Here is a 45471-nt window from a genome sequence, read left to right on the forward strand (position 1 = left end):
GAGGAGACTATATTGAAGATAGTTGTAATAGGTGGAGGTTGGTCTGGTTGTGCAGTACGTTTTAAACTCCACCTAAAAATACTAATGATACTTTCTTCTCACCATTATATCTAATTTCCTTTAATATTCGCTTTATAGCCTGTTGCTGCTTTTCTATGTTAAGTATATCAAAGTCAATTAGTAGTTCTACTATAAGCGTATAAAGAGTATCAGTATTAATTTTATCTAGATTTTGAAATATATTTTTTCTTTCAAGAACAAATAGATTATTGTTCAATTCAGTTATTTCATTAGAAATATCATTAATTTTATTTGTTACTATATTTATAGCTGGACCTTCAACTAGAATTAACTTATCAGTTAATTTTTCAATATCTTTATTTTTTTTCAATATATCTTTTTTTACATTTTTAATTAGGCTATCAAAGTCAATGTCAGTATTTTTAGTTACATAGTCATCTAGAAGTTTTTTATCTAATTTTATTTTTCTTAATGTACTAATAACCTTTTCTTCTACTAATTCAACTGGTAACCACATTGCATCACAATCAGTATTTTTATATTTTTTATCTGAGCACCTAAAATAGTATTTAACCTCACCATTTTTATTAGGGTTACCTGAAGATAAATACATATTTGAACCACATTGACATTTGACCATGTGACTTAAAAAGGAATTAGGTGAAATTCTAGGTCTAGCTTCAGTACCACGAGCTTTAAATATTCGGTTGGCTTTAATCCAAATCGCAGGAGCTATTGCAACATCATGCTTAGACGTTGATACAAACATATCCTTTGAATTCCACAATGCTTTACCATTGACTCTAGGTCTACGATTATAAGGCATAAACCCTTGGCCATTTAATTCTCCATACACCTTATAACCAATAGATTTTAAATAAGCTGCGCTTTCTTCAGTTGCAGCTAGGTGAACTGGATTAATCAATATATTAGATATAGTTCTATTAGGAAGTCCAATTTTTTTACTAATTTGACCAGGTGTGTGTCCCGCCGCTATCATGCTAAAAATTAGTTTAATGTCATCTACATACTCAGGTATTAACTGCAAATACGTTTCTTTTTTACCTACTTCATTTACTATACTAACGCTTCTATATCCAGTTGGAGGTGTACCTCCACTCCAACGTCCCATTTTACCGAGTTCTAACATATTATCTTTAACTCTTTGAGCTATGTTCATTCTTTCCATTTCAGCCATAGAACTTATCATAGACATCATCATTTTACCCGCTGGAGTAGAAGGGTCAAAGCCTTCTGTTACACTAACTAACTTTACATTATATGATTTTAACTCTTCAAACACTGTTAAAAAGTCTAGGGTATTTCTACTAATCCTGTCAATTTTATAGCAAGTTATAACATCGAATTGTTTATGTTTAGCTAGTTGCATCATTCGTTGAAAAGATGGCCTATTAATATTACCACCAGAGAAACCTTCATCTTCAAAAGTTTCAAAAGTACAATCATTATATTGTCTATTAAAATAATCTTTACACATGTTTATTTGGTTTTTAATAGATTCACCAGTGTCAGTTTCTTTAGACTTTCGCGAATATATAGCAATTTTCATAGTTATCACACTCCAATTAGTTGAGACAATGGTTCATATGGTACACCAATACACCTAGAAATTTGATCTAAAGTCATACCTTCTAATTCTATCTCATCAAATTCTATATTTAACATTTTAAAGGCAAAATAATTAGCTTGTTTTTCTAACTTGTTTGTATTTATAAAACATCGATTAAAGGCTGCTGAAAATATATCAACATGAAGTATAGCGTGACCTAATTCATGTAACAATACAAATCTCTCACATTCAACACTCAAATCACCTCTAATAAATATAACTTCATTACCCATTAAATTTCTAATATATAAACTATCATTACCTCTTAACAATATGTTTTTACAATCTAATTTTTCAATTTTTATATTTAATATATCACATAGTTCATAAGCATTATTAGTATCATAAATATCACATAATCCCCAAATTACATCATTTATCCAAGTGTACACATGATCACCCTCTATTTTTTATATTTAAGCCCCAGTAACTGTAGTTGATTTAGTAATTCATTTGCAAACTCTATTATTTCATCATTGGATAGTTTATCAGTATCAAAACCACCATATCCCATAATAGCTGGTTGTTTAAGTATAAATTGCATAGCTGCTTCAGGACTTTTAAATTCCCCAGTTTCATAAAGTTCAGTTTCTTCTTTTAAGTTGTCAGTATATGTTTCATCCCATTCAGTTAATACGCCAGGTGTAACTTTTTCTATTTTCATAATTTCATTAATAGTAACTTGAAGTGAAGTTGCTAATTTTTCTAATATGGCAACACTTGGATTTTTCTTTTCATCTCTTTCTAGAGCACTTATGTAACTAGCATTAACTCCACTTATACGTGATAGTTCATTAACTCCTATTTTTTTAGATTCTCTTATGTTTTTTATGTTCTGTCCGAACATAAAATCACTCCCTTTCATTAATTAGTATAACCAATAACTTATAAATGTATTCTATAAGAATATAATATATGCTAATAGAATATAAAGTCAATAGTAAATTGAAGAAAATTGAAGATATATGCTGTGAGAATATGGTAATTTGACGTAATCGTATGCCATGAGAATACGAAGGTTTGAAATATGCTGGTAGAACATGATATTATGTTCTCGCAGGACATGAGAGGGGGTTACTAAATGGGAAACAAGCTAAAGAGAAGAAGGAAAGAGTTAGATATAAGCATTTATGAGTTAGCTATTAAAACAGGATTATCTGCGACTTATATATCAAACTTAGAAAATGAACAAAAGACTAATCCTAGTAAATATACAATGGAAAAACTCGCTAAGCATCTAGAAATTACAGTAGTTGACTTGTTTTTTTAGTAGCAATAATTTTATAACCGCATACTATAAATAAGAGTACTAAAAAGGGTGAGTATATATGAGAAAAAAAAGAGATTTGGAAGTGGAAATAATAATAGGTCCAGATACATCTAGAATAGTAACCGAGGTGCTACTTGAACTAGTTGATGAGTATAAGGACAGACTAATGGCTAAAATTAGAGAAAATGAACTTGAAGAAAAACAGGCTTAATTGCCTTAAGTAGCAATAATGGACAAGTAGTATTAAAGCGGCTCCAGTGTGAGGGTAAACAAAATTAAGGTGGTATGACTATTGGTACTGAAGTTTTTAGACGAATTGAAACAAAATGTAACAAAAGATGAATTTAAAGAAGTGTTAGCAATTGCTACTCAAGCCATAATATTTAACAATATAGGATTTAAAAAATTAACGAAGGAAAAAGAAATAATAGATGTATGTAATAAGAGTTTATTATTGCTAAGAAAGATGAATTGAGGTAAGAATCATGAAAGATATAAAAATAAAAGGTAAAGTTTATAAAATGGACTTTGAGCAGTGTTACTACCAATTCGAACCACTTAGAGCTAAGGTGTTAAAACAATATTGGTTTATGCCTATAGAGAAAGAGGATCTATCTCAAGAGATATCACTTAACTTCTTTAGAGCATATGAAACCTATGATATAAATAGAGGTTTTGAATTTATGACTATAGCTTACAAAACTATTATAAATGCAATATGGAAATTAAATAATAAATTTCATACTGCAAAGAGACAATCATATGAGAGTGTAGTGTATTTAAATGCATTAGCTCAATCAGCTGATAATCCAAACGAATTAATGGACTTACTAATATATGAAGACAGTTTTGAAGATAATTTATGTACAAACCTTGATTTTGAAAAATTGATTAACCAGATTAATAGTGAAACAGAAGTTAAAATTATAAAGCTTTCAAGATGTGGATATACACAAAGGGAAATTGGGGAAATGTTGGGGTACAGTCAGGTGCAAATATCAAGATATAAAAGAGCATTTAAAGATATTGTTGATAGGGGAAGGGAGGTGAGTTAAATGAAGGAAGTTAAGTTACTACCGCATCAAGAGGAGTCGATAGCTGCCACTAAAGATTTTAATAGATGTGCGTATTACCTAGACATGGGACTTGGAAAAACATTCGTTGGGTCAGAAAAATTAAAAGCACTCGACACTGATGTAAATTTGATAATCTGCCAAAAATCAAAGTTACAAGATTGGTGTGAGCACTTTAAAACTTATTATCCTCAGTATAATACAATAATTTATGCTAAGTCAATAAAGAATATACCTGCTAAATCAGTAATTATTATAAATTATGATTTAGTTTGGAGGAGACCAGAATTATTGGAGTTAACTAATTTCACATTGATGTTAGATGAAAGTTCATGTATTAAAAATACTACATCTAATAGAACTAAATTCATTCTTAAAATGAAACCGGATAATGTAATTCTACTAAGTGGTACACCTACTGGTGGAAAATATGAGGAGCTTTATAGTCAATGTAAGCTGCTAGGTTGGAAGATTAGTAAGAAAGCATTTTGGGATACTTATATTGTTACTAGGGATATGAAAATTAATGGATTTAAGGTAACAATAGTAATTGGATATAAGAATGTAGACAGGTTAAAAGTTAAGCTTAGAGAGTATGGGTCCATATTTATGAAAACTGAGGAAGTTATAGACTTACCAGAGCAATTAGATAATGTAATTAAAATAGAAACAACTAAAGAGTACAAGAAATTTGTTAAGAATAGAGTAATTACTATAAACCTAAAAAGTAACTGTGAATTTAAAGATGATGGTGATTTTTATGGTGAAGATGTAACACCTCGAGTAGAGTTAGTTGGAGATACAAGCCTAACTAAAATGTTATATGAACGGCAATTAGCAAGTCAGTACAACAGTAATAAGTTAGTTGCACTTAAAGATTTACTTAACTCCAGTAATGATAGATTAATCATATTCTATAACTTTACTAAAGAGTTGGAGGAAATAGAAGATATGTGTATCAAGCTAAACAGACCAGTATCAGTAGTAAATGGTCAGAGGAAAGACTTAAAGTGCTATGAAAAGGATAATGATTCCATAACACTTATTCAATACCAAGCAGGTGCAATGGGACTTAATCTACAGAAAGCTAATAAAATAATATATTTAAGTTTACCATTATCCAGTGAGCTATTTGAGCAATCAAAGAAGAGAACTCATAGAATTGGACAAGCTAGAAGCTGTTTATATTACTACTTAATAACAGATAAGTCTATAGAAGAGAAGATTTATGAGGTATTAGGTCAAAGAAGAGATTTCACAAATGCATTATTTGAGGAGGAAATATAAATGAATGAATTAAAGTTAATATCACAAACCACACCAGCGGTAGTTACTTTTAACTATGCTGAGATAGATGCACAACTGGAAGAAGTATTGAAAAAATACACTGGCTTATTATTCACAGATGAAACTGTATCTGAATGTAAAAAAACTATGGCTGAACTAAAAAAAGGTAAAAAGTCACTCAATGACTTTAAAATAAACACTAAGAAATTACTAACTGAGGACATTTTAAAATTTGAAGAACAATGCAAATTACTTAGTGATAAATTTGATACTGTTATAAATCCGATAGGAAAACAGGCGGAGAATTTTGAAGTTAAAAGAAAAGAAGAAAAGAGATTAGCTATTCAAACACTCATAGAAAACTTAGGAGAGGAATTAGAAGATAAGTACTATGAGCAGCTAGTAATTACTGATTCAATGCTTAATAAAGGTACTACAATGAAATCTATCATCGCAGATATAACTAAGCAAGCTGAGGTGTTATTATCACAACAAAATATTGAAAAAGCCAACTTTGAGCTTATTAAAAGTAAAGTTGAACTCGCTAATTCTCAATATGGAGTTACTCTTCCAGTATCAATATATTTAAGAATGTTGGAATATAAAGAAATTACTGAGATAACTGGACTAATTGCAAGTGATGCTGAAAAGACTAAGATTGCTGCAGAGAAAGCGGAAGCTGAGAGAGTAGCAATAGAGCAAAGAAAGGCTGAAAGATTAGCAATTATGGAAGTTGAAAGAGTTGCTGCTGAAAAAAGGAAAGCTGAAAAAGCTAAAGTCATTTCAACTACTCCAGAGATACAACCAATTAAGCCAGTAAAAATAGTAACTAATTCAGAAGATGAAACTGTGATACCAAGTGACATTACTTCACCAAAAGCTGAGATATATAGTGATATTTATACAGTTTCAGGGACTGAAGAACAATTGGATGCACTTGATGATTTTCTTATTAGTAACAATTATGAATGGTCAATAAAGGAGGACTAAGTATGAAGATAAAAATTGATGTTGCTGATATACATCAAATTTTGAAAGTAAGTACTGATGAAAAAATATCAATAGTAGCTTATGAAAATATAGTCTATGTGATTGGTGATATTAAAAGTGGTAAGGATGATTTGAGTTTAGATCAAGTAATGTGCAAATGTGATTATCCATGGATAGAAGAGCCAGGTAAAACTTTAATTAGTAGGAATGTGCTTAAATCATTACCCACAAATGGAGATTTAACTATAACAGAAAATACATTAGAGTGTGGTAAAAGAAAAATAACTTATAAGTTGGATAATCAAGTTGCTGAACCAACTAAATATTTAAAAGATATATATACAGTGAATAAAAAAATATTTGATGACTTAATTGAAGTTGAATATGCACTTGCTAAAGATGAAACAAGACCTATTTTAACAGGAATGTTTATAAATAAGGATGAGTGTGTAGCATTAGATGGATTTAGAGTATCCATTAGGAAATCAGAAGGCCTAACTATTCCAGAGACTCTATTACCAAGTAAACTCATTAAGAGTTATAGGAAAGTAAAGAATAAAGCTAAAGAAGTTACAATACTAGAAACCGTAGATGATATAGCTCTTAAAGTTGGAAATATAGTGATATTAGTAGCTAAATTGCAAGGTGAGTACATTAAGTATAAAGATATAATACCGAATGAATTTAGTAAAAAAGCTGTCATTGATTCTACAGAGTTGTTGAGATTACTTAAATCGTATAACGATGTGAAATATGTAAAACTTAATTTTACTAAGGAAGAGTTGACTATAATATCAAAAAATGAAACTTTGACTATTGAAGATAAAATTGATTGTAAGTTTGAAGGGGAAGATTTAGAGATAGCATTTAATTGTAAATACTTAATTGAAACTATAAAACATTATGAAAATATGATATTTAAGTTTAACTCAAGTGTATCACCTTTAGTAATCACAGATGGAGTTAATAAAATAGATATGCTTTTACCAGTAAGAATTAAAAAGGATAACTAAGGAGGAAAAATCAATGGAATTAAAAATAGTAGAAGAGTATTCAAAGGAAATGACTAGAGAGGAATTTGACAAGTTTACGGAGGAAGAAGAGTTATGTCCAAGCTCATTAGGATTATCTAATTCAGAGGAAAGTAAAGGGTGCAACAATTGTAATAATTGTTGGGATGAAGTATTAATAGGAATTGAATTTATAAAACCATTACCAGCATTACCTAAAGAATCAGTGGCAATATTAGCAAGGTTAGCTGATATTGAGAAACGATATAAGGTGATGGAAGAAGAAAGGGATAATCTTAAATCACAATTGTTAGAAGCTATGGAAAAGCATTTAGTAACCAAGTGGGAAAATGATGATATGAGTATAAAATATGTAGCTCCAACCACGAAGAGTTCAATAGATAGTAAAAGCTTAAAGAAAGATATGCCATATATATTTGAGAAGTATAGTAAGACTTCTCATGTTAAGAGCTCAGTTCGATTTAAGTTGAAGGAGGTCAAGTAAAGATGGATACAGGATATACATTAGATATAAATAATTGTGAAGTTACTTATGCATCACCATTGGAAGACGGGTTTACGCCATTAGAGGAGGAAGCTTAGTGTAAGATAGAAAGAATGAAATAGCATTCATAATGGATTTAGTTCAAAAATTATGTGAAGAAAGTGAAATAGGACTTGTGGCTAAGAATGTTAAAGGACAATTAATGGTAGCAGTACAAGATGCTAGAGATGGGAAAGAGTATTACCTAATGAGGAAGTGATTGCAATGGCAGCTGAGAAGATTTTCGAGAATGAAATTAAAAAGTTTTTAAATTCACTATCTAACACATGGCACTTTAAATATTGGGCAGGTCCTTACAGCAAGAGTGGTATTCCGGATATCATAGCATGTGTAAATGGACACTTTGTAGCTATAGAAGTTAAAGCTGACAGTGGACACGCTAGTGAGTTGCAGAAACGTAATGTAAGGCTTATACAAGAGTCAAAAGGATATGCTTGTATAGTTTATCCCAAAGACTTTGAAAAGCTTAAGAAGGAGCTTAGAGAGTTATGCAAAAGCTAAGTAAATCTGAATTTATGAGTAAAGCAATTAATGACTTATACGAATTTAAAAGACTAGCGAAGGAAAAGTCAATGGGCGCCGACATTCATATGATACAGAATTTTCACAAAATACAAAGGAGGACAAGGTAATGGTAAAAGAAAAATGGCAAGAGGATATTTCCGAAATGATTAGTAACATCTTAGATTTTAAAGAAGTTATTAAAAATGCACAGGTGGACTTAGAAAGTGAAAAGGTGAGACTTATGGGTATGTTAAAGCAGCATAATCTTTCACAGTTTACTTGTGAAGCAGGAAAAGTAAATTTTGTTAGGTTCGAGAGAGAAGGACTTGTTAAAGATAACGTAGTTGACACTGTAGAAGGGGTAAATAAAGGTAGAATTACAAAAATAAATATGGGGGACTTAACTAAAGATATTAAGGTGTGCTTCATAAACGTAAGGGGGTTTATGTAAGTGGTTAAAGTTAAATTATTTGCGAGCGGTTCAACTATTGGAATGGAAAAATTAAATGACTTTCTATCAACTGTAAAATTAATAGATATTAAATATCAAATGACAGATGAAAATGATTGCTTTTTAGTTATATATGAAGACTTGAACAATCTAACAGAAATACCAACTTACAAATTAGTCGAAGAACTTAAGAAAAGAGAAGGAGTTAGAACTCATGAAATAGCTCCATATATAGCCGAATACAGTATTTCTATTAAATCTACAGAAACAGAAGTTGTAAGTTTATTAAGTAAAAATGATGGTGGAGCAATAATCTTGGAGGTGATTGACTAATGATTAATATAAGGAAAATCAACGATACACTTAATGTATCATTCGAATATGATGCTGACATAGTATCTAAGATTAAAACTATACCAGGTAGAAAATATAACCCTTCAAATAAATCATGGGATTTACAACTTCAATCTATTCATAAGCTTAAAGAGTTATTCAATGAGTTAAATATATCTGATGATGTGGATCAAGAGTATGTAGCACCTAAATATGATTTTAAAGCTGAGATAGATACTATAAGTAATCCAGACTTAAAAGTATTTACTAGATGGTGTTTAGAACAGTTACCTGATTACTTTTATGAAGTTGCAGCATCAAGTTCAGGTAAGTATCATCCAGGATATACACAAGGTGAGGGTGGACTCATAAGACATACTCAAGCTGCAGTAAGAATAGCAAATGAATTATTTAAATGTGAAACCATTCAAAAATTCACAGATGATGAAAAAGATATTATTAGAGTAAGTTTACTACTTCACGATGGAGTAAAACATGGAACCAACGGCTCATCACATACAGTAGCTACACACCCATTAGAAGTAGTTAAATACTTAGAGGATAGATACTTTGAGGTTGATGAAGAAACCCTTTCAGATGAGGTTATAGAGATTATGGAAGTGGATATGTGGTATCAAATTACTGAATGTATTAAATCACACATGGGTCAATGGAATACTGATTATAAGACTAAGGAAGAGATACTTCCAAAGCCAGAAACAGAGTTACAAAAGTTCACTCACTTATGTGATTACTTAGCCAGTCGTAAGATGCTAGAAGTTAACTTTAATGTGGAGGGATAGGTGATTATATGTCGCAATATTCACACTCTAAAGTTGAGTGCCACAATAGTTGCCATTATAAATACAAACTGAGATATGTAGACAAGTTTAGAACTATTCCAGACTACACAGCAGACAACGCTTTAATATGCGGTAATACCATGCACCAAGGAGCTGAAACAAATTTAGCGGATGCATTAAAGTTTTACTATTCTAACTACCCAATCATAAGTGATGATCATGTACATGAAGTAATGAAGTTCACTTATCTAATACCTAAAATACATGAAATACTAGATGGCATTAATGTTTATAAAAAAGAGTTTAGTATAAATACTTCAAGGTTTATTGGAATAGTAGATTTAATAACTAAAAATGATGATGGAACTGTAGATGTATTTGATTATAAGTACAGTAATGCAGTTGAAAAGTATTCAGAGTCACCACAGCTTCATTTATATAAGTATTTCTTGGAGCAGATGGGATTTAAGGTTAGAAAGTTAGGTTTTATATTTATTCCAAAGGTAGCTATAAAACAGAAAAAAGAAGAGTCTCTATATCAATTTAGATATAGACTCCAGGAAGAGTTAAAAATATCAAAAATTAGAATTATGGAAGTTCAATATGATGCAGCTAAGGTTATAGACTTCATGGATGACATTATAAAAATTAATGAGGATGAAGAGTATAAGAAATTACCAACACGATTATGTGATTGGTGTGATTATAAAAAATTATGTTTAGAGGAGAATGATGTAGATATGCAATTACCAAGTAACAAAAGAAGAGAAGTAGGTCAAATAAAAAAGAGAGTTATGTGGATATACGGAGCTCCATTCTGTGGGAAAACTACATTTGCAAATGACTTTCCGGAGCCATTAATGTTGAATACTGATGGAAATATCAAGTTTGTAGATGCCCCATATATTTCAATTAAGGATGAAATAAAGGTTGAAGGTAGGATTACTAATAAAACACTAGCGTGGCAGGTGTTTAAGGATACAGTAGCTGAACTTGAGAAGAAACAAAATGACTTTAAGACTATTATAGTTGACTTAGTAGAAGATACTTACGAGTACTGTAGATTATTTAAATATGATGAAATGGGTATTACGCATGAGAGTGATGATAGTTTTAGAGCTTGGGACAAAGTTAGAACTGAGTTCTTAAGTACACTAAAGAGGTTACTGAACCTTGATTATGAAAATATAATTTTGATATCTCATGTTGATACAAGTAAAGATATTACAAAGAAAGCTGGAGATAAGATTACAAAAATAGCACCTAACTTAAATGAAAAATGCGCAAATAAAGTAGCTGGAATGGTTGATATAGTAGCTAGAGTTATTGCGGAAGATGGGAACCATACTCTTAACTTTAAGACTTCAGAGGTTATCTTCGGTGGTGGTAGACTTCATGTTAAAACTGAAAAAATACCACTGGAACTTGAAAAATTAATGAAAGTTTATGATGAGGCAAATGTAGGTAAAAAAGATATTCCTAAAACTGAAGAAAAAACTTCAAGAAGATCTAAAAAAGCAGATGAACCTAAAGAGGAGTCCAAAGAAGGTTCAGTGGAAGACGTTAAAGTTGAGGAAACTAATTCAGTTGATGAAACTCAAAAGGAAGACAAGCCCAAAAGAAGTAGAAAATCAAAAGAAGAATCTACAGATATAGAAAAAACAGATGATACTCAAGCTGAAGATGAAGCAACTAATTCAGAAACAAAAGATACACCTCCGGTTGAGGATAAACCTAAGAGAAGAAGATCAAGAAAAGAAGACTAGTTAAATTAGGTTAGAGGGAGCCATAAATCCCTCAAATATTTAAATAACAAAGGAGAAATGTAATTATGGCAAAAGAAATATGGGATGAATTTGATGAGAAAATTGATACTGCGGGACTTAAGAAAGATGCAGAAGACGCAGCTAAAAATGGTGGTGGGGATTTTAAGGAAGTACCACTTGGAACTTATGAAGTTGAAGTTAATAAGCTTGAACTTAAGAAGTCTAAAAAAGGAGATCCAATGTTAAGTATTTGGTTCAAAATACTTACAGGAGAATACAAAGGTAGCTTAATATTCTATAACCAAGTTATGACACAAGGGTTTGGTATTCACAATGCTAATGAAATGCTTAGGAACTTAGATTCAGGTATAGATATAGAATTTGTAAACTTTAAGAAATATCATGGGATGTTACTAGATGTACTTGAAGCAGTAGAAGGTACATTAGAATATGCACTGGAGTATGGAGAGAATAACAAAGGGTTTAATACTTATAAAATAGCAGACGTATTTGACAAAGAGTAAAGACAACTGAGGGAGATTTTCTCCCTCTTTTAATACAAATTTTTGAGGTGAGAGTAATGGATAAGAAGTTAATTAGAATAGCTAAAGATGAAGTTAAAGAAATGACATTTGATGAAGTACTTAAAAAGTATAGAGGGTTAGTTGTAAATAAAATTAATAAATGGAAGTTTAAATATGAGTTCGATGATTTATATCAAATGGGATGTTTAGGGTTATGGGACGCTTATAAGTATCATGATTCGAACAATGGGTTTTGCTTTGGAACTTTAGCATTAAAAACAATTATCCATTATATATCATGGTATAGGCAAAATAATAACCTAGATAAAATAAATCGTCAAACATCAAAAATTACAGATGTATGTAGCTATGACAGTAAAGATGGATATGTTGATACATTTATGGATACAAGAGCTGATTATGATGAAATTGAATTGAAACTGATTATTAATGATGTAATTGTAAAGCTAAATAAACAAAATGAGTTTCTTAGAGCTCATGAAAGAAGAGCGTCGGAGAGAAATATTATTTTCTTAAAATTAGTGGCACAGGGAATAAGTCAAAGAGAAATAGCCGAAATATACAATCTTAGTATATCAACGGTACAAAGAGGTGTGTATAAAGAGTATTCAAGGATTAAGAAGTTTTTAAAAGCTAGTTCATATGAAGAACTAATGAGAGCTTGAAAGGAGAGTAACCATGGGAAGAACTGAAAGGAGAAAACAACAAAAGGTAATGAATAAAAAGTTATCTACAGATCAATTCAGTAAACTACAAAGTGAAGTTAATAAGGAATATATAGATAAAGAAGTTGATAGACAATGTAATTTCTTTAAGAATATATTCTCAGATTGTTTATTAGAAGCCTTTAAAAAGAATGGAGTAAGCAATCAAAAGGGCAAAGCTATATTAGATGATGTTGAGTCAATTATGATAAGGAAGGTGAATAAAGTTGAGTAACTTCAGAAGAGAATACTTAAATGCTGAGGAAAAGAATATATACATGATTTCTAAAGCTTTTATTCAAATGCTAAATGGAGAGAGAAATCTTCAAAACAAGATTACCAATGAGATTTGGCAAGAGTGGGAAAAACGTGGAATGATTACATCTTCCATGAAAAAGAATATCAAGATGGTGAAGACTTATCTTAATAAGTTTTGTTATGAGATAGAAGAAAATCTTAATGAAACTGAGAATAAGAAATTAAAAAAGCAACTTGAGAAATTTGATTATAAGCTTATTGATGATTATACAGTTTCAAAATTAATGAGGGATGTTAATAACAATATAAAATATGCAGTTATTGAAAGAGACAAGCTTAATGAGGTACTAGAGGACATTGCTGAAGTTAGATGTGTTGCTTGCACTATAGATTACAGAGAGTGTGCAATATTTAAAATGCTAGATGATATAAGTACTCCATATTGTGGAGAAGAGCCTAATTGTCCTTATGCTGCTAATTTAGAAAAGTTGAGCACTAAAGAAAAAGAGCATATAGATAAATTTAAGAAAAGACTTCACAAGCAGAATAAGTTTAGAAAGTAGGAGTTGATTAAAATTTTATTTTATGACTTTGAGGTATTTAAAGAAGATTGGTTAGTGGTTATTAAAGATACTGAAAATAGAACTACTCATACCATAGTCAATAGTCCAGAAGAATTAACACATTTTTATGAGAAAAATAAAAATAGTATTTGGGTTGGATACAACTCCAGGAGCTATGACCAATATATTTTAAAAGGAATATTACTAGGTATGAGTCCTCAAGAAATTAATACTCATATTATAGTTCACAATCAGGGTGGTTGGTCATTTAGTAGGTCATTTAATAAAGTAAAACTTTACAACTATGATATTATGACAGATAAATTCAAAGGCCTAAAGCAACTAGAGGGATTCATGGGTAATGACATTAGAGAAACTACAGTTAATTTTAATACTAATAGAAAGTTAACATCTAAGGAAATTGAAGAAGTTATATTTTATTGTAATCATGATGTAGAGCAGACTATGCATGTATTTATGAATAGGAAATCGGAGTTTGAAAGTCATATGAGTTTAATTAAGGCTTTTGATTTACCACTTAGCTACATCAATAAAACTAAGGCTCAGCTATCAGCGATTATTCTAGAAGCTAGTAGAGTTCACAATAGAGATGATGAGTTTGATATTACTATAGTAGATACGCTTAGACTAAATAAATATAGACACATATTAGAATGGTATAAGAATCCTATAAATAGAGATTATAAGAAATCATTAGATATTAATGTAGGGGAAGTTCCTCATACCTTTGGATGGGGAGGACTTCATGGAGCTAGAGCTCAATACCAAGGTGAAGGAATATTTATTAACTCAGACGTGGGAAGTTTTTATCCAGCATTAATGATTGAATATAATTTCTTGTCTAGGAATGTAAGAGTAGCCAGTAAATATAAAGAAATAAGAGATAGAAGATTAGAACTTAAAAAGAATAAAGATCCAATGCAGCTACCTTATAAGATTGTACTTAACTCAACTTATGGAGCAAGTAAAGACCAATATAATAATCTATATGACCCGCTACAAGCTAATAATGTATGTGTCAATGGACAATTACTCCTATTGGATTTAATAGAGCATGTGGAGTCACAGACAAGTTTTAAATTGATACAGAGTAATACTGATGGTATCATGTTTAAACTCAATGTTGAGTCAGATATACCAGTTTATGAGTCAATATGTAAAGAGTGGGAAGAGCGTTCACGAATGACTTTAGAGCATGACATTATAAAAAAGGTAGTTCAAAAGGATGTTAATAATTACATTATTGTCATGGATGGAGGAAAGGTTAAATCTAAAGGCGCTTATGTTAAAAAGTTAGATAAGCTAGATAATGATTTACCGATAGTTAACCAGGCGCTCATGGACTACTTTATAAAAGGTATACCGGTAGATGAAACTATAAATGAATCTAATAAGTTAATTGATTTTCAAAAGGTGGTTAAGGTATCTAGTAAATATAAAAAAGCCTTACATGGAGATAGGGTTATCAATGAAAAAATATTAAGAGTCTTTGCTTCTAAGAGTTACTTAGATAGAGGTGTGTATAAGGTGAATAGTAGAGATACACCAGAGAAGATAGCCGGTACTCCAGAAAGATGTTTTATTGATAATAGTGACATAACTAATAAGAGAATATCAAGGAAACTTGACCGTAGTTGGTATATAGATGTTGCGAAGAAAAGAATAGTTGACTTTGTGGGGGATGGAATAGAGCAAATGAGTTTCATGTAGGGTAGGTGAGGTAGTGAAAAAATCAGTATTATGGAAATATGACAGTGAACTAGGCTGGGCTTATATTATGTCAACTGCAAGTGTGGGTGTGAGATAGATTGGGAGCATGAGAAATAGTACAAATAAATGGCTACACGTGACTAATTTGGCATCTTTCGGCCACTATGGAGGTTGGAGGGCGTAATATTGAAACTGAACATACAAACAATGGTCTTTGAAAATTGAATAATACGGTATTTGAAAATATTAATATTTACCATTATGATACTACAGTGATGTTCAAATATGGATAATATGCTATAATTTCTATAGAATTAGATAGAGATCATATTTTATAATAACATAACAAATTAAATATTAGAGATAACACAGCAGTGAATAGTATATTTTAAAAAGGAGATTATATTTATGTCTGATACTATTGAGATTATTTATAATAAATATATCGCTGAAGAAAAACTAAAAAATGGTACAAAATATGAAAAACTTGTTGCGGTGGTATTTAAATTATTGAATCAAAATGATACAGTTATTCATGATTTGAAGTTAATAGGTAATGGTAAAACAGCTCAGCACCAAATAGATGTGACAATAAAGAAAAATGGTGAAGAGAAAAAAATACTTGTTGAATGTAAGGATTATAATAGCGTTATAGGTCAGGGGGTTGTAAGAGATTTTCATGGTGCAATACATCAGATAAGACCAGACGATGCGTTTGTAGTTACGACGATAGGTTATACAAAAGGAGCTATTGATTTTGCTACAGATGAAAATATTAAACTGTTCGTATTAAGAGAATTCCAAGATGAAGATTGGAAAGGAAAGATGAAGAAGTTTAATATTAACTTAAATATAACTTTTAGATCACCTCAAATTATTGGAATTATACCTTCTAATGAATGCGAGGTACAAAAGTTAAACCTAGTAAAGAAATTGCATAAAGGGGAATTATATAGTCCCAATAAAGAGAATACATTTTTTTATGATAGTTATGGAAACATAATTGGAAGCTTTCAACAAATAATTGTTCCAATATTTAAAACATTCACAGAGGAAATGAAAAAAAAGCCAGGAGCATACGAATTTGCTACACCAATGCATATTATTTTATTTGAAACATTGGTTTGTATAAAAGGTTTTAATTATGAATTTAAAAATGAAAATTTGAATGGAATAATTGATACTGGTGAAATGATAGCAACTCTTTTATTGAAGAGTTTAGATGGTTCTCTAAATCAAATTATATTTGACCAAGATTTGAAGAAATGGGCGTTTAATGAAAATGAAGTAGTATCAAAAAAATAAACTTTTAATACCGTATTATTCAATTTGAATATACGGTATTTTTATTTTGCAGTTCAATGAGATAGAGGAGTTGATTTTTATGAAAAATACACTAGGAGATTTAAATAATCACTTATTTGCTCAATTAGAGAGACTCAATGATGAAAATATAAAAGGTGAGGAACTTCAAGAAGAGATTATAAGGGCAAAAGCTATAACAACCGTTGCAGCACAAATCATATCAAATGGATCATTAGTCATTGAGGCTAAGAAGATGATGAATGATAGGGTGGATGTTGATGCTAGATTGCCGAAAATGTTGGAGGGGTAATGATGCCACACAAATACACAAGGGAACAATCTGAATTTATTACTGAGAATGTAATTGGAGTAAGCAATGCTAAATTAACAGAAATATTTAATAGCAGGTTTGAAACAAATTTAGAAAAAGTTCAAATTAAGAACTATAAAAATAGAAATCATTTAAGCAGCGGACTAGATGGAAGATTCACAAAAGGTCATGTTCCAGCTAATAAAGGAATTAAAGGGGTTATATACGAGGGTTCTAAAAAGACATGGTTTAAAAAAGGTAGTACACCTGTAAATCATAGGTCACTGGGAAGTGAGAGAGTTACTGTAGATGGTTACACTGAGATTAAAGTAGCTGAGCCAAATAAATGGAGATTAAAGCACCAGATATTACATGAGGAGTGCGTAGGGCCAATACCTAGAAACCATGCAGTTATATTTGGAGATGGAGATAAAAGTAACTTTGATATCAGTAATCTTATCTTAGTATCAAGGCAACAGTTATTAATATTGAATAGGAATAAGTTAATCCAAAATGATGCTAATTTAACAAGGACTGCAGTTATTATAGCAGATCTATATCAGAAAATAAGTAGAAGAAAAGATTAAAGGTTAACTACTAGGGTATAAAGGAGGAACAACCATAATGACAGCAATTCTCTTTATAATGCTAATGACATTAGTATACACAATGTTTTTATTTAAATTTAATAATGATAAAAAAGACAATATGTGTGTTGAGAAATGCAACATGAAGGACTGTAAGCACTGTATAGATAAAGGCCAGTGTAAATATGGAAAGGAGCAAATGAATAATGAAAGTTGAAAATGTAAAAGTGTATGATTTGGAAGACAGTATAAAAGCAAGTAAATATCCTATGACAACTAATACAAGTAAATGTAATGATGATATTACTAATACAGTTAAATTATTAGGTAGCAGTAATAAGGGGGAAGGACACGATCAATGGCTAACAGGAGTTAGAGTAGCTTTTGATTTAACCTTTAGTAATAAAGCGTGGATAGAGTTAGAAAGATATAGATTTATAGAGTTTGTATCTTCGCAATCTACAATGCATAGAATAACTAATTTAAATATAAGAGAACAATGCAATAAATATGTATGGGATAGTACTATTGAAAAACTAGAGTTAGCAGTTGAAGAATATAACATGGTGGTAGATGATGTTGGTGGTAAGGATAAGGATGGGCGCATAGCAGATAAATATTTAGAGATACTGTACAACATACCAAGTGGGTTTCAGATTACAGCAAGGCTAACAACTAATTATAGAGCATTGAAAACAGTATATGACCAACGAAAGAGTCACAAGTTACCTGAGTGGCGAGAATTTTGTGACTGGATTGAAACACTTCCTCACTTTAAAGAATTGTGTTTGGGAGGTAACAAATGTTAAATGAAGTGAAACTAGTTAATATAGATTTAAAGGGTATTAATTATAATCAACAGCTAATAAAAATTGAGGAAGAGGATAAAGAGTTTCTAGAGGCTATTGAATCAAATGATGATAAGCATAAAATTGAAGAATTTTGGGATAGTGTACAGGCTAGATTAGGATTATTAGATATGGACGGTATAAGTGCTGAAAGGGTTATGCAAGGATATCCTGAGCACTTAAATAAGTTGAAAAATAGACCAAGAACCAAATAAGGGGTGATTAAGTGAACACTAAAAAAATACATGACTTAATATTTAAAAATTATTACCCTTTAATCGCTGGAACTAAAAGACCAAATGTAAAAGAAGTAAATGAAGAGTCAGCTCAAAGTTATGTTGATATATTAAAGCTAGATGATTATGGAGCTACACTTAATCCAGATACAGTTATGGTTGATATTGATGATATGACTCAAGCTAAGAGAGTTCAGAAGATAATTGAGAAGATGAATGTTAATTGTATAATTATTCAGACCAACAATGGTATGCATTTTCACTTTACAAACACTAATATTAAATCAAATAAGCAACATTTTTTCACATCTTTAGGTATTAAAACAGAAACTAAATATCCACATCAAAATGTAGTTACTCCAATTAAACTTAATGGATCAGAGCGTAAGATAATAAGAGCAGCTGATAAGTTGGACAAACTCCCAATATGGTTATACCCATTAAGTAAGAAATTCTCTATGGATTTTAGCAAGCTCCAGGAAGGTGATGGTAGAAATGATACTTTATTCTCATATATATTAACATTGCAGCAGCAGGCTATGACTAAAGATGAGATTAGAGAAGTCATAAGGGTTATAAATCAATTTATTATTAAAGAACCAATATCAGATAAGGAACTTGATGTAATTCTAAGAGATAAGGCATTTCTTAAAGAGAGTTTTTATATTAAAGGAAAACTTCAATATGAAAAGTTGGCCATTTATTTAATTAGAGAACACCATGTAGTTAAGATGAATGATAATCTTCATGTGTATAAAGAAGGTTATTACAGTTCAAGTAGTGATGAAATTGAACGTAATATGCTACAGTATATTATTAATTCCACACGAACACCTAGAGGCGAAATTTTAAGATACTTAGAACTTAGGTCCCAAGAGGTAGTAATGGAATCTCCTAAGCTTATAGCTTTAAAGAATGGAATATTAAATCTAGAAAATAAGAGCCTATGTGAGTTTAGTCCAGAGCATAAAATTAAAAATAAAATTCCAGTTAACTATAATCCAGCAGCATACTCAGAAACTATGGATAAAACATTAGATAAGATATGCTGCTATGATAAATCATTAAGGTTACTTATAGAAGAAATGATAGGTTATACATTCTTTAGAAGAAATGAATTAGGAAAGTGTTTTATTTTAACAGGTAAAGGATCCAATGGTAAATCAACTTTACTTGATGTTATGAAAAAGCTAATTGGAAAAGAAAATTTAGCTTCAGTATCTCTAAATGAATTAAATGATAGGTTTAAGACTTTTCAATTAGAAGGTAAGTTGGTTAATATAGGTGATGATATCAGCAATGGGTATATAGAAGATAACTCAACATTTAAGAAATTAGTTACTGGTGAAACCGTCAACGTTGAGCGAAAGGGTTCTGACCCATTTGATTTTGAAAATTATAGTAAGTTGATATTTAGCGCAAATGAGATACCAAGAATAAATGATTTAAGTGATGGACTTAAAAGAAGATTAATATTCATTCCTTTTAATGCTAAGTTTTCTAAAAAAGATGATGATTTTGATCCATTCATTATAGACAAGCTTATGAGTAATGAGTCACTTGAATATTTACTTAAGATTGGATTAGAAGGATTGGATAGGATTTTATATAATAGGTCCTTTACTGAAGTTAAATCAGTAGAAGAAGCTTGGGATGATTATGAGAAAAGAAATAATCCAGTCATTGGATTCATTGAAGAAGGTAAAATAGAAAATGAATCCACTAAGGATGTTTATCTTCAATATCAAACATATTGCAGTGAGAGTGGTTTAAAACACTTATCACGAGTCGCATTTAGTAGAGAAATATGCAAACATGGATTTAAAACTAAGCAGGTAATGATTGAAGGGAAGAGATTATCAATATTTATAAATGCAGACTAAGATGAAAAAATATGCTCAACCAAAGTGGAATCAACAATAGTAGCAGTAATGATACTAAGATAAACTAAGATGTTTTATATTATCTTAGTACCTATATAACATAGTAGTAACAACGGTTTGAGTGGTATTGTACTAAGATAACTAAGATGTTTTTAATTTCTTATATATTAAATAACTATTTATAAAAAAAGTATAATAATATATATAAGTAATTATATATATATCTTAGTACCTTTTTTAGTAGTTTTAAGGTATATAAAGTTAGTTATATCAACACTTTAAAGGGTACTAAGATAGTATTTTATTTAACAGCAACATCTTAGTACCTTAGTAATTTACTTAAAATGAGTATAAAGCTAGTGATACCAATGATTAGAGGTGAATTTAATGACAAATGAAAACTATAGAAAAGTTGAATCAATGCTCCATAATTACCATAAAAACAAAGCTGAAATCAAGAATTTAAAGTTAGATTTAGAAGTATTAGAAAATGATTATAGAGGAATAGGATCAATAAGCTATGAAGAACGTACTCAATCAACTAATGCGTTTAGTTCCAGTGTAGAGAATGAAATAGTTAAAAGAGATGAGAAGATAATAAGATTAAGAAATAAGATAAGACTTAAAGAGATTAATATTCAGAAGATAGATAATGCACTAGAATCATTAAAGGAAAAAGATAGTTACATGATAAGAGAGTATTATTTAAATAAGAAGCAGCTCAAAAGCATAAGTAAGGAGCTAAGCTTAGATGAGAATTATAGTTCAACTTATAAGAGTAAATTGATAGAAATACTAACAAATCTAATATTTACAAAAGAAGTTACTTAGAATTATCTTATATACTCCTTATATATTCCTTTTAACCACGTGTTATAATAGTAGTATAGAATGATATGAATTTTTAAGACACCTCAAAAGGGTGTCTATTTTTATACAAGGAGGTATTTACTATGAATATATTATCTAAAGAACAAAGTGATATGATTGATATGATGCTTGAAGGTGTTCCAATGACTAATATTGCAAAGAAGATAGGAGTTCATAGGAGTACTCTTTATGTATGGAAAGATTTAGACTTCGTCAGGGCTGAGCTTGAGGAGCGCAGGAGACAGCTAAGGAAAGCAGCAAAGGACAAGTTAACAGCCAATGTTACCAGCTATGTGAGTAACCTCATAGAGCTTGCTAACAATAGCACTGACCAGAGGGTGAAGCTTCAAGCAAATAAGTATCTATTGGATCAAGCTATTGGATCTCCTGGTACTGTTAAAGAGGATAAAGATATCAATAATAAGAGTAGTGGTGATAGCACATCCACGTTGGAAAAGGATATAGCTACTATAAAGAATATGAAGGTTATTAAGTAGTTTATTAAGGTATGGTTATAATAAACACTTAGATAATATGATATTTGCGTTTATTTAAAGTTGTTTTTATAATAAACAAACAAATGTTTTATAAAGTTATTGACTTATATAAACACAATAATTATAATAATAATATAGATGTGGATGAAAATGTTGACAATGTAAAAAAATGTCGAAAATGGAGGGGTGCCTTCTAAAATGAAATTTTATTAAAACCCCGTTGACCAGTTCCACAATTTCTATAATATTTTTAAAAAGTCGAGGTGCTATTAATGAATATTGCTTATGCTAGAGTATCAACAGTAGAACAAAATGAACAAAGACAATTAGAAGGACTTAAGAATTACAATATAGATAAATGGTTTACCGAGAAAGTAAGTGCCAAAGATACAAATAGACCTAAATTACAGGAAATGCTGGATTTTGCTAGAAATGGAGATACAATTTATATTTGGGACTTCTCTAGACTTGCTAGAAGTACAAAGGATTTATTAGATATAGTAGAATCACTAACAAATAAAGGGGTGCATTTAAGAAGTGTTAAAGAAAATTTAGATACATCTACTCCTTCTGGTAAATTAATGCTCACCATGATAGGTGCAATAAATGAATTTGAAAGAGCAAATATGCTTGAAAGACAAAGAGAAGGTATCGCAATAGCTAAAGCAGATGGAAAGTATAAAGGTAGACCGTCAATAGAATATCCTGATAACTGGAAAGATGTTTATGAACAGTGGAAAGTTAGGGAAATAACTGCAGTAAAAGCTATGGAGCTCACTGGACTTAAAAAGAATAGCTTTTACAATTTAATCAAGAAATATGAGGAAAAATAAAGGATATTACCAAATATTGTAGAATTCTATAATGTGGAAGGTCGTGATTAAGCGATGATTGATAATTATATATTAGAAACAATATCAGATTTTAATATTTCAGGTGCATCACAAGTTGAATATAATAATGTACATTTTGGCTTTGGTGAAAGACAAAAAGAACTTCAAGAAGAGATGTGTAGAATAAACCAAGAAAAGTACGAAAGAGAAGTAGAAAATAATGAAAGTCTAAAGTCACTAGTAGATTATAATCATGAAATATCAAATTATAATAAGGAATTAGTTAGTCTAAATGAAAAAATATTAAATAAAATAAACTCATTGGATGATACGTTATTATTTTTAAACAATGTTTTTGATAAAAAGGCCTATTCTGATAAAACGTTAGCTCAAGGACACAATGCACTTTTACTTGAATTAATAACAATAATTGAATCTCAAGACCCTACTAAATTACAACAATTTATGTCTGGCGTAGCTGCTCCAGTTGGTGTTGGATTGATAGTAGAATACTTTAAAATGAAACTTGGACTTACTGGTATGTAGGAACTCTCAAAAATGGGGGTTCTTTTTATATGGAGATATAACCCTAATGGTAAGGGCGTAACTTGCTAAGTTGTTAGTAATCGAGTTAATTGGTGTATAGGTTCAAATCCTATTATCTCCGCAAGTCCCCCATAAATCCAATCTAATATAAAGACACTTATAGAAATATATATGTCTTTTGTTGTTATATTCTAGGAAGTATTGTAAAATTATTGTTAGGAGGGGATAAAATGGAGAGTTTGGGTATTGTTACTGTGATAGGTGCAATTATATCATTTATAATTGCATATTTTGATAAAGGTGAGAAAAAATATGAAGATCTGAAGGACCAGTATTTTGAAAAAGTATTAATTGTATTTTACAAAAATTACAAGAAAAATAGTGATATTAATCCTGTGAAATTTATGAAACATAAATTTGTAGAAAATGAAGTGTTTATTCCTAAATATATATATTACTTAATAGAAAATAATGATAAAGAAAAACTTGCAAAAGTATTAATAGTTGATTATTGCAATTATTATCCTAATTTTAACAATAGTGCTAGAAACACTATAAATAAATTGTGTAGAAAAATTTATATTATATTGCTATTTATTTATACAGTTTATTTTGTTTGGGGAATGTTTAATATAATACCATCGCTTTCTATGCTTATGGAATCAATAAATTACTATATTAAAGGAAGTTTAATGAAAAGCAACTTATTTATACTTCAATTAATATCACCAACATTAGGAGATATTATGTTACCTATTTGGGTAGTTGATTTATTAAATTTAATATTTATAATAATACTAATATGTTTGCCACTATATATTATAAATCTGTATTTAAGTAAGTGTGATGAATATACTTTGAGAATAAAAAGAATAAAAAGAATGGTATCTAAAAAGGTAAATGTATATAATCGAAAAAGCAAGAAAAGTTATGTATAAAATTATTAAGAACTCTCAATAGAGAGTTCTTTTTTAATATATAAAAAGAGGTGAGAGTGTGAAAGGATATTATACGAGTTATAAATGTAGGTTCTGTACTAAGGAAACAATTTTAATTACATCTGAGGTAACTTCATCAATTAATAGTGATAAATATATTTCATGTTCTCACTGTGGTTGTAAAAAGTTGACTAAGGAAAAGGAAACTGATGATCTTAGAGAAGTAATGAAAGCTAGAAAATATAAAAGGAATTCTAGAGGAGCTATTATTGAAATTGGTTAAAGAAGGGAAATGGAATTCTCTGTAGAATAATGAATATATAGGGGGTGAAATTTATGAATGATATGCATAACTTAAAATATTATCTTAATATGTTAAATGGAAGCCGTAGATATGAATTAGAGAGATTAATTTTGGATGAAGCTAAAATATATGGACTAGATATTGAAAAAGATATTTGCTATTTGCAAAATCTTTTTGTAGAAGACAAAAATCCTGTATTATATGTTTTTACAACTAAAAAAGTTATAATATTTTCAGTAGATAATACAGATGACGGTAATGTAACAGTTAAATTATGCGAAAAGTTATATTTGAAAAACATTTCATATACGCACTCGTGTTATGATTCCGAGTATCAAGTTAAATTTTCAATGAATGGTGAAGAAATCACATTAGTTGCTAATAATGATACAAATCAAGCTCATGCGGATAACTTTAATAGCAACATAAAGAATATTATTGAATATTTGAAGTCAATTTAAAAAAAGGACGTGATAAAGTTGAAAATACCATTTGAGTTCAATAGTGATGATGAACGTAACAAATGGTTACTTTATCACTACTTAAAAAAGTCTTATACCGATATTGGACTATCTGAAGTGGATGCAGAAAAGAAAACAGATGAAATGATGTTAAAAAACTCTAAGAATTTATTTGGGTACCATGGTTTAGCTTGGTCCCTAGGTAAAATATCTTTAGAGTTTTTTTGTTTGTATTATATGCAGGATATATATTTACCTAAGGATGATAATGCTGCAGCTCCACTTGCTTTAGTTCATGAAGAACTATGGGGAGATATTCAATTTAGTATTGTTGGTACTGGACCGGAACAAATTGGTCGAGTACTTCCTAGGGGTACTGGTAAAAGTGCATTTGGTACTTTAGGACCCGCATGTTGGGCAGTTGCTTATAAGCATAAGTCTTATATTTTAATTTGTTCTGATATAGGATCAACTGCTGAAAAATTCATCAAGGATATCAAGGATAACATGCTTGAAAATCCATATATAGAAGAATCTTTTGGAAAAGTATTGGATGATAAAAATAGAAACTTTATTTGTAATGCAACTCAACTAGAGTTTCTTAATAAAACTTTTATTGAAGCTATATCATCAACTTCTCCTATGAGAGGAAGAAAATATAAAAATGTTAGACCAGATCTTATAATTCTTGATGATTATCAATCAGAAGATGACTGTAGAACTGATGAAGCTAGGGAAAAGAAGTGGAAAAAATATTCCGATGATGTTAAGTTTGCTAAGCAAAGGCCCGTTAAGAGAAATGGTAAGGTAATTAAAAAAGGTACTGTTTTAATGGCTTGGGGAACACAACAACATAAGGAGTGTTTCTATAGTAGACTTATTAAAACTTCAACATGGAAATTTAAAAAAGAAAAAGGCATTTTAGTTGATAATGTAGATGAATATTTTACTTCAGGATTATGGTTAGAGTTTAAAAATATATTAGATAATTTCAAAGATGATGATAGATTGATTAATGCTAAAGAATTCTACTATAAAAATGAAAAAGAAATGCAATATAAAACTCTTTGGAGTGAATTTTGGGACTGCTTAGAGCTGGCCCTAGATTATTTTGAAAATCCAAACTCATTTAAGCAAGAGGTTCAAGGTGATGTAGATAGTATTGGTGAAAAGTGGTTTAAGCTTGTTAATACTGAATCTAGAGAAGTTATAGAAACTCATAATTTCATAAAAACTATGCTAATAGTTGACCCTGCTTCAGCTGGAGGTCGTAAAAATGATTATAGTGCTTATCTAATAGGGAGTGTTTCTGATAATGGATTGAAGTATGGTAGATTTGGTGAGTTAGCAAAGATTAATGCTAGGCAAGAGTTTGATAAGTACATTGATCATATGATTGAATTATTGATAAAGTATCCGGATATAACTCATGTTGCCATTGAAAAAAACACATTTAATGGAGCAGATGCTAACCAACTTGAAAAGGCTATAAGAGCGCATGAAACTTTAAAGTATAGAAGTATAACAATTATTAATGAATCTCAAAGAAAAAATAAAGATGATAAGATTTCAACTATAGTTCCCTTCGTGAACCGAGGGGAATTTATTTTTGCAGAGGAAGATGGGGAGTTTATAAAGCAATTAATGGAGTTCGCAGGTCAAAAATATACACTTCATGATGATGCGGCCGATGTAGCTGCTGAATTTTGGTTGAAGGTTGATGAAATCAAAACAGTAAGTAAGATTAAGTTATTAGATAGACGGCAACTGGGGATATAATTGACTAAAAATGTATAATACGGTAAAATATTAATTGTAAGAAGAGGGGGGTACATATGGGATTTATTAAGATAATATTAGAAAGTGATTTTATAAATACTCTAGCGGGTGTGATCCTTGGTGGATTAATAACATTGGCAGTTAATACAAAGAACAATAAAAATACAATTAAAATGCAATATAAGTTACAGTTTTTAAATGAAATTAACGATATCTTTAATAATATCATTAAGGAAACGGAATTTCTTGATAGAAAAATTATGAGATATATTAATTATGAAGATAACGATTTTGATACTCAACTAGTTAAAACATGGATTATGAAGATTAAAAGTTTATTAGAAGAAAATACTCATATTATTGCAATTAATAAGGTTATTTTAGAAGATTATAAGGATATTAAAGATATTGAAAATTTGGAAAAACAATATAATTTCCTTAATATTGAAGCATATGTTAACGAAGATAATAAAGAAGGAGATTTAGAAAATCAAGTTCAACTAGTTTTAGATAAATTATTGGTAAATATCAGGAGTAAACAAAAGAATATAAACGAAGAAATCTTGAAAAAAATAAAATAAAATATAAGCACTCTAAAGTAGGGTGCTACTTTTATTTAATAATTTAGGTGGTGAGAGTTTGAAGCTTAATGAATTAGTAAAAAGGCTATTTAAAAAGGAAGTTGGATTAAACTTAGATAATCCGGAACACTTAAGTTTAGTTAAGAAGGTTCATGGAAGTTATTATGTGTTTAAAAATGCATATGAAAAAATGTATCAATACTATAAAGGTGATACTGATGCAATTAGAAAATATCTATTTGTAACTGAGAGATCTAACTTAAAGATTAATACTAACTATATTAAAAAGTTTATTAAAGAAGAGGTTGCTTATACATTAGGTAATGATATTACCTATGAGTCTAGAAGTGATAATGAGAATGTAGTTAAAGATATAGAGTATTACATGGCCCATTGGAATGAGTTACATGAAACTGACTTGATGAAGTACCTATTAATATTTACTGAAATTTATGAACTGTATTATATAGACTCAAATGCTGATTTTTGTAGCAAGATTATAAAACCTACTGAGGGATATGCCTATAAGGATAATTCTTCAGGAAAGGTTTTATTTTTTATCCATGCTTTTAAAAATGATTTTGATACTTCAACTAGTTTTATTGATGTTTATACAGCAGATTATATTTATCACTTTGATAATAAGTTTAATCAAATATCTAATCCAACTGTTAATATATTTGGAGAAGTACCAGTTACTTGTGGTGAGTTAACTGAGGAGAAAACAGATGATAGTATGTATAAAGATATTAAAGGCCTGCAAGATGCTTTTGAGACAAACTTAAGTGATATTGGTAATGAGATAAGTGATTTTAGAAATGCTTATTTATTATTTAAAAATGCTCAAGTGGAGAAAGAAGATATACCAGAAATGAAAAAGTTAGGGATTATTCAGTTTCCAGCAGCTGGAGGAGATGCAGCATGGTTAATCAAAAATATCAATGACACATTTATTCAAAATACATTGGATAGATATGAAGATACAATGTATCAACTTGCTTGTCATATTAACCATAATGAGAAATTGCAGAGTAATCTTAGTGGAATAACATTAAGATCTAGATTAATTGTTTTAGAAAATAAGTGTAACTTAGAAATTAAGGCCCATAAAAACATAGTTAAAAACAGATTAAGATTTTTATTCATTTATTTAAATCTTAAGAAGAATAAAAGTTATGACTATAAAGATGTTAAGTCTATTTATACTCCTAATATTCCAAGTGATGATTTAGCAACAGCTCAGATGTTATCTCAGACTCCAGAAGGAATTGTTAGTAAAGATACTGCAAGAGGATTATTTAGCTTTATAAACAATAAGGTTGCTGAAGCTGAGAAGGTTAAAAAGGAACTGGACGAAGTAATGGATAATATCCCAGATGTTCCTCATGGTGGGGTAAATGAATAGAGAAGATTTTATTCAAGATGAGTATGATAGTGCAGATGAAGAATTGAGGGGTGTGTATGCTAAGCAAAAGGCTAATGAAAAGACAATTCTTAATGAGATAGCTTCAATAATGCTAAGTTATAATATAGTAGATAGTAAAATGAAGCTGACCAATAAAGAAAAGCAAAATATTTATTATAAGTTATCAAGAATTACTTTAGACATGTTTGCCAATGAAACTAAAGATACTAAGAGTGTTATTGAAAAGGTATTGAAATCTGCTACTGAAAATAATCATGAATATTTTGGAATTAAATCACATAAAGATGAGGTGCTTAAGATAATTAATGAGCATTATAAAGGTAAACATTTTAGTGATAGAGTTTGGGCTAATGAAAATGATGTGTCTAAGATGATACATAAGGAAGTTAAAGATTTCTTAGATGGTAAAGTTAATGTTAACCAAATTAAGAGTCATATAGAAAAACAATTTAATGCTAATAAGTATAATGTTGAAAGGTTAGTTGAAAGTGAGATTGGCAATATTCAATCAAAGATAACTGAGAAATACTTTAAAGACTATGGAATAAAGCGGGTTAAATACAATGCATGTCTTTGTAATACTTGTGCTAAATGTATGGATCAACATGAAAAACCATTTGATGTGGATGACCCAAATAGACCAAGTGTACCAAGGCATCCAAAGTGCAAATGCTTTTATGTTCAAGTTGATGGATACAAAGAAAAGTCGAAAGTTGATGATGAAATAGCAGTATCAAAAGGTAAAGAAAATAATTTTACAATAAACTTAAAATTATTGGGATTTGATGAAAAGAAAGAATTGCAGAAATTAATTGATAGCGGTGTTATAGATAAAGCTGAGTATAATAAGTGCTATGATTACTTTGATGAACAATTTAAAAATGGAGTAGTAACTCCGATAGAAACTGTTTATAATAAAAACGATAGGTTCATTCACGTTGCTAGAAGACATAAAAATATGATTTCTAAAGATCAAATAAACAATATAATTAATAGTCTTGAAAATCCTGATAGAATTTATAAGTCAGTAGATAAATTTGGAATACAGGCTAAGGGGTATGTTAAAAAAATAGACAACAATGAGTTGTTAACTATTGTAAGAAATGGTATAATAACATCATATTATCCTGATAATAATTATATTAAGAAGAAAATTAAGAAAGGAGAGTTTGAACTGATATGGGGAAGGAAATAATTAGTTTGAGTATTGATGAAAGTGATATAGAGAATGTTTTGGAAAGTTGTATCATACTAGATTACAATAATGAAACTGCATACGTTGATGAATTTGAAGTTCCATATGAGTATGAATTTGAAGTTTTAACTAGTACTAGAAAAAATAAAATTGTACCAGATGTTATAGAAATAAAAGGATTAAATGGATTATATAAAGTTATAGATAAAGAAGATTGTCTTCCGGATGTAGGATTATTGGATTACGAAAACAAAGAATTAGGCTTGAACCTAACAAATGTAACTTTGAGAGAATTATATAAGGCAATACTAAACAAGGTTTTATAGGTGCACTTACTTAAATTAAAGAGTAGGTGCTTTTATTATGCCTTAAAAGTGAGGTGATATAATTTGGAAGAAAAAATCAATCAAGGAACAGTGAAAATACAAGTATCAGAATTTATTATTATAGACACTAATGTAAGAGATATAATAAAAAATGCTTTAAGAACTAAAGGATACGATATTGAACTTAAGCCAATAATTCAAGAAGGTTCACGTTGGTATTGTGGTGATGAGTTTAAAGTGTTTAGAAAAGAGTAACATTCAAGTAAAGTCTTAGGAAACTAAGGCTTTTTATTATGTCCGAAATGACGTTAAACTAACGTCTTGTGGGCTTTAAGTGTGCAAGGGGTAAATACACATTAACTAAAATTAAATTTGTGTCTTAAGGTGCTAATTGCAGTTTAAGGGATAGGAGGATTATACATGTTAAAAAAAGATTTATTAAAACTAATTGAAAAAGCTACTGATGATGAGGATATAAACTCATTATTAGGTGGAACTGATATTGAAGAAACATTTAAGGCTAGCGGACTTACATTGGATGGGTTTAAAGATAAGTTTAAAAGTGATAAAGATTTTAAAGCTTACTTAGAAAGTGAAAATGATAAGTATCACAATAAAGCCTTAGACACATGGAAAAAGAATAACTTAGAAAAGGAACTTGAACCATTTATACAAACTAAGTATCCGGACCTAGTTACTGATCCATTACAAAAGAAAATATTAGAACTTGAGAAAAAGAATGCAGAAATGGAAGCTAAATCAGCTAGAAAAGATTTGTTAGCCGAAGCTGTTAAATATGCTGCTGATAAAAAGCTACCAGTTAGCGTGATTGAGAAGTGTTTGGGTGAAGATATTGATTCAACGAAAACTGTAATTGATTCATTGGCTACTGATTGGTCAAATGGATTAGAAGCATTGTCTACTGAGAAGATGAAAACAAATTCTTATGTACCTGGCAATGGAACTGATGGAAAACCAATAAGCATAGGGGCTTCAATCGCTGCAGCTTTAAATCAAAATAAAGCAAGTGCTCCAGATCCTTGGGGCGATAAATAAGGGAGGAATGAAATTATGTATTTTAAAAAAGAAACTTATACAAATGACATGGAAATATTGGTTACAGATACAAACTTAGTTGCATTTTCTGGAACAGTATTAGCTGCTAATGTAACTGTTGGTGATGAAAGCGGACGTAAATATGTTTTAGCAGGTTCATTAATTGATGTTGATGGAAATGTTGTAAAATCAACAGGTACTGCTGGAGCAGAGACTTTGACAACAACTCCAATTGGAATTCTTCAGAAGACTGTAGATGTAACTGATGGAGATCAAGCTTGTTCGTTAATAGTTGAGGGTTATGTTAGAGCAGATAGAGTCCTTGATGCAATACCTGCAAAGGCAATTGAAAAAATAAAAATTGCATTACCAAAAGTAACATTTAGATAATAGAGGAGGAATTAATAATGCCAAGATTAGATGAGGTTTTTAATACAACAGAATTAATAAATTATTATAAGTCTAGGGAACTACCAACTATGTTAGGGGAAGCTTTATTTCCTGAGAGAAAAATACAAGACATTGAATTTGACATGATTTTGGGAAAAGGTGGGTTGCCTGTATCTGCAAGTGTACATGCATTTGATACAGAAACACAGCTAGCTTCAAGAGAAGCTATTGAAAAAGGTATTGGAGAGCTAGCACTTATAAAAAGACAGATAAAAATAACTGAAAAAGATATAATTAAAATTAATAATCCTAGAACAAATGCTGAATTATCACAAGTTGTAGCTCAATTATACAATGATTCAGAAAAGATGGTTACTGGAGTAAAGGTAAGGGTTGAAGCTATGAGAATGGAAGCTTTATCAACTGGTAAAATAAAAATAGAAGAGAATGGAATAAAAGTTACAATTGATTATAAGGTTCCAGCTGGAAATAAAAAAGCATTTAACTGGAGTGATCAAGCTACATCTAAACCTTTAGATGATTTAGAGAGTTTAGCGGCAGCTGTTGAGACAGAATCCGGTTCTAGACCTACTAGGATGCTAACATCTAAAAAGATACAGTCTGCTATTTGCAAAAATATATCTGTTAGAAAAGCTATTCATGGAGTTAATTCTGATAAATTAGTAACATTAACAGAGCTTAATACTCTATTAACAGATTTAGAATTGCCTACATTACTTACTTATGAAGCAAAGTATAAAATTGAAACTGCAAAGGGATATACTACGAATAGATATTTTACGGAAAACATTATTTCAATGTTTGGTGATTCTACATTAGGTGAAACTATTTATGGTTTAACCGCTGAAGAGGTTAAGTTAATTGGAGATGGTAAAATGAATGAAGCTAGTATGGTTGGTAATATTTTTGTTGGAACATATACAAAGGTTGATCCAGTTGGTGAATTTACTAAAGCAGCTGCAACAGCATTACCAAGTTTTCCATATGCGGATGAATTAGGAATAGGAACTATAACTGTCTAGTAAGAGGGTTTAATTACCCTCTTTTAATTTGCATAGAGGAGGGGTTAATTTGTATTTAGATGAAGATAAAGCAATAGCTAAAATAAAAGGATATTTAAATGTTCTAGATAATCCTAAATGGACTAAGGAATATATTCTAAAAAATTATGGAATTGCAGTTGAATTATTAGTTGAAAGAGCAACTAAATTAAATTCTATAAAAACTCCAGGAATTAAATCATTTAGTGAGGGTGGTCAGAGCATGACTTTTTCAGATGGAGAAGCGTGGACTATAACTGATGATATAAAAGAATTTTTACCTACTCCATTTGTGAGGATGGTGTAATGGGGGTTCTATTTAAGAATTCAGATGTAACTATTTATAATAAATATTATGACAAGGTTAAAGATTGTGATATGTACCAAAGGACAGTTCTTAAAGGAGTTAATTGGCAAGGTAAAAGAAATGCAACTGTGGGAGATAAGGGTCTTTTAACTGATGATAGCGTCTTTATATTTATTGATAAGTTAAATAATTATATTGGTCCTAAGAAATTTAACATGTTATCAGATCAAGAGAGAATTAATTATTTTACTTTTAATCCTGGAGATAAGGTTGTAAAAGGAGAATGTGATTTTCACTATAAGGGTATCAAAGGAGCTACGTTGAAAGATTTAGAAAACAATTATGATGATGTTTTAGACATTTTAGGGTGTACTCCATGGAGTAATCATTTTGAAGTGGAGGGTAAGTAATGAGTACCACTGTAAAGATAGACATAGACTCCTCACAGAAGATTTTACTTAAAAGATATCTTAATAACAACGGTGAAGCACAATTAGCGTTTACTAGGGAATGTTTTAAGGCTATGAATCCTTATGCACCCTTTGATACTGGTAGAATGAAAGATTGGATGATACAAGTCAATGCTGATAATATAACTTACAGTGCTCCATATGCTGCTAAACAGTATTACACTAATGCTGGAGTGGGGAAACAAGGTATAAGTCATGGTGGATTGCGTGGAAAGGTTTGGGATAAAAGGATGTGGAGTGATAAAGGTAATGAGATAGTTAAATCTATTGCTGATTTTGTAGGAGGTAAGGCTAATTGATAATAAATAGTATTAGAAATTATATTAGAAAATGTCCTTATCTATCTGAATTTGCTAAAGGTGTTAATGTAGATTATTTAGGAGAAGAAGCTACATCTTATTCTATAGAAGAAATACCATGTAATCCAGTCTTAAAGAAATACATTGGTGGAGATAGTAAAAGGCAGTATCAGTTCATATTTGCATCTAGGGAGTCATATGGCGCTGAGGTATTACAAAATATAGAGAATAGTGGATTCTATGAGGACTTTGCAAGTTGGTTAGAAGAAGAAACTATAAAAGGTAATTTGCCTATTTTAGAAGGTAAAGAATGTTTGAAGATAGAAGCCATATCCACTGGATATGCTTTTCAAACTGACGTGGATAAAGCTAGGTATCAGATACAAGCAAGATTAACTTATTTACAAAAGGGAGGTAATTAAAGTATGGGAATAAAACAAAGAAGAAGTTATGCAAATTATTTAAATGTTGGTGTCGGTTTAGATGAATATGTCTTGATGAATGCAGGGTTTACTGAACTTAATGAAGCACCAAGTGCTCAAACAGGTTCTAAAAAATACGTGGGTGATAAGTCATCTACTAAATCTATCATTGGATATGATTGGAGTACTGCATTTAATACAGATATGATTAGATCAGAAAAAGCGGTAGAGTTTATATGTAATATAGGTGAAATGCAATTAGTAGGAACTGATGCGGAAACTAATTATATTATAGTTGATTTAGACAAGCAAGGTAGTGAAGCAAATACATTTAAAGCAAGAAAATTTAAAGTTGCTATAGAGGTTGCTAGTTTTGATAATAATGATGGTGAAATGGCTGCTACAGGAAACTTATTAGGAATAGGAGATTTAGTGGTTGGAACATTTAATGTAACTACTAAGACTTTTACTGCGGGTTTTAATGATGCACTAGGAGTATTAACTGTAACTTCTAGTGCAGGATTAACATCAGGTAAAACAACAATTACAGTTACACCTACTTTAACTGGTGGAAATAGTCGTAAATATAAAACAGCAGCTAGTTTAAATTTACCAGTAGTTAATGAAAGTTGTGATATTGGATATACTGTTTGGGATGGGACATCTGAAATAGTAGCAACTACAGGAAATAAAATATTAATTGTTGAAATAGATCCTAGCAATAAAGCCAAAAAAGCTGGAATAGCTACAGTTACATCTAAGGTATAGAGGAGGAATAACTTATGAATATTAATGGCGTAGAATTAGAATTAGATATATACGATGCTGATACAGCTGAAAAATATGAGAAAGCCCTTGAGGATGTGCAAGATATAGAGGATAAAGTTAGAGGTATGAAAGTTAGTGAAAGTATAAGGACTCAATGTAATATCATATTTGGAATCTTTAATGACTTGTTTGGGAAAGGTACAGATAAGAAGGTATTTGGAGATAAGGTTAACCTGTTAACTTGCTTAAAGGCCTTTGAGGAACTTGTAATTCAATCCAATGAACAGAAGGGGGAATTGGAAAGGATAGCTTCTAAATACTCTCCTAATCGTGCTCAAAGGAGAATTAAGAAGTAATGAACTTACTTATAGATATTGCACCAAGAAGTGTAACTATAGAGGGTGAAGATTATGAGATTAACTCAGATTTTCGCACCTCTATTTTATTTGAGTTACTTATGCAAGATGATGAATTAAGTGATGAAGATAAGATTATACAGGCTTTAGAACTTTATTATTCGGTAACACCTAATAATATAAATGAAGCAGTTGAAAAAATGCTATGGTTTTATAGGTGTGATAAAGATATAAAGGAGTCAAAAGGAACTGGAAAGAGTGCTACACAGATATATTCTTTTGAATGTGATGATGATTATGTATACAGTGCATTTTTAGACCAGTATGGCGTCGATTTACAAGATATAGAGTATTTACATTGGTGGAAGTTTAAAGCTATGTTTAAGGCTCTTAAGGAAGATAATGAGATTGTTAAAATAATGGGCTATAGAGCAATAACTATTGATAACAAAATGTCTAGGGAACAAAAGGTATTCTATAAAAACATGAAAATTATACATGAAATTCCTAAGTCTAAAAATGAAGTAGAAAAGATAAACGCTATTGAGGAAGCACTTCTCAATGGTGGAAACTTGAGTAATATATTGTAAGGTTATCTTTAAAATGGTATACTATCTATAATATTTTATATGGGGGGTAGTGTATGAAAAATATAACTAAAATATTGGGGTTTATAGGGTTTGGACTTAGTATATTTGTGATTATTTTATTTATGGTAACAGCCATATTCGCACAAGGTTCAGATTGGAAAATACTTTTATTCTTATTAGCTGTCTGCTTACCTTTTATAATTTTAGGATTAATAGGGGTAATTAATACTGAAACAAAAAAGATTTTATCAACCATACTTTTAATATTAGCCGGTGTAGCAACTTCATTTTTAGGTTTAATGAGTGCATCTGGTGGAAAATTGATAGGTGGATTAAATATGGCAGTTGGGTTTATAGCTGGAATTTTATATATCATGGCAGCTACATTTTGTTTTTTGAATAAGAAATAAAATGTTATATAATGTAAAAACACTTACTTAATTGTAGGTGTTTTTTTATGCGCAAAATGAGGTGATTAATATTGAAGAAGTGAGATGTCCTAAATGTAATCAGTTGCTATTAAAGGCTGATTACATAAAAGGTGAAATTAAATGTCCTAGATGTAGGAAAATAATTAAATTAGAGATTGAGCAAAGAACAGAGCCTAGAGCCACACCTTAATTGAGTAGTGAGCCGGTGCCTGTCTTTTTTATTTTATATAAAAAAAGGCAGGTGAGAAATATATGGCAGATGGAAGTATAGTAATTGATACCAAATTGGATAGTGCTGGTGTCGAAAAAGGAATAAGTAAACTTAGTTCTACGGCTAAAAGTGGATTAAGCAAGTTTGGGAATATAGTAGAAACAAGCATGAAGGTACTCGTAACAAGTGTAGCTGTTGCGGGTACTGCTTTAAGTGGATTGGGTGTTTCTAGTATTAAGCTAGCCAGTGATCTTGAAGAAGTTCAGAACGTAGTTGACGTTACATTTGGAGAAGGTGCTGAAACTATAAATAAGTGGTCTAAAAGTGCTGCTACTGCTTTTGGCATGAGTGAATTACAGGCTAAGAAATTCAATGGTACAATGGGAGCTATGCTTAAATCCATGGGGCTTACTGATACTGAAGTATTGAATATGTCACAGAGCATGGTTGGATTAGCTGGTGACTTTGCTTCATTTTATAATTTAGATTCTGAGGAAGCTTTCAATAAAATACGTGCTGGTATAGCTGGGGAAACTGAACCACTTAAGCAATTAGGTATAAATATGAGTGTAGCCAACTTAGAGGCATATGCATTAACTAAAGGTATTACGAAACAATATAAAGAAATGACAGAAGCTGAGAAGACAACATTAAGGTATAACTATTTAATGAGTGCTTCTGCGGATGCTCAAGGAGATTTTGCTAGGACTAGCGATAGTTTAGCTAACCAACTAAGAATTGCTAAACTTGGGATGCAAGATTTAGGAGGTGCTATAGGTACATCTTTATTACCATTGGCACGAGCGGCAACTAAAGAGTTAAACAAAATAGCTGATGAACTTAAAATTGCATTTAATAACAGTGGGTTTAATGGACTTGTAATTGCTATTGGGGATGCATTGGCAGATATAGTAGTTAAAATAGCAGATGCAACACCTAAAATAGTTAATGGAGCTGTTAATTTAATTTCTTCTTTTATTAGTGGTATTGAAAATAACCTACCTAAAATAATAAATTCTGGTGGAGGAATTATTACATCATTAATAGATGGTGCTATTAAAATTCTACCTCAAGTTGCGAACTTAGCAATTAAGGCTACTGAAATATTCTTAAAAAATTTATTTGGAAGTAAAGTTTCTAATGAATTTAAAGCCTTTGTAAATGAAGCTAAGAGTTGTTTTGATGAAGTTAGAAACACTGTCGAAAAAGCAGTTAAGTCTATGGTTATAGTATTGGGTAAACTTACTATTACACTTTTGGATATAGGTAAAACTATTCTTCCAGTGGTGACTAATGCTGTTAAATTTCTTGGAGATAATTTAGAAACTATAATTCCATTAATTACAGCAGTTTACGCTGGATTTAAAGCTTATTCAATTCTTAGTACTACAACAGGACTTATAAAAACAATGACAACTACGTGGAATACTGCAACGGCTGCTTTAGCAATGCATGAAGCTGCTAGTAGATTAACATTGGTTGCTATTAATGGTGGATTACCTGTTACGACGATGTTAGTTGGAGTGCTAACCGGAAAAATAAGTTTGGTTACGGCAGCACAGGCTGCATGGAATGTTGTAATGAATGCTAATCCAATTGGAATAATTATTGCTGGAGTTGCTGCACTTACTACTGGATTAATAGCTTATAATCTTATGCAAGAAGATGTGTATAAAGGTGAGGAAAGATTAAATGCTGCAAATGAAGAACTTGGAAATTCATTTGAAAAAATAGCAACAGGTATAGTTAGTTTTCACGATGGTGTAAAGAGTGCAGGAAGTATTTTAGATGGATTTAATGATTCTATTATAGCTAGTAATGAGGAACAACAAAATTTATCAACTAGGATGGATTCGGTTCAATCAGAGATAACTGAAATTGCTAGAACTGCTACTAATGAACGTAGAAGTTTGACAGAATCTGAAATTCAAAGAATGGATGAATTATTTGCTGAAATGCAGAAGTTAACTCAAAGAGAATTAGAGATACAAGCTGCATATCAACAGGTTGTGCAAGATAGGGCTCAAGTTTTAGCTGATACCCATACTGGGACAATAGAAGAGTATCAAACTTATTCACAAACACTTATTAACTCAGCGGAGGAAACCAAACAAGCAGTGATAGCAAAATCGGATGAACAGTGTACTGAGGAGATTGCTTTAATCAATGCTAAATATCAAGCATTGGGAACTATGGGAAGTGATGCTTACAATGCAGAGATTGAAGCTGCTAATAACAAATATATTAGCTTAGTTGAAACTGCAAATAAAGAATGTGGAGATACACTTTCTATTATCCAGGAAGGATATGCAAATAGAGCTACAGAGTTGAAAAATTATACTAACTTAGAATCGGAATTAAGAAATCAAGAAGTAATAGCAAATGCAACCTATAATAGTAGTCTTGAGGCAGAAGATGCACGATATAGAGAAGCACTACAGAGTGGATTTGGAAGTGAGTTGGGAGAGCTTAGTCGCCATAAAGAAGCGGTAAAAAAAATTGAAGATGAATATGCTAATGAGATTGCAGGAATAAGAGAAGAAGAACAGAAAAATCTAAATGACAATGTAATAGCTCAAGGTGGAGCATTGTTAGTTATGGCTAAGGATACCGAGTTATACGGGGGAAAAACCTCTGATGAAACTGAAAAAATGTGTAATGGTATAATTGGAAATTTAGATAAGCTACCCGAGGAAACTAAAGTTGCAATGTCACAAGCGATGTCTCCAATGTTAGATGAGATGCAGAAAGCAGAGCCAGGATTATGGGCTAAGGCTACGAGTATAGCAGATGGTATTTTAAGCAGGCTTAGAAAAGCTTTTGACGAACATTCACCATCTCGAGAAACACGTAAAATATTTAAATATGTAATGCAAGGCGCAGAATTAGGACTTGAAGATGGTAAATCTGACTTAAATAAGAAAACTGACGATATAGCAGAAGAAGTCTTAAAAAAGTTTAATGAATTAGGCGAAGAAGCCCCAAAGGAAATTGTGGAAGGACTAAATAAAAATAGTGACGTTGCATTAAATTCTATAGATCAGTTATCTAGAGATATAATGACTACTGCTAAAGAAAAATGTTCTAGTTATAAGGAAATAGGAAGCTATTATATATTAAATTTAAAGGCTGGTATAGATTCTAGAAAAGATGAAGCTATTAAAGCAACAAAAAAAATAGTTGATGGGACTGTGCAAACTATAATTGAAGGTAAAACTATAGCTGAAAAAGAACTTATAAAAATAAATGATAACATATCTAAAGAAGAAAAGAAAAGACTTCAAGAACAAAATGAGCTTATTAAAGAAGAAAATAAAAAAATAAAACAAGCTAATGATGAAATGAGAAAGCTTTTTACAAACTCCGGCAAAGAAGTTACTAGCGCTTATGAAGCGGCTTTGAAAGATGGAATGGATAAAGTCTATAGTGTAGTTAGTGGACAGATTAAGGATATTACGGAAGAATTTCAAAATCAATACGATGAAGTTGTTAGAGCACAAGAAAATATGCAATCTAAATTAACTGGTTTTGGAGATTTATTTAAAATAAATAAAGAAACCGGAAAATTAACATTAGAAAATATAAATGAACAGATAGATGCTATCGAAAAATATGATGAAGTCATGGCGGCACTTAAAGATAAAAATGTATCTGATGAATTGCTATCCAAGGTAGCTGGGTTAGGTGTGGAGGAAGGTACAAAATACGCGGAAAAGTTATTAGAATTAAATGAAACTGAATTTGATAGCTATATAAATACTTGGGAGGAAAAGCAAAAATTAGCTAGGGAAGTTGCTGAAAAGTTTTATAAGGATCAGTTGGATACTATAGAAAATAATTTTAAGGGAAAAATAGATGAAACTTTGAATGGGGTTCCGGATATTGTTAAAAATATTGGGCAACAAACATTGAGCGGTTTTATTGATGGATTAAATAGTGAAGAGGATGCTCTTAAAAACAAGCTGCTTGAAATATCGTCTATGGTTACTGATACACTTAAAGATGCATTCGATATTCATTCTCCAAGTCGTGTTATGAAAGATTTAATAGGTAAAAATATTATAAAAGGAATAGGCACTGGAGTGGATGCCGAAACTCCTAACTTAATTAAAGATGTCAAAAATACAATGAGTGATTTAGTTAATAAGATGAAATTAGTTGTAGCACATGAAACAAGTAAGACAGCGTTGCATTTTGGAGCTACAGCTAATTATAAAGTACAGGATGTACAACCGGTTGTTATTGATAAAGAAACCGAAATTAATCAACATGTAACGATCATTAATCCAGAGAGAACTCCATCTGAGAATGCTAGAGCACTAAAAAAAGTAGGGAGGGATTTAGCTTTTGGATAAATATTTAAATTTGAAACTTGTACAAGGGAATAAGACGTTAGATTTAAAAGATAAATACAAAATAATAGATATAGAAGGTATAGACTTTCCAGAACTCGAATTGAATACTTCATCTAATGCACACTATGATGGAAGCATAGTGGATAGTAAGAGAGTTGATAAAAGGTATATTTCTATACAAGCAGAGTATAAAGGACCTAATAAAGAGATTGAGCGTAAAAACTTGATTTCTTTTTTTAATCCTAAAAATAAAGGTATATTAATTATAGATTACTGTGGAACTCTAAGATCTATTGAGTATGAGATTGAAGAATTTAATTCTAAAATAGTTAATATACATGAAGATTTAATATTTATGGTTAATCTATTATGCGCAAATCCTTATTTTAATGAAGTCATGGAGTCTAAAATTGAAATAGCGCTATGGAATGGAGCTTTTCATTTCCCTTTAGTTATTCCTAAGAATAATGGCATTATAGTAGGATTTAGAAGTCCTAGTCTAATAGTTAATGTAAATAATACTGGAGATGTCCAAAGTGGCATGATAATTGAATTTAGAGCATTGGGAAGTCTTACAAATCCAAGTTTATTTAATATTAACAGTAGAGAGTCTATAAAAATTAATAAATCTATGGTATCAGGAGAAATAATAAAAGTTAATACTAGTGCTGGTAAAAAGAAGGTTGTACAAAAACTAAATGGTGTTGAAGCCAATGTTATGAATTTGTTAGATTTGAATAGTGAGTTTTTACAATTAAGTGTTGGGGATAATTTATTTAGATATAACGCAGACTCCAACATTGATAATTTAGAAGTTAGTATTTATTATAACCCAGCTTATTTGGGGGTGTAATTCGTGGAATTATATATTTTGGATAGAGAGCTTAATTTGATAGGTGTAATAGATAATTTCATATCTCTTATATGGAATAGAAGATACCAATTAAGTGGTGATTTTGAATTGTATGTATCATCAACATATGAAAATATAGCATTACTAAAACAAGATACTATAATTTGTAAAAAAGGAGATGTTGAAGCTGGTTATATACAGTTTAGAAATTTAGTGCTTGATGACAAAGGGAAAGAAACGTTAAAAGTTACTGGTAGTTTTTTAACTAATTATATAAGCAAAAGAATTATTTGGGGTACTGAAAATTTGAACTGTACTACTGAGTTAGCTATGAGAATATTAGTTGATAAAAATTGTATAAATCCAAGTGATATTAAAAGAAAAATACCTTTATTGACTTTAGGTGAATTAAAGAACTATACGAACAATATCAACTTTCAAAATACTGGTGATAATATTCTTGAAAGGCTTACTGATATAAGCAGGACGAGTGAGTTAGGTTATAGAGTTAAATTAGATAGAAGTAATAAGATGCTAAAATTTGAAGTGTATAAGGGCGTTGATAGAAGTGTAAATCAAACTGCTATAGCTCCTACCATTTTTAGTAGAGATTTTGAAAATGTAAAATCTGAGGAGTATACAAATGATATGAGTGATTTTAGAAACACTTGTCTTATAGCTGGAACTGGTGAAGGAATCGCAAGAAAGAAAACTACAATAGGGGATGCTAATATTGGATTAGATAGATATGAAATATATGTAGATGCTAGAGATATTACTAACACTAAAACTGTAAATGATACAGAAATAACTATTCCAGATAGCGAATATATTCCTATGTTGCAGCAGCGAGGAACTGAAAAATTAGAAGAATTTAAGGAAATAAAAACTTTTGAAAGTGAAGTAAATACAAGTGGTAATAACGTGTATAAGGTTGATTATGACCTAGGAGATATAGTTACTTATTTAGATAAAAAGTGGGGTGTACAAGTATCTACAAGAATAACAGAAATACAAGAGGTTTATGAAGGTGGTAAAGTAAGCATAATACCTACGTTTGGTACTAATATCCCAACTATAATAGATAAATTGAAAAGGATGTGATTAAATGGAGAAGTCGAGTTTTTTTAATGCGGAGCTAGTTGGAGACATTTATGACAGAACATATTTGGCTGAGGATTATGCTAAATATTTTAGTAGTTTTATAGGCAATGGAGTATTTCCGAACCCTAGCACTAATTTACAAGCTATTGCAGATAGTACAAATATGAATATAACTTTAAAAACTGGCAAGGCATGGATTAACGGTTACTTTTATGAAAATACTGATATCTTAACATTACCTATATCTGCAGCAGATGGAGTACTTAATAGAATAGATAGAATTGTATTGAGGTTGGATTTTCTAAATAGAGAGATTAAATGCTATGTAAAAAAAGGTACCTTTGCTAGTACTCCAGTTGCACAAGTGTTACAGAGAGATGCAGACATGTACGAAATAGGAATAGCAGATATAGCTGTTAATAAAGGTGCAATAAAGATAACACAGGCTAATATTACAGATTTAAGACAGAATAATAGCTTGTGTGGAATAGTCCATGGTACAGTAGAGCAATTAGATGTTACTACTTTATTTAATCAATACTCAGCTGCGCTGTCTCAAAAAGAAGCAGGGTTTGAAGCAGAATTCAAAACGTGGTTTGATAGCATAAAAGGTCAGCTAAGTGGAGATGTAGCGGGGAATTTACAAAATCAAATTAATCAAACTAATGCGCATTTGGGTGAAATGAACACTAAAATAGAAAGTTCAAAACCTCAAATCGGGGATATAAAGACATTTGCATATATACCACCTATCGAATGGCTACCTTGTGATGGGAGGAGATTGTCAAAAACAACTTATCCCGAACTATTTAATGTCGTAGGGTATAAACAACCTAACATACTAATGGCAGACCCTATTTTTAGAAAGTTTGGCTTAACTTCAGATACATTATACAATGCCGTAGCATATGGATATGGAAAATTTGTAGTTGGGTATGCTCAGAAACTATATTATTCGACAGATTTTATAACATGGATAGCATACAGTGTGGTAGCCACAGGAATAACTACTCCAACTTGTATAACTTTTGATAATGGTATATTTCTATGTGGAGGTCAAGCAGGTTCTATAATGAGAAGTGTTGATGGTATAAATTGGACATCTATCACAATAACTGGTGGAACAGATATTTACAGTATAAAATATAAAAATGGTGTTTGGTTAACTGTGACACAAAATAATGTGTATATATCTAGGGATAATGGACTTACGTGGAACTCCACTAATCCACCCACATTTAGGAATCCTAAAGGATTAGCAATGGGTGAAACTGGATGTGTTCTGCTTGGAACAAATACAATAAATTCTACTTTTTATTCATTTACTACGACTGATTTTATTACATGGAAGTCAAATATCTTATCCTCTATATATAGTGGTAATGGATTTACTGATTTAACGTATAGTGACGATACAAAACTTTATTTGGCTGTTACGAGTGAACCTAATGGAGCGTTATATTCATCCCTAAATGGTATACAATGGACATTAATTAACAATAGAATGAACATTAGTGGGCAAGCATCTAAAATATTTTACTTTAAAGAGATTGGTATGTATGGAATTGTACAACTCAATAATATTGATATTTTATTAAGTGTTGATTTAAAAAAATGGTACAAGAAAACTACAACTACGACTACAACTTCTTATGCTCAAGCACTTGCATATGGCGATGGATTATTAGTTAGTGTTGGTACGGCAAATATGTTTTCTAGTACAGGTGAATTATTTGGAGTTGATGATTTTACGATACCTTATATCGAGTACGGCAATGACTACATTAAAGCTAAAGAGGTGGTATAATGAGATATTTTTTAGAGTACGACAAGGATAAAAAGGTTGTAGGGTGGCTAACTAAGAATACCTCTCCTACCTCACCGAACTTAGTAGAAGTTGAACCACGTATGTTTAAAGAAAAATTGTTAAGTATTGGAGTTACTTATGAGCTAGAGGAAGATAAAATAAAAAGACTAGAGGAAGAAAAAGCGATACTAGAAAGTTGTGTTATAGAGTTAGGAAACCTACAAAGCAAAGAAACAGAAAATCGAGTTGTATTAGAAAATGCAATACTAGAACTAGCAAATTCTATATCTATAGGAGGTAAATAAGTATGGTAGCATTATATGTTAAAGTTATTGGTGAGGGTAGAATGACCTTGGAAGAAGTTCCGTCATTATGGAAAGAAAAAGTAAGATTGGAATTAGAAAAGCAAACTATTTTACAATAGATCGATAAAGCGAACTAAATAAATAATTAGAGATTAGAGGAATCTAGTCTATTTTTATGTTTGAAAATTAAAAGGATGGTGTAAAAATGGATAACATATTAAATTATATTAAGGTTGCAGTAGTAACATTAGGAACAG

The 45471-nt window shown here is 30.5% G+C and carries 60 protein-coding genes and 1 tRNA gene; 58 read left to right on the plus strand and 3 right to left on the minus strand.

The window, feature by feature from the left end; all coding sequences use genetic code 11:
- Nucleotides 1-61: 61 nt before the first annotated feature.
- The 3 genes from RSA29_RS16980 to RSA29_RS16990 are packed head-to-tail and all read right to left on the minus strand — an operon-like array spanning nt 62 to nt 2498.
- Complete coding sequence (locus tag RSA29_RS16980; protein WP_346942418.1) at nt 62-1591, minus strand: recombinase family protein; 1530 nt, start codon at nt 1589-1591, stop codon at nt 62-64.
- Nucleotides 1592-1596: 5 nt separating this feature from the next.
- Nucleotides 1597-2043, minus strand: coding sequence for an ImmA/IrrE family metallo-endopeptidase (locus tag RSA29_RS16985; RefSeq protein ID WP_346942419.1), 447 nt, complete (start codon nt 2041-2043; stop codon nt 1597-1599).
- 11 nt (nt 2044-2054) lie between these two features.
- Nucleotides 2055-2498 carry a helix-turn-helix transcriptional regulator gene (locus tag RSA29_RS16990; RefSeq protein ID WP_346942420.1) on the minus strand — a complete coding sequence of 148 codons (444 nt, stop codon included), beginning with the start codon at nt 2496-2498 and terminating at the stop codon, nt 2055-2057.
- A gap of 234 nt (nt 2499-2732) precedes the next feature.
- Here RSA29_RS16990 and RSA29_RS16995 point away from each other — a divergent pair, with 234 nt between their 5' ends.
- The 58 genes from RSA29_RS16995 to RSA29_RS17280 all read left to right on the plus strand — a co-directional run bounded on the left by RSA29_RS16995 (nt 2733) and on the right by RSA29_RS17280 (nt 45333).
- Complete coding sequence (locus RSA29_RS16995; RefSeq protein ID WP_346942421.1) at nt 2733-2921, plus strand: helix-turn-helix transcriptional regulator; 189 nt, start codon at nt 2733-2735, stop codon at nt 2919-2921.
- 58 nt (nt 2922-2979) lie between these two features.
- A complete protein-coding gene (locus tag RSA29_RS17000; protein ID WP_346942422.1) occupies nt 2980-3132 on the plus strand; it encodes a hypothetical protein in 153 nt (50 codons plus the stop codon).
- A gap of 81 nt (nt 3133-3213) precedes the next feature.
- Nucleotides 3214-3396 (plus strand): hypothetical protein, encoded by a 183-nt coding sequence (locus RSA29_RS17005; protein WP_346942423.1) that lies wholly within the window; start codon nt 3214-3216, stop codon nt 3394-3396.
- Between the two features lie 10 nt (nt 3397-3406).
- On the plus strand, nt 3407-3976 hold the full coding sequence (locus RSA29_RS17010) for a sigma-70 family RNA polymerase sigma factor (RefSeq protein WP_346942424.1): 570 nt from the start codon (nt 3407-3409) through the stop codon (nt 3974-3976).
- Nucleotides 3977-5281: a DEAD/DEAH box helicase gene (locus RSA29_RS17015; protein WP_346942425.1), complete on the plus strand. Its 1305-nt coding sequence runs from the start codon at nt 3977-3979 to the stop codon at nt 5279-5281.
- Nucleotides 5282-6271, plus strand: a complete 990-nt coding sequence (locus RSA29_RS17020; RefSeq protein ID WP_346942426.1) for a DUF1351 domain-containing protein — start codon at nt 5282-5284, stop codon at nt 6269-6271.
- Nucleotides 6272-6273: 2 nt separating this feature from the next.
- Nucleotides 6274-7284: a DNA polymerase III subunit beta gene (locus tag RSA29_RS17025; protein ID WP_346942427.1), complete on the plus strand. Its 1011-nt coding sequence runs from the start codon at nt 6274-6276 to the stop codon at nt 7282-7284.
- A gap of 13 nt (nt 7285-7297) precedes the next feature.
- Complete coding sequence (locus RSA29_RS17030; RefSeq protein WP_346942428.1) at nt 7298-7786, plus strand: hypothetical protein; 489 nt, start codon at nt 7298-7300, stop codon at nt 7784-7786.
- A gap of 130 nt (nt 7787-7916) precedes the next feature.
- Nucleotides 7917-8045 carry a hypothetical protein gene (locus RSA29_RS17035; protein ID WP_346942429.1) on the plus strand — a complete coding sequence of 43 codons (129 nt, stop codon included), beginning with the start codon at nt 7917-7919 and terminating at the stop codon, nt 8043-8045.
- A gap of 5 nt (nt 8046-8050) precedes the next feature.
- Nucleotides 8051-8347, plus strand: coding sequence for a VRR-NUC domain-containing protein (locus tag RSA29_RS17040; RefSeq protein WP_346942430.1), 297 nt, complete (start codon nt 8051-8053; stop codon nt 8345-8347).
- Nucleotides 8348-8477: 130 nt separating this feature from the next.
- Nucleotides 8478-8801, plus strand: coding sequence for a hypothetical protein (locus RSA29_RS17045; protein WP_346942431.1), 324 nt, complete (start codon nt 8478-8480; stop codon nt 8799-8801).
- A complete protein-coding gene (locus RSA29_RS17050) occupies nt 8802-9134 on the plus strand; it encodes a BC1881 family protein (protein WP_346942432.1) in 333 nt (110 codons plus the stop codon).
- Nucleotides 9134-9937, plus strand: a complete 804-nt coding sequence (locus tag RSA29_RS17055; protein WP_346942433.1) for a hypothetical protein — start codon at nt 9134-9136, stop codon at nt 9935-9937. Before RSA29_RS17050 ends, RSA29_RS17055 begins: the two co-directional genes overlap by 1 nt.
- Before the next feature lie 8 nt (nt 9938-9945).
- Nucleotides 9946-11703 (plus strand): AAA family ATPase, encoded by a 1758-nt coding sequence (locus RSA29_RS17060; protein ID WP_346942434.1) that lies wholly within the window; start codon nt 9946-9948, stop codon nt 11701-11703.
- 65 nt (nt 11704-11768) lie between these two features.
- Nucleotides 11769-12227, plus strand: a complete 459-nt coding sequence (locus RSA29_RS17065) for a DUF669 domain-containing protein (RefSeq protein WP_346942435.1) — start codon at nt 11769-11771, stop codon at nt 12225-12227.
- A gap of 56 nt (nt 12228-12283) precedes the next feature.
- Nucleotides 12284-12913, plus strand: a complete 630-nt coding sequence (locus tag RSA29_RS17070; protein ID WP_346942436.1) for a sigma-70 family RNA polymerase sigma factor — start codon at nt 12284-12286, stop codon at nt 12911-12913.
- Between the two features lie 13 nt (nt 12914-12926).
- A complete protein-coding gene (locus RSA29_RS17075) occupies nt 12927-13187 on the plus strand; it encodes a hypothetical protein (RefSeq protein ID WP_346942437.1) in 261 nt (86 codons plus the stop codon).
- A complete protein-coding gene (locus RSA29_RS17080; protein ID WP_346942438.1) occupies nt 13180-13773 on the plus strand; it encodes a DUF5651 domain-containing protein in 594 nt (197 codons plus the stop codon). The genes RSA29_RS17075 and RSA29_RS17080 overlap by 8 nt, the downstream gene beginning before the upstream one ends.
- Nucleotides 13774-13776: 3 nt before the next feature.
- Nucleotides 13777-15504 (plus strand): hypothetical protein, encoded by a 1728-nt coding sequence (locus RSA29_RS17085; protein ID WP_346942439.1) that lies wholly within the window; start codon nt 13777-13779, stop codon nt 15502-15504.
- Nucleotides 15505-15912: 408 nt separating this feature from the next.
- On the plus strand, nt 15913-16809 hold the full coding sequence (locus RSA29_RS17090; protein WP_346942440.1) for a restriction endonuclease: 897 nt from the start codon (nt 15913-15915) through the stop codon (nt 16807-16809).
- Nucleotides 16810-16888: 79 nt separating this feature from the next.
- Nucleotides 16889-17119 (plus strand): hypothetical protein, encoded by a 231-nt coding sequence (locus RSA29_RS17095; RefSeq protein ID WP_346942441.1) that lies wholly within the window; start codon nt 16889-16891, stop codon nt 17117-17119.
- Nucleotides 17119-17706, plus strand: coding sequence for an HNH endonuclease signature motif containing protein (locus RSA29_RS17100; protein WP_346944613.1), 588 nt, complete (start codon nt 17119-17121; stop codon nt 17704-17706). The genes RSA29_RS17095 and RSA29_RS17100 overlap by 1 nt, the downstream gene beginning before the upstream one ends.
- Before the next feature lie 37 nt (nt 17707-17743).
- Entirely contained in the window at nt 17744-17923 is a 180-nt protein-coding gene (locus tag RSA29_RS17105) for a hypothetical protein (protein ID WP_346942443.1), read from the plus strand.
- Entirely contained in the window at nt 17913-18515 is a 603-nt protein-coding gene (locus tag RSA29_RS17110) for a hypothetical protein (protein ID WP_346942444.1), read from the plus strand. Before RSA29_RS17105 ends, RSA29_RS17110 begins: the two co-directional genes overlap by 11 nt.
- Entirely contained in the window at nt 18509-18769 is a 261-nt protein-coding gene (locus tag RSA29_RS17115; RefSeq protein WP_346942445.1) for a hypothetical protein, read from the plus strand. Before RSA29_RS17110 ends, RSA29_RS17115 begins: the two co-directional genes overlap by 7 nt.
- Before the next feature lie 11 nt (nt 18770-18780).
- Complete coding sequence (locus RSA29_RS17120) at nt 18781-20673, plus strand: phage/plasmid primase, P4 family (protein ID WP_346942446.1); 1893 nt, start codon at nt 18781-18783, stop codon at nt 20671-20673.
- Nucleotides 20674-21060: 387 nt separating this feature from the next.
- Nucleotides 21061-21504 (plus strand): RNA polymerase subunit sigma, encoded by a 444-nt coding sequence (locus RSA29_RS17125; protein ID WP_346942447.1) that lies wholly within the window; start codon nt 21061-21063, stop codon nt 21502-21504.
- Nucleotides 21505-21626: 122 nt separating this feature from the next.
- Nucleotides 21627-22040, plus strand: a complete 414-nt coding sequence (locus RSA29_RS17130; protein ID WP_346942448.1) for a helix-turn-helix domain-containing protein — start codon at nt 21627-21629, stop codon at nt 22038-22040.
- Nucleotides 22041-22312: 272 nt separating this feature from the next.
- Nucleotides 22313-22873 carry a recombinase family protein gene (locus RSA29_RS17135; protein WP_346942449.1) on the plus strand — a complete coding sequence of 187 codons (561 nt, stop codon included), beginning with the start codon at nt 22313-22315 and terminating at the stop codon, nt 22871-22873.
- A gap of 54 nt (nt 22874-22927) precedes the next feature.
- Complete coding sequence (locus tag RSA29_RS17140; RefSeq protein WP_346942450.1) at nt 22928-23419, plus strand: hypothetical protein; 492 nt, start codon at nt 22928-22930, stop codon at nt 23417-23419.
- Between the two features lie 31 nt (nt 23420-23450).
- Nucleotides 23451-23540: transfer RNA gene (locus tag RSA29_RS17145), tRNA-Ser, on the plus strand.
- A gap of 109 nt (nt 23541-23649) precedes the next feature.
- Entirely contained in the window at nt 23650-24357 is a 708-nt protein-coding gene (locus RSA29_RS17150) for a hypothetical protein (protein WP_346942451.1), read from the plus strand.
- A gap of 58 nt (nt 24358-24415) precedes the next feature.
- Nucleotides 24416-24640: a hypothetical protein gene (locus tag RSA29_RS17155; protein ID WP_346942452.1), complete on the plus strand. Its 225-nt coding sequence runs from the start codon at nt 24416-24418 to the stop codon at nt 24638-24640.
- Nucleotides 24641-24693: 53 nt separating this feature from the next.
- Entirely contained in the window at nt 24694-25122 is a 429-nt protein-coding gene (locus RSA29_RS17160) for a hypothetical protein (RefSeq protein ID WP_346942453.1), read from the plus strand.
- A gap of 18 nt (nt 25123-25140) precedes the next feature.
- Nucleotides 25141-26901, plus strand: a complete 1761-nt coding sequence (locus tag RSA29_RS17165) for a hypothetical protein (RefSeq protein WP_346942454.1) — start codon at nt 25141-25143, stop codon at nt 26899-26901.
- A gap of 56 nt (nt 26902-26957) precedes the next feature.
- Nucleotides 26958-27482: a hypothetical protein gene (locus RSA29_RS17170; RefSeq protein ID WP_346942455.1), complete on the plus strand. Its 525-nt coding sequence runs from the start codon at nt 26958-26960 to the stop codon at nt 27480-27482.
- A 58-nt stretch (nt 27483-27540) separates the two neighbouring features.
- Nucleotides 27541-28887 (plus strand): phage portal protein, encoded by a 1347-nt coding sequence (locus RSA29_RS17175; RefSeq protein WP_346942456.1) that lies wholly within the window; start codon nt 27541-27543, stop codon nt 28885-28887.
- Nucleotides 28880-30103, plus strand: coding sequence for a hypothetical protein (locus tag RSA29_RS17180; RefSeq protein WP_346942457.1), 1224 nt, complete (start codon nt 28880-28882; stop codon nt 30101-30103). The genes RSA29_RS17175 and RSA29_RS17180 overlap by 8 nt, the downstream gene beginning before the upstream one ends.
- Nucleotides 30088-30429, plus strand: a complete 342-nt coding sequence (locus tag RSA29_RS17185; RefSeq protein WP_346942458.1) for a hypothetical protein — start codon at nt 30088-30090, stop codon at nt 30427-30429. Before RSA29_RS17180 ends, RSA29_RS17185 begins: the two co-directional genes overlap by 16 nt.
- 63 nt (nt 30430-30492) lie before the next feature.
- The gene (locus RSA29_RS17190) at nt 30493-30684 is read left to right on the plus strand and encodes a hypothetical protein (RefSeq protein ID WP_346942459.1); all 192 of its coding nucleotides are present in this window, start codon (nt 30493-30495) and stop codon (nt 30682-30684) included.
- Between the two features lie 165 nt (nt 30685-30849).
- Nucleotides 30850-31485, plus strand: coding sequence for a DUF4355 domain-containing protein (locus RSA29_RS17195; RefSeq protein WP_346942460.1), 636 nt, complete (start codon nt 30850-30852; stop codon nt 31483-31485).
- Nucleotides 31486-31500: 15 nt separating this feature from the next.
- Entirely contained in the window at nt 31501-31875 is a 375-nt protein-coding gene (locus tag RSA29_RS17200; protein ID WP_346942461.1) for a hypothetical protein, read from the plus strand.
- Between the two features lie 17 nt (nt 31876-31892).
- The gene (locus RSA29_RS17205) at nt 31893-32918 is read left to right on the plus strand and encodes a major capsid protein (protein WP_346942462.1); all 1026 of its coding nucleotides are present in this window, start codon (nt 31893-31895) and stop codon (nt 32916-32918) included.
- A gap of 49 nt (nt 32919-32967) precedes the next feature.
- On the plus strand, nt 32968-33243 hold the full coding sequence (locus RSA29_RS17210) for a hypothetical protein (protein WP_346942463.1): 276 nt from the start codon (nt 32968-32970) through the stop codon (nt 33241-33243).
- The gene (locus RSA29_RS17215; RefSeq protein ID WP_346942464.1) at nt 33243-33653 is read left to right on the plus strand and encodes a DUF6751 family protein; all 411 of its coding nucleotides are present in this window, start codon (nt 33243-33245) and stop codon (nt 33651-33653) included. The genes RSA29_RS17210 and RSA29_RS17215 overlap by 1 nt, the downstream gene beginning before the upstream one ends.
- On the plus strand, nt 33653-34012 hold the full coding sequence (locus RSA29_RS17220) for a minor capsid protein (RefSeq protein ID WP_346942465.1): 360 nt from the start codon (nt 33653-33655) through the stop codon (nt 34010-34012). The genes RSA29_RS17215 and RSA29_RS17220 overlap by 1 nt, the downstream gene beginning before the upstream one ends.
- Nucleotides 34009-34434 carry a chloramphenicol resistance protein gene (locus RSA29_RS17225; RefSeq protein ID WP_346942466.1) on the plus strand — a complete coding sequence of 142 codons (426 nt, stop codon included), beginning with the start codon at nt 34009-34011 and terminating at the stop codon, nt 34432-34434. Before RSA29_RS17220 ends, RSA29_RS17225 begins: the two co-directional genes overlap by 4 nt.
- Before the next feature lie 3 nt (nt 34435-34437).
- Nucleotides 34438-35202, plus strand: a complete 765-nt coding sequence (locus RSA29_RS17230) for a hypothetical protein (RefSeq protein ID WP_346942467.1) — start codon at nt 34438-34440, stop codon at nt 35200-35202.
- A 14-nt stretch (nt 35203-35216) separates the two neighbouring features.
- The gene (locus tag RSA29_RS17235; RefSeq protein WP_346942468.1) at nt 35217-35558 is read left to right on the plus strand and encodes a DUF6673 family protein; all 342 of its coding nucleotides are present in this window, start codon (nt 35217-35219) and stop codon (nt 35556-35558) included.
- The gene (locus tag RSA29_RS17240; protein WP_346942469.1) at nt 35558-36148 is read left to right on the plus strand and encodes a bacteriophage Gp15 family protein; all 591 of its coding nucleotides are present in this window, start codon (nt 35558-35560) and stop codon (nt 36146-36148) included. The genes RSA29_RS17235 and RSA29_RS17240 overlap by 1 nt, the downstream gene beginning before the upstream one ends.
- Before the next feature lie 53 nt (nt 36149-36201).
- Nucleotides 36202-36558, plus strand: coding sequence for a hypothetical protein (locus tag RSA29_RS17245; protein ID WP_346942470.1), 357 nt, complete (start codon nt 36202-36204; stop codon nt 36556-36558).
- Between the two features lie 61 nt (nt 36559-36619).
- Entirely contained in the window at nt 36620-36769 is a 150-nt protein-coding gene (locus RSA29_RS17250; protein WP_346942471.1) for a Com family DNA-binding transcriptional regulator, read from the plus strand.
- A 62-nt stretch (nt 36770-36831) separates the two neighbouring features.
- A complete protein-coding gene (locus RSA29_RS17255; RefSeq protein WP_346942472.1) occupies nt 36832-41145 on the plus strand; it encodes a hypothetical protein in 4314 nt (1437 codons plus the stop codon).
- Entirely contained in the window at nt 41138-41998 is an 861-nt protein-coding gene (locus RSA29_RS17260; protein WP_346942473.1) for a phage tail family protein, read from the plus strand. Before RSA29_RS17255 ends, RSA29_RS17260 begins: the two co-directional genes overlap by 8 nt.
- A 3-nt stretch (nt 41999-42001) precedes the next feature.
- Entirely contained in the window at nt 42002-43102 is a 1101-nt protein-coding gene (locus RSA29_RS17265; protein WP_346942474.1) for a siphovirus ReqiPepy6 Gp37-like family protein, read from the plus strand.
- A 4-nt stretch (nt 43103-43106) separates the two neighbouring features.
- Nucleotides 43107-44909, plus strand: a complete 1803-nt coding sequence (locus tag RSA29_RS17270; RefSeq protein ID WP_346944614.1) for a phage tail protein — start codon at nt 43107-43109, stop codon at nt 44907-44909.
- Nucleotides 44909-45214, plus strand: coding sequence for a hypothetical protein (locus tag RSA29_RS17275; RefSeq protein WP_346944615.1), 306 nt, complete (start codon nt 44909-44911; stop codon nt 45212-45214). Before RSA29_RS17270 ends, RSA29_RS17275 begins: the two co-directional genes overlap by 1 nt.
- Before the next feature lie 2 nt (nt 45215-45216).
- On the plus strand, nt 45217-45333 hold the full coding sequence (locus tag RSA29_RS17280) for a CD1375 family protein (RefSeq protein WP_346942477.1): 117 nt from the start codon (nt 45217-45219) through the stop codon (nt 45331-45333).
- The last annotated feature ends 138 nt before the right edge of the window (nt 45334-45471 follow it).

This window comes from Clostridium sp. (genome assembly GCF_036660475.1).
Lineage (GTDB): Bacteria > Bacillota > Clostridia > Clostridiales > Clostridiaceae > Clostridium_J.

Coding starts and splice junctions, on each gene's coding strand:
- RSA29_RS17245 (WP_346942470.1), top strand. CDS start 36,202: ATGAAAAATATAACTAAAATATTGGGGTTTATAGGGTTTGGACTTAGT.
- RSA29_RS17270 (WP_346944614.1), top strand. CDS start 43,107: ATGGAGAAGTCGAGTTTTTTTAATGCGGAGCTAGTTGGAGACATTTAT.
- RSA29_RS17095 (WP_346942441.1), top strand. CDS start 16,889: ATGAAAAATACACTAGGAGATTTAAATAATCACTTATTTGCTCAATTA.
- RSA29_RS17020 (WP_346942426.1), top strand. CDS start 5,282: ATGAATGAATTAAAGTTAATATCACAAACCACACCAGCGGTAGTTACT.
- RSA29_RS17205 (WP_346942462.1), top strand. CDS start 31,893: ATGCCAAGATTAGATGAGGTTTTTAATACAACAGAATTAATAAATTAT.
- RSA29_RS17185 (WP_346942458.1), top strand. CDS start 30,088: ATGGGGAAGGAAATAATTAGTTTGAGTATTGATGAAAGTGATATAGAG.
- RSA29_RS17275 (WP_346944615.1), top strand. CDS start 44,909: ATGAGATATTTTTTAGAGTACGACAAGGATAAAAAGGTTGTAGGGTGG.
- RSA29_RS17015 (WP_346942425.1), top strand. CDS start 3,977: ATGAAGGAAGTTAAGTTACTACCGCATCAAGAGGAGTCGATAGCTGCC.
- RSA29_RS16990 (WP_346942420.1), bottom strand. CDS start 2,498: ATGTTCGGACAGAACATAAAAAACATAAGAGAATCTAAAAAAATAGGA.
- RSA29_RS17065 (WP_346942435.1), top strand. CDS start 11,769: ATGGCAAAAGAAATATGGGATGAATTTGATGAGAAAATTGATACTGCG.
- RSA29_RS17130 (WP_346942448.1), top strand. CDS start 21,627: ATGAATATATTATCTAAAGAACAAAGTGATATGATTGATATGATGCTT.
- RSA29_RS17100 (WP_346944613.1), top strand. CDS start 17,119: ATGATGCCACACAAATACACAAGGGAACAATCTGAATTTATTACTGAG.
- RSA29_RS17135 (WP_346942449.1), top strand. CDS start 22,313: ATGAATATTGCTTATGCTAGAGTATCAACAGTAGAACAAAATGAACAA.
- RSA29_RS17105 (WP_346942443.1), top strand. CDS start 17,744: ATGACAGCAATTCTCTTTATAATGCTAATGACATTAGTATACACAATG.
- RSA29_RS17035 (WP_346942429.1), top strand. CDS start 7,917: ATGGATTTAGTTCAAAAATTATGTGAAGAAAGTGAAATAGGACTTGTG.
- RSA29_RS17055 (WP_346942433.1), top strand. CDS start 9,134: ATGATTAATATAAGGAAAATCAACGATACACTTAATGTATCATTCGAA.
- RSA29_RS17030 (WP_346942428.1), top strand. CDS start 7,298: ATGGAATTAAAAATAGTAGAAGAGTATTCAAAGGAAATGACTAGAGAG.
- RSA29_RS16980 (WP_346942418.1), bottom strand. CDS start 1,591: ATGAAAATTGCTATATATTCGCGAAAGTCTAAAGAAACTGACACTGGT.
- RSA29_RS17220 (WP_346942465.1), top strand. CDS start 33,653: ATGAGTACCACTGTAAAGATAGACATAGACTCCTCACAGAAGATTTTA.
- RSA29_RS17255 (WP_346942472.1), top strand. CDS start 36,832: ATGGCAGATGGAAGTATAGTAATTGATACCAAATTGGATAGTGCTGGT.
- RSA29_RS17140 (WP_346942450.1), top strand. CDS start 22,928: ATGATTGATAATTATATATTAGAAACAATATCAGATTTTAATATTTCA.
- RSA29_RS17070 (WP_346942436.1), top strand. CDS start 12,284: ATGGATAAGAAGTTAATTAGAATAGCTAAAGATGAAGTTAAAGAAATG.
- RSA29_RS17240 (WP_346942469.1), top strand. CDS start 35,558: ATGAACTTACTTATAGATATTGCACCAAGAAGTGTAACTATAGAGGGT.
- RSA29_RS17000 (WP_346942422.1), top strand. CDS start 2,980: ATGAGAAAAAAAAGAGATTTGGAAGTGGAAATAATAATAGGTCCAGAT.
- RSA29_RS17195 (WP_346942460.1), top strand. CDS start 30,850: ATGTTAAAAAAAGATTTATTAAAACTAATTGAAAAAGCTACTGATGAT.
- RSA29_RS17125 (WP_346942447.1), top strand. CDS start 21,061: ATGACAAATGAAAACTATAGAAAAGTTGAATCAATGCTCCATAATTAC.
- RSA29_RS17075 (WP_346942437.1), top strand. CDS start 12,927: ATGGGAAGAACTGAAAGGAGAAAACAACAAAAGGTAATGAATAAAAAG.
- RSA29_RS17010 (WP_346942424.1), top strand. CDS start 3,407: ATGAAAGATATAAAAATAAAAGGTAAAGTTTATAAAATGGACTTTGAG.
- RSA29_RS17025 (WP_346942427.1), top strand. CDS start 6,274: ATGAAGATAAAAATTGATGTTGCTGATATACATCAAATTTTGAAAGTA.
- RSA29_RS17235 (WP_346942468.1), top strand. CDS start 35,217: ATGAATATTAATGGCGTAGAATTAGAATTAGATATATACGATGCTGAT.
- RSA29_RS16995 (WP_346942421.1), top strand. CDS start 2,733: ATGGGAAACAAGCTAAAGAGAAGAAGGAAAGAGTTAGATATAAGCATT.
- RSA29_RS17280 (WP_346942477.1), top strand. CDS start 45,217: ATGGTAGCATTATATGTTAAAGTTATTGGTGAGGGTAGAATGACCTTG.
- RSA29_RS17200 (WP_346942461.1), top strand. CDS start 31,501: ATGTATTTTAAAAAAGAAACTTATACAAATGACATGGAAATATTGGTT.
- RSA29_RS17040 (WP_346942430.1), top strand. CDS start 8,051: ATGGCAGCTGAGAAGATTTTCGAGAATGAAATTAAAAAGTTTTTAAAT.
- RSA29_RS17150 (WP_346942451.1), top strand. CDS start 23,650: ATGGAGAGTTTGGGTATTGTTACTGTGATAGGTGCAATTATATCATTT.
- RSA29_RS17045 (WP_346942431.1), top strand. CDS start 8,478: ATGGTAAAAGAAAAATGGCAAGAGGATATTTCCGAAATGATTAGTAAC.
- RSA29_RS17170 (WP_346942455.1), top strand. CDS start 26,958: ATGGGATTTATTAAGATAATATTAGAAAGTGATTTTATAAATACTCTA.
- RSA29_RS17160 (WP_346942453.1), top strand. CDS start 24,694: ATGAATGATATGCATAACTTAAAATATTATCTTAATATGTTAAATGGA.
- RSA29_RS17110 (WP_346942444.1), top strand. CDS start 17,913: ATGAAAGTTGAAAATGTAAAAGTGTATGATTTGGAAGACAGTATAAAA.
- RSA29_RS17060 (WP_346942434.1), top strand. CDS start 9,946: ATGTCGCAATATTCACACTCTAAAGTTGAGTGCCACAATAGTTGCCAT.
- RSA29_RS17230 (WP_346942467.1), top strand. CDS start 34,438: ATGGGAATAAAACAAAGAAGAAGTTATGCAAATTATTTAAATGTTGGT.
- RSA29_RS17180 (WP_346942457.1), top strand. CDS start 28,880: ATGAATAGAGAAGATTTTATTCAAGATGAGTATGATAGTGCAGATGAA.
- RSA29_RS17090 (WP_346942440.1), top strand. CDS start 15,913: ATGTCTGATACTATTGAGATTATTTATAATAAATATATCGCTGAAGAA.
- RSA29_RS17115 (WP_346942445.1), top strand. CDS start 18,509: ATGTTAAATGAAGTGAAACTAGTTAATATAGATTTAAAGGGTATTAAT.
- RSA29_RS17215 (WP_346942464.1), top strand. CDS start 33,243: ATGGGGGTTCTATTTAAGAATTCAGATGTAACTATTTATAATAAATAT.